At 58.3% G+C, this 57,671-nt stretch carries 53 protein-coding genes, 1 tRNA gene and 2 riboswitches (2 of these 56 only partly in view); of the genes, 42 read left to right on the top strand and 12 right to left on the bottom strand.

Translation table 11 applies throughout. The features are described from left to right. The 7 genes from AQ621_RS03055 to AQ621_RS17525 all read left to right on the top strand — a co-directional run. On the top strand, positions 1–149 hold the final stretch of the coding sequence (locus AQ621_RS03055) for a Tad domain-containing protein (RefSeq protein ID WP_145840239.1). 1,567 nt of this gene lie to the left of the window's left edge; only the last 149 of its 1,716 coding nucleotides appear in the window; its start codon lies off the left edge, out of view; the stop codon is at positions 147–149. 126 nt (positions 150–275) lie between these two features. After that, positions 276–1,457: a peptidoglycan-binding domain-containing protein gene (locus AQ621_RS03050; protein WP_145840238.1), complete on the top strand. Its 1,182-nt coding sequence runs from the start codon at positions 276–278 to the stop codon at positions 1,455–1,457. An 8-nt stretch (positions 1,458–1,465) separates the two neighbouring features. Then, a complete protein-coding gene (locus AQ621_RS03045; protein WP_082640873.1) occupies positions 1,466–3,787 on the top strand; it encodes a GAF domain-containing SpoIIE family protein phosphatase in 2,322 nt (773 codons plus the stop codon). A 2-nt stretch (positions 3,788–3,789) separates the two neighbouring features. After that, positions 3,790–4,218 carry an ATP-binding protein gene (locus tag AQ621_RS03040; protein WP_058340206.1) on the top strand — a complete coding sequence of 143 codons (429 nt, stop codon included), beginning with the start codon at positions 3,790–3,792 and terminating at the stop codon, positions 4,216–4,218. Next, the gene (locus AQ621_RS03035; RefSeq protein WP_022989844.1) at positions 4,209–4,583 is read left to right on the top strand and encodes an STAS domain-containing protein; all 375 of its coding nucleotides are present in this window, start codon (positions 4,209–4,211) and stop codon (positions 4,581–4,583) included. Before AQ621_RS03040 ends, AQ621_RS03035 begins: the two co-directional genes overlap by 10 nt. 2 nt (positions 4,584–4,585) lie before the next feature. Beyond that, a complete protein-coding gene (locus AQ621_RS03030) occupies positions 4,586–4,984 on the top strand; it encodes a hypothetical protein (protein ID WP_022989845.1) in 399 nt (132 codons plus the stop codon). Between the two features lie 35 nt (positions 4,985–5,019). Then, positions 5,020–5,292 (top strand): hypothetical protein, encoded by a 273-nt coding sequence (locus tag AQ621_RS17525; RefSeq protein WP_145840237.1) that lies wholly within the window; start codon positions 5,020–5,022, stop codon positions 5,290–5,292. Here the strand turns inward: AQ621_RS17525 and AQ621_RS03025 are convergent. Then, positions 5,225–6,109, bottom strand: coding sequence for an EAL domain-containing protein (locus AQ621_RS03025; protein WP_058340205.1), 885 nt, complete (start codon positions 6,107–6,109; stop codon positions 5,225–5,227). The two genes, AQ621_RS17525 and AQ621_RS03025, sit on opposite strands and share 68 nt — an antisense overlap. A gap of 193 nt (positions 6,110–6,302) precedes the next feature. Here AQ621_RS03025 and AQ621_RS03020 point away from each other — a divergent pair, with 193 nt between their 5' ends. The 6 genes from AQ621_RS03020 (at position 6,303) to AQ621_RS02995 (ending at position 17,663) form a co-directional block, all read left to right on the top strand. Further along, on the top strand, positions 6,303–8,321 hold the full coding sequence (locus tag AQ621_RS03020; RefSeq protein ID WP_058340204.1) for a CocE/NonD family hydrolase: 2,019 nt from the start codon (positions 6,303–6,305) through the stop codon (positions 8,319–8,321). A gap of 93 nt (positions 8,322–8,414) precedes the next feature. Continuing rightward, on the top strand, positions 8,415–9,743 hold the full coding sequence (locus tag AQ621_RS03015) for a S8 family peptidase (protein ID WP_058340203.1): 1,329 nt from the start codon (positions 8,415–8,417) through the stop codon (positions 9,741–9,743). 180 nt (positions 9,744–9,923) lie between these two features. Continuing rightward, the gene (locus AQ621_RS03010; RefSeq protein WP_227508207.1) at positions 9,924–12,053 is read left to right on the top strand and encodes a type VI secretion system Vgr family protein; all 2,130 of its coding nucleotides are present in this window, start codon (positions 9,924–9,926) and stop codon (positions 12,051–12,053) included. Then, on the top strand, positions 12,050–15,427 hold the full coding sequence (locus AQ621_RS03005) for a toxin VasX (protein ID WP_058340202.1): 3,378 nt from the start codon (positions 12,050–12,052) through the stop codon (positions 15,425–15,427). The genes AQ621_RS03010 and AQ621_RS03005 overlap by 4 nt, the downstream gene beginning before the upstream one ends. Continuing rightward, positions 15,424–16,497: a hypothetical protein gene (locus AQ621_RS03000; RefSeq protein ID WP_058340201.1), complete on the top strand. Its 1,074-nt coding sequence runs from the start codon at positions 15,424–15,426 to the stop codon at positions 16,495–16,497. The genes AQ621_RS03005 and AQ621_RS03000 overlap by 4 nt, the downstream gene beginning before the upstream one ends. A gap of 89 nt (positions 16,498–16,586) precedes the next feature. After that, positions 16,587–17,663: a hypothetical protein gene (locus tag AQ621_RS02995; protein WP_058340200.1), complete on the top strand. Its 1,077-nt coding sequence runs from the start codon at positions 16,587–16,589 to the stop codon at positions 17,661–17,663. Positions 17,664–17,726: 63 nt separating this feature from the next. Here AQ621_RS02995 and AQ621_RS02990 read toward each other — a convergent pair whose 3' ends face one another. After that, the gene (locus AQ621_RS02990) at positions 17,727–18,626 is read right to left on the bottom strand and encodes a DUF1853 family protein (protein ID WP_058340199.1); all 900 of its coding nucleotides are present in this window, start codon (positions 18,624–18,626) and stop codon (positions 17,727–17,729) included. Between the two features lie 58 nt (positions 18,627–18,684). Between AQ621_RS02990 and AQ621_RS02985 the strand changes: the two genes are divergently transcribed. From AQ621_RS02985 to AQ621_RS02970, 4 genes are all read left to right on the top strand, one after another. Then, positions 18,685–19,125, top strand: coding sequence for a VOC family protein (locus tag AQ621_RS02985; RefSeq protein WP_058340198.1), 441 nt, complete (start codon positions 18,685–18,687; stop codon positions 19,123–19,125). Positions 19,126–19,265: 140 nt separating this feature from the next. Next, entirely contained in the window at positions 19,266–21,863 is a 2,598-nt protein-coding gene (locus tag AQ621_RS02980; protein ID WP_058340197.1) for a DUF6351 family protein, read from the top strand. A 151-nt stretch (positions 21,864–22,014) separates the two neighbouring features. Continuing rightward, positions 22,015–23,421, top strand: a complete 1,407-nt coding sequence (locus AQ621_RS02975; protein ID WP_058340196.1) for a hypothetical protein — start codon at positions 22,015–22,017, stop codon at positions 23,419–23,421. Further along, positions 23,393–23,767 (top strand): hypothetical protein, encoded by a 375-nt coding sequence (locus AQ621_RS02970; protein ID WP_022989854.1) that lies wholly within the window; start codon positions 23,393–23,395, stop codon positions 23,765–23,767. Before AQ621_RS02975 ends, AQ621_RS02970 begins: the two co-directional genes overlap by 29 nt. 69 nt (positions 23,768–23,836) lie before the next feature. On the opposite strand, the gene AQ621_RS17940 is transcribed toward AQ621_RS02970, so the two are convergent. Then, positions 23,837–24,379 (bottom strand): cold-shock protein, encoded by a 543-nt coding sequence (locus tag AQ621_RS17940; protein ID WP_058340195.1) that lies wholly within the window; start codon positions 24,377–24,379, stop codon positions 23,837–23,839. A gap of 156 nt (positions 24,380–24,535) precedes the next feature. Here AQ621_RS17940 and AQ621_RS02960 point away from each other — a divergent pair, with 156 nt between their 5' ends. Then, positions 24,536–24,754 (top strand): SlyX family protein, encoded by a 219-nt coding sequence (locus AQ621_RS02960; protein WP_022989856.1) that lies wholly within the window; start codon positions 24,536–24,538, stop codon positions 24,752–24,754. Positions 24,755–24,846: 92 nt separating this feature from the next. Here the strand turns inward: AQ621_RS02960 and dapE are convergent, their stop codons facing one another. From dapE to map, 6 genes are all read right to left on the bottom strand, one after another. After that, the gene (dapE, locus tag AQ621_RS02955) at positions 24,847–25,977 is read right to left on the bottom strand and encodes a succinyl-diaminopimelate desuccinylase (protein ID WP_058340194.1); all 1,131 of its coding nucleotides are present in this window, start codon (positions 25,975–25,977) and stop codon (positions 24,847–24,849) included. Positions 25,978–25,987: 10 nt separating this feature from the next. After that, positions 25,988–27,016 (bottom strand): 2,3,4,5-tetrahydropyridine-2,6-dicarboxylate N-succinyltransferase, encoded by a 1,029-nt coding sequence (gene dapD, locus AQ621_RS02950; RefSeq protein ID WP_058340193.1) that lies wholly within the window; start codon positions 27,014–27,016, stop codon positions 25,988–25,990. A gap of 53 nt (positions 27,017–27,069) precedes the next feature. Next, positions 27,070–27,411, bottom strand: a complete 342-nt coding sequence (locus AQ621_RS02945; RefSeq protein WP_058340192.1) for an ArsC family reductase — start codon at positions 27,409–27,411, stop codon at positions 27,070–27,072. Between the two features lie 170 nt (positions 27,412–27,581). Next, the gene (dapC, locus tag AQ621_RS02940; protein WP_058340191.1) at positions 27,582–28,778 is read right to left on the bottom strand and encodes a succinyldiaminopimelate transaminase; all 1,197 of its coding nucleotides are present in this window, start codon (positions 28,776–28,778) and stop codon (positions 27,582–27,584) included. After that, positions 28,775–31,420, bottom strand: a complete 2,646-nt coding sequence (locus tag AQ621_RS02935; RefSeq protein WP_058340190.1) for a [protein-PII] uridylyltransferase — start codon at positions 31,418–31,420, stop codon at positions 28,775–28,777. The genes dapC and AQ621_RS02935 overlap by 4 nt, the downstream gene beginning before the upstream one ends. Beyond that, on the bottom strand, positions 31,421–32,191 hold the full coding sequence (gene map, locus AQ621_RS02930; RefSeq protein ID WP_058340189.1) for a type I methionyl aminopeptidase: 771 nt from the start codon (positions 32,189–32,191) through the stop codon (positions 31,421–31,423). A gap of 303 nt (positions 32,192–32,494) precedes the next feature. Between map and rpsB the strand changes: the two genes are divergently transcribed. The 16 genes from rpsB (at position 32,495) to AQ621_RS02850 (ending at position 47,867) form a co-directional block, all read left to right on the top strand. Further along, complete coding sequence (rpsB, locus tag AQ621_RS02925) at positions 32,495–33,244, top strand: 30S ribosomal protein S2 (protein WP_022989863.1); 750 nt, start codon at positions 32,495–32,497, stop codon at positions 33,242–33,244. Between the two features lie 95 nt (positions 33,245–33,339). After that, positions 33,340–34,209, top strand: coding sequence for a translation elongation factor Ts (gene tsf / locus AQ621_RS02920; RefSeq protein WP_058340188.1), 870 nt, complete (start codon positions 33,340–33,342; stop codon positions 34,207–34,209). A 182-nt stretch (positions 34,210–34,391) separates the two neighbouring features. Further along, the gene (gene pyrH, locus AQ621_RS17520; RefSeq protein ID WP_022989865.1) at positions 34,392–35,120 is read left to right on the top strand and encodes a UMP kinase; all 729 of its coding nucleotides are present in this window, start codon (positions 34,392–34,394) and stop codon (positions 35,118–35,120) included. Between the two features lie 18 nt (positions 35,121–35,138). Beyond that, the gene (gene frr / locus AQ621_RS17515; RefSeq protein WP_022989866.1) at positions 35,139–35,696 is read left to right on the top strand and encodes a ribosome recycling factor; all 558 of its coding nucleotides are present in this window, start codon (positions 35,139–35,141) and stop codon (positions 35,694–35,696) included. A gap of 62 nt (positions 35,697–35,758) precedes the next feature. Next, complete coding sequence (gene uppS / locus AQ621_RS02905) at positions 35,759–36,529, top strand: polyprenyl diphosphate synthase (protein ID WP_058340187.1); 771 nt, start codon at positions 35,759–35,761, stop codon at positions 36,527–36,529. A gap of 19 nt (positions 36,530–36,548) precedes the next feature. After that, on the top strand, positions 36,549–37,400 hold the full coding sequence (locus AQ621_RS02900) for a phosphatidate cytidylyltransferase (RefSeq protein WP_058340445.1): 852 nt from the start codon (positions 36,549–36,551) through the stop codon (positions 37,398–37,400). Beyond that, positions 37,397–38,581, top strand: a complete 1,185-nt coding sequence (gene ispC / locus AQ621_RS02895; RefSeq protein ID WP_058340186.1) for a 1-deoxy-D-xylulose-5-phosphate reductoisomerase — start codon at positions 37,397–37,399, stop codon at positions 38,579–38,581. Before AQ621_RS02900 ends, ispC begins: the two co-directional genes overlap by 4 nt. Before the next feature lie 49 nt (positions 38,582–38,630). Continuing rightward, positions 38,631–39,980, top strand: a complete 1,350-nt coding sequence (gene rseP, locus AQ621_RS02890) for an RIP metalloprotease RseP (RefSeq protein WP_022989870.1) — start codon at positions 38,631–38,633, stop codon at positions 39,978–39,980. Positions 39,981–40,025: 45 nt separating this feature from the next. Then, complete coding sequence (gene bamA, locus AQ621_RS02885; protein ID WP_058340185.1) at positions 40,026–42,344, top strand: outer membrane protein assembly factor BamA; 2,319 nt, start codon at positions 40,026–40,028, stop codon at positions 42,342–42,344. A gap of 42 nt (positions 42,345–42,386) precedes the next feature. Then, positions 42,387–42,884 (top strand): OmpH/Skp family outer membrane protein, encoded by a 498-nt coding sequence (locus AQ621_RS02880; protein WP_058340184.1) that lies wholly within the window; start codon positions 42,387–42,389, stop codon positions 42,882–42,884. A gap of 39 nt (positions 42,885–42,923) precedes the next feature. Beyond that, positions 42,924–43,949 carry a UDP-3-O-(3-hydroxymyristoyl)glucosamine N-acyltransferase gene (lpxD, locus tag AQ621_RS02875; RefSeq protein ID WP_058340183.1) on the top strand — a complete coding sequence of 342 codons (1,026 nt, stop codon included), beginning with the start codon at positions 42,924–42,926 and terminating at the stop codon, positions 43,947–43,949. Between the two features lie 17 nt (positions 43,950–43,966). Then, positions 43,967–44,401: a 3-hydroxyacyl-ACP dehydratase FabZ gene (gene fabZ, locus AQ621_RS02870; RefSeq protein ID WP_201785316.1), complete on the top strand. Its 435-nt coding sequence runs from the start codon at positions 43,967–43,969 to the stop codon at positions 44,399–44,401. Further along, a complete protein-coding gene (lpxA, locus tag AQ621_RS02865) occupies positions 44,401–45,192 on the top strand; it encodes an acyl-ACP--UDP-N-acetylglucosamine O-acyltransferase (protein ID WP_058340181.1) in 792 nt (263 codons plus the stop codon). The genes fabZ and lpxA overlap by 1 nt, the downstream gene beginning before the upstream one ends. A gap of 14 nt (positions 45,193–45,206) precedes the next feature. Beyond that, positions 45,207–46,385 (top strand): lipid-A-disaccharide synthase, encoded by a 1,179-nt coding sequence (gene lpxB / locus AQ621_RS02860; RefSeq protein WP_058340180.1) that lies wholly within the window; start codon positions 45,207–45,209, stop codon positions 46,383–46,385. Continuing rightward, positions 46,385–46,987, top strand: a complete 603-nt coding sequence (rnhB, locus tag AQ621_RS02855) for a ribonuclease HII (protein ID WP_022989877.1) — start codon at positions 46,385–46,387, stop codon at positions 46,985–46,987. Before lpxB ends, rnhB begins: the two co-directional genes overlap by 1 nt. Before the next feature lies 1 nt (position 46,988). Then, positions 46,989–47,867, top strand: a complete 879-nt coding sequence (locus AQ621_RS02850; RefSeq protein WP_058340179.1) for a DMT family transporter — start codon at positions 46,989–46,991, stop codon at positions 47,865–47,867. 208 nt (positions 47,868–48,075) lie between these two features. Here AQ621_RS02850 and AQ621_RS02845 read toward each other — a convergent pair. Continuing rightward, positions 48,076–48,152, bottom strand: a tRNA-Met gene (locus AQ621_RS02845). A 226-nt stretch (positions 48,153–48,378) separates the two neighbouring features. Between AQ621_RS02845 and AQ621_RS02840 the strand changes: the two genes are divergently transcribed. The 6 genes from AQ621_RS02840 (at position 48,379) to AQ621_RS02815 (ending at position 54,658) form a co-directional block, all read left to right on the top strand. Continuing rightward, a complete protein-coding gene (locus AQ621_RS02840; RefSeq protein WP_058340178.1) occupies positions 48,379–49,500 on the top strand; it encodes a metallophosphoesterase family protein in 1,122 nt (373 codons plus the stop codon). Beyond that, positions 49,497–52,127, top strand: coding sequence for an AAA family ATPase (locus AQ621_RS02835; protein ID WP_058340177.1), 2,631 nt, complete (start codon positions 49,497–49,499; stop codon positions 52,125–52,127). The genes AQ621_RS02840 and AQ621_RS02835 overlap by 4 nt, the downstream gene beginning before the upstream one ends. A gap of 140 nt (positions 52,128–52,267) precedes the next feature. Then, positions 52,268–52,690 carry a roadblock/LC7 domain-containing protein gene (locus tag AQ621_RS02830; protein ID WP_058340176.1) on the top strand — a complete coding sequence of 141 codons (423 nt, stop codon included), beginning with the start codon at positions 52,268–52,270 and terminating at the stop codon, positions 52,688–52,690. A gap of 38 nt (positions 52,691–52,728) precedes the next feature. Next, positions 52,729–53,085, top strand: a complete 357-nt coding sequence (locus AQ621_RS02825; protein ID WP_058340175.1) for a roadblock/LC7 domain-containing protein — start codon at positions 52,729–52,731, stop codon at positions 53,083–53,085. 72 nt (positions 53,086–53,157) lie between these two features. Further along, positions 53,158–54,111 carry a hypothetical protein gene (locus tag AQ621_RS02820; protein ID WP_058340174.1) on the top strand — a complete coding sequence of 318 codons (954 nt, stop codon included), beginning with the start codon at positions 53,158–53,160 and terminating at the stop codon, positions 54,109–54,111. Positions 54,112–54,121: 10 nt separating this feature from the next. Next, positions 54,122–54,658 carry a GTP-binding protein gene (locus AQ621_RS02815; RefSeq protein WP_082640870.1) on the top strand — a complete coding sequence of 179 codons (537 nt, stop codon included), beginning with the start codon at positions 54,122–54,124 and terminating at the stop codon, positions 54,656–54,658. Positions 54,659–54,671: 13 nt separating this feature from the next. Here AQ621_RS02815 and AQ621_RS02810 read toward each other — a convergent pair whose 3' ends face one another. Further along, positions 54,672–55,052 carry a rhodanese-like domain-containing protein gene (locus AQ621_RS02810; protein WP_058340173.1) on the bottom strand — a complete coding sequence of 127 codons (381 nt, stop codon included), beginning with the start codon at positions 55,050–55,052 and terminating at the stop codon, positions 54,672–54,674. A 163-nt stretch (positions 55,053–55,215) separates the two neighbouring features. Next, positions 55,216–55,304: riboswitch (glycine riboswitch) on the top strand. Between the two features lies 1 nt (position 55,305). Continuing rightward, positions 55,306–55,405, top strand: a riboswitch (glycine riboswitch). A 22-nt stretch (positions 55,406–55,427) separates the two neighbouring features. Here AQ621_RS02810 and AQ621_RS02805 point away from each other — a divergent pair. Further along, on the top strand, positions 55,428–56,045 hold the full coding sequence (locus tag AQ621_RS02805) for a trimeric intracellular cation channel family protein (RefSeq protein ID WP_058340172.1): 618 nt from the start codon (positions 55,428–55,430) through the stop codon (positions 56,043–56,045). A gap of 9 nt (positions 56,046–56,054) precedes the next feature. Here the strand turns inward: AQ621_RS02805 and AQ621_RS02800 are convergent, their stop codons facing one another. Beyond that, on the bottom strand, positions 56,055–57,062 hold the full coding sequence (locus AQ621_RS02800) for a hypothetical protein (RefSeq protein WP_058340171.1): 1,008 nt from the start codon (positions 57,060–57,062) through the stop codon (positions 56,055–56,057). A gap of 182 nt (positions 57,063–57,244) precedes the next feature. On the opposite strand from AQ621_RS02800, the gene AQ621_RS02795 reads away from it, so the two are divergent. Further along, positions 57,245–57,671 carry the beginning of an autotransporter assembly complex protein TamA gene (locus tag AQ621_RS02795; RefSeq protein ID WP_058340443.1) on the top strand. 1,268 nt of this gene lie beyond the right edge of the window, so only the first 427 of its 1,695 coding nucleotides appear in the window; its start codon is at positions 57,245–57,247; its stop codon lies off the right edge, out of view.

Here is a 57,671-nt window from a genome sequence, read left to right as displayed (position 1 = left end):
CGGTGATTGATGGTTTGGTTAACCAGGTTCTGAAAGTCATAGTCTTTCCTTTACTTGATCTGTTGGGGGTAGGGCTTGGGTCAATGGAAGTCAGAGTTTATGACGCTGACCAACTCGGCCATCAACTCATAGAAAATGTAGAAATGTAAAACCGTAAGAACCCGCGTTGCGTGCTACACACAACACTGGGTATGCTTGCGAACGCAAAACAATCACCACATTCCAGAAGCTGGCCATAGCCAGCTTTCACAAATCTGAAAACAGGGCAGGGCGCAGTGCGCAAATTAGTTTGGTTGCCGATGGTTGCCGCGATTGCATCCGGTTGTGCGGTAAGTTCCGATGCACCGGGGCAGAAAGTGACGGGTGTTTATGCTTATGAGGTTGGTTCCGAATCGGAGCCAAAACCGTCCAGCGCCCGTCAGGAGCCGGAAGCCGTAGAGGCTTCTCCGGCTCGTGAGAGCGTCAAGGCGGCAACCGCTCCATCGGAAACCGTCGCCGAGCCCAGCCCTGAACCACCGCAGTCCAACTCACAAGCGGAGGCCGGACAATCCGTTTCGCCTGCTGCGTTGATGTCTGCCCAGGCGGAGACAGGTGAAATCGATATTCAGCCGGGCCAGTGCTGGGTCTACGCCCAGATCCAGCCCCGTCCGGTGCAGGAAAGTGTTCAGGTTAAGGTTCGGGATTCCGAGGTGCGCCTGGATGTGACACCTGCGGAGTTCCGCCGTGGCGTCAAAAAGGTGGTAACCCGGGAAGGCACCAAAACCTATCGTGTGAAGCCCGCCACTTATAAGGAAGTCACCGAAGAAGTGCTGGTCAAGCCGGAAACCACCAGGCTGGTGATTGAGCCTGCAGTGTATGAAGAGGTTGAGGAAGAGGTGGTTCTGGAAGCCGCCCGAACCGAACTGGAGCCCTGCCGGACTTCCGGTGCGGTGGCCTACGGCAATGCCTCTCCGGCCTTCGGGTTTTGTGCGGTAGAGATTCCTGCCCGAACCAAGACCGTGAACGTCACCAAGCTGGTGAAGCCGGAGACCACCCGCACCGAAGTCATCCCTGCCGAATATAAAACGGTGACCCGTTGGGTGGTTGATCAGCCGGCGCAGGTGATTCCGGTGAAAACGGATGATGAGATTGAAGCCTTTGAGGTGTCTGAAGTGGTGGAGCAGCCGCAAACCCGGGAGACTGCGATTCCTGCAGAAACCCTGCAAATGAACGTGAAACGCTACGAAGGTAAGCCGAGGATTGTTGCCCGACAAGCCGTGTGCGACCGCAACCTTACCCGGGACATGGTCAGGGAAATGCAGGGAGCACTGGTGGATCTTGGTTACGACGTTGGCGAGATTGATGGCTTGCCGGGCCCGGATACCATTGATGCACTAACCCTGTACCAGGTGGATAACGGTCTCGCCTCTGGCGCTATAACCATTGAGACCGCCGAACGCCTGGGCGTTCTTGACTGAGCGCTATCATGATTTCTGAAGCACTGTATTTACCCCTGACGGGCCTTTTGGCCGCCCTCGCAGGGGGAGTGCTTCTTGTGGCACTGGTGCAAAGACGCAAGCATCAGCGCCGATACCGTGAGCTTCAGCACGAGTTCTACGACCTTCGCAGGCAATACGCCTCCGCCCAGGAGGATTCCCGCGCACAGCTTGACCAGCTTCCTGCCGTTATTCTGATTTTTGATCGCCAATGGCCGAAACTTCTCTTCGCTAACCGCCTCGCCAGGGAGGTTTTCGGGTGCCAGACCGAAGAGCAGCTGATGGAGCGGTTGTTCAACAAGCCGGATGCCTGGTTGCCCGGCCCCCACAGCCTGGTGGATTTTGAAGATTGGCTGGCCGGCGCCCGGGATTTTGGTATGGCCCGGCGGGAGTGGTGTTTTGCCACAGGGCCGGATGGGAGTCTCTGGCTGGATTGCGAGGTGGGCAATACCATCTTTGCGGGGCAGCCGGCACGGTTGTTTTCCGGAGTGAACATCCACCATCGCAAGATGGAGAGCATTGCCGACAACCTGCGTGAACGGGCGCTGTTCGGGATCAATGCCGGCCGCCCCCTGGATCGCCTTATTGAAGCCGCGTCCAAGTTGCTGGAAGTTCAGATTCCCGGTACCCGCTGCATTGTTTCCCTTTACGACGAGCAGCGTGACGTTCTGGTTTCCCAGGGTAATTCCGGTTTTGCCAAAGAGTTCTGTGCCCAGATACCGTCTGTGCCGGCTCGTTTCGGTGCTACCTCCATCGGTTCGGCCGCCCATACCCGCGCAAGGGTGACCACGGAATCCATCTCTGGCGACCACCAGTGGCAGGGCTACAGTCAGCTTTGTCAGGAGCTCAACGTAGACGCAGCGTGGTCTGAGCCGGTGCAGGATCAGCACGGAAACCTGCAGGCGGTGATCACCCTGTTCAGCTCGGCGCCCCGAAAACCGGATAGTGCGGTCATCCAGCAGTTCTCATCGGTGGTGTCTTTGTTGGGGCTGGGGATTGAGCGGGAGCAGTGGAAGCTGGCGTTGGAGGCTTCGTCTGCCCACGAGCGCTTCGTTCGCGAAATCGGTGTCGAGATTGTGAATGTGCGTGCCGACGATTATGCCCCTGGCCTTCAGGAGGTGGCTCGTCGCATCCAGGCACACTATGGCCTTGGTGCCCTGAATATCTGGCAGGTAGAGCCGGACGAGAACCTTCTGGTGCCTGTGGCCGGAACAGCGGGGCCGCAGTCCGGAGAGGGGGGCGCCAGCACACTGCAGGTGCCGGTTGACTGGTTTGAAGGTGTCTTCCGCAGCCGGGAGCCTAAGTATGTCATTCCCCAGGATGAGCTGTATGCCCGTATCCGCCATAGCGGGCCGCCCAGGCCGGTGCTGGTGGTGCCGCTCTATAGCGATGCCGCCCGTGGCCCTTTGTTGGGACTTCTTACGGTGGAGTCCCGCCACCAGTATGTGAAGAAATCCAGTATCGAATACCTGAGTGTGATTGGTTCGGTTATCAAAACCAGTCTGATCAATCGCCGTTTGATGACCAGGCTGTCTGATGCCGCCGATACTGAGCGCCGGGCACGGCAGAAGCTGGAGGGTGAACTGGATGTGGCGAGGAATATCCAGATGTCGATGGTGCCGGGTTCGGGTTCTTACCTGCAGCAGTTTCGGGCCTGGAACATTGAAGCCTGGCTCAGCCCTGCAAAGGCGGTAGGCGGCGATTTCTATGAGTTGATTGCCTTGCCCCAGGGTCGGTTGCTGGCGGCGGTAGGGGATGTGTCCGACAAGGGTGTGCCGGCGGCCCTGTTTATGGCCAGAACGGTGAGCCTGTTGAATTTTCTGGCCCGTAGTAAAGATGGTAACCTCCGGGATATTGCCGAGGGCCTTAACCGGGAGCTGTGCCGGGGCAATGATGCCTGCATGTTTGTAACGCTGGTGCTGGTCCTGGTGGACCTGGCTTCGGGTAAGGCGGACATGCTGAGTGCCGGCCATACTGCACCGCTTCAACGATTTCGGGGCCGTCTGCCGCTGTTGTGGCGAGGGGAAGTGAGTGCCCCGCTGGGCCTTTATGACGATGTGCCATTCACCGCCGCACCGCTGGACATCCCGGACGGCAGCAGTCTTGTACTATACTCGGATGGTGTAACCGAGGCCTTCAACAAGGACGGTTCAGAGTTCGGTGAAGACCGGTTGCTCAACCTCGGCCACAGGGCCGATGGTTCGGGCGACAGCTTTCTGGCCCATATGCGCGGGCAGTTGTCTGAATTTACAGAGGGCGCCGAGCAGTCAGATGACATAACGATAATGACCATCAACCATCACGGCTTTTAGGTATGAGACTCAACGTTCATCCGGCAGACCCCGTCAGTTATGTGCTGGTAAACATGGCGGGTGAGTTTGAGAGGCATAACGTGGGTGCTGGCGTTGTACATGATTGCCAGGTAATCATAGACGAAATCTACGCCAACCTCCGGGCCCACGTGCTTCCTGATAACCCGAACCTCACCTGGACCATCACCCTTAACCCTGCCGAAGACCACCTGGAAATGGTGGTGGAATACCCGGGCCCTTTTTTTGATCCAACCCGGCCATTACCTGTGGGCTACAGGCACCCGGCCGTGCGCCCGGAAGGCGGTATGGGGTTGTATCTGATGTCGGAACTCAGTGATGATCTAAAGCACACATACCATCGGGGCGTGAATACCCTGACTATCCGAAAGGAACTTGGCAGTAACTACAAGGAACATTCGTTATGCCGCTAAACATCAAGGTGGCCCAGGAAAGCGACGAAGCGCTGGCCCTGATGCTGACAGGGTCAATAGACAGCGATACCGCACCTGAGCTTGAAGCCACACTGGCAGACATGGTGCACCCGCAGATTTCCTATGTGGGCCTGAACATGGCCGGGGTGACCTTTATCAGTTCTGCCGGCTTGAGGGTGGTGTTCAAGGTGCTCAAGCAGATGAAGGCGCGGGAGGGCCAGCTACTGGTAACGGAGATGAGTCCCCGTGTGGAAAAAGTCTTCGAGATTGTAAAAATGATTCCGGACCTGTCGATATTCGCCAGTCACCAGGAAATGGACGACTATCTGGCAGTGATTCAACAGCGCGAAAGCGACGAGGGGTAGGCATGGCAATAATTCTGGACGGGTCGCTCGGTATTCAGCGTGATGAAGAACAGCAAATCGCGAATATTGAATGGTTCCTGTACGGCTTGCCGGACACAGAGGCCGCGCCGGAAGACGTGGTGTTCCTGAATGAATCCTTCGGTACAGACTCGCCGCAGATGGTGAGCTTTACGCTGGAAGGCGAAGAGTATGCGGTTTATGCAGACTGGCAATCCGTGGCTGACCGGGCCAATGCCGTGTCTGTGCGGCAATTTTATAAAGAGTACGGATATATACTGTTGTCGGGGCTGTTGGAATCCAATAGTCTAAGCGATAAACCGAAAAAGAAAGAATGGCTGGTTCCTGTTCAATACTTTGATGACTATGTGACGATGGTCAATAAGTTGTCGCACCCGGCCTGATATGTTCGGTCAATGAATTTGTCTGGAGACATAATGTGGCCACAGTCTATGATCAGCAGTATCTGGAAACCGTAAAAGGTATGGCCCAGGCCGGTATGGAAATACGCCTGGTGGTGGGTGACAGCCTGCGACGTAAAACCGGGCAGACGGCCGGCGCGATGCCCGCAGAACTTCGTGCTGACGTATCGCGCCTTGCTGAGTGCACCCTGGAGCTGAGTGAATTCAGCGCCGAGCAGTTGGCTAGCCGTAGTGCTGACGCATCGCCAGCCCGGACCACAACTGGCGCGGGTCATAAAGTGGAGAGCTGACGCCGGGCTTCAGTATTTCCGGAGAGTGCTGTTGCACAAACTCAACGGTTGCGGCGGATGGCAGGGGCGGCGATAACCAGAATCCCTGGGCATAGTCACAACCGAGAGCCTGGAGCAGTTGCCATTGCTCACGGCATTCCACGCCTTCTGCGGTAACGCGTAACCCTGCCTTGCGCGCCAGCCCGATCAACTCCTGAACATGTCGGCGGCCGGCATGACTGTCGATTCCGGCGGTGTCTTTCTTGTCTATTTTCAGTTCCCTGGCCTGAAACAGCTCCATTCTTGAGGGCTGGTTGTGGCCCTGGCCAAAATCATCCAGTGACACCTCAACACCGTAGCGGGCAAGGTCTTTGAAGGCTTTTATGGCCTGCTCGGTATTATCCAGCGGGGCGGTTTCGGTGAGCTCGAACATAATGCGCGGGTGCAGGGTAGACGACAGAATGCGCTTAACCGAGCGCAGAAAACCTTCGTTCCCCACGCTGCTGGCGGACACGTTTACCGATACCGGCTCCAGGTTGAGCCGCAACCATGCCGGCCATTGGCTGATCTGCCCCAAGGCTTTTGAAAGCACATGGCAATCCAGCTTCGGCGCAAGCCCCTGCTGTTCTGCGCATCGAATAAAGTGGTCTGGCTGTTGCCAGAGTTTTGCGCTGCGCGGGCCGGGCCATCGGGCCAGCACCTCTACACCGCAGGCCGCTCCGGTCGCCACGGAGAACTTGGGCTGATACACCAGTGCCAGCCCTTCGGTATCGATTACATCACGAAGAAAACCTGCCTGTGCCTGCCCGGATGGTTCTGAATTGGCGACTGATGTCATGATTCGGCCTTTGTTATGTATTATCGAATGACATATTCCATGCCTGAATAATACTTTAGTGTCGATTGCATCAAATGGCGGTAGCGGCAGTCCTTGTTGTCATTAGAGTCAAGGTAAAAATATAGGTAGTCATACTATATTAATCAAAAATCGGGGTCAGACCCCGGCCTGGAGTGACAATTAGGAGCCCGTCATGGCCCGTAACAACAAAATACGATTTCGGTTAGCAATGCTGGGTGCCCTTGGCCTCCTGTCCCTGGCCGGTTGTGGCGGCGATTCATCCGAAAGCCCTGCACCCATTGCCGAGACCTCTCCGGAAGCTCCCATGAAGGAACAGCCTGGGGAGGTTGAGCAGCCCCGCGCAGTTCAGCAAATGATGACGCTGGGAACCCGGCAACAGGAGGCCGGCCAGGTTCAGGTAGCCACCAGTGAGTCGCGCCAATGGCAGCCATACGAAAGGGCGCCGGAGGTCAGCCATATGGTGGCCTTGCCTAACCAGGTGATCACCATGTCTGACGGTACCCAGCTGTTTGCGAAGGTGACCTTGCCGGGCAGCAGTGCTAATGAAGCCGCGACAGGGCCGTTTCCAGTGGTGTTAACCCAGACCTCGTACAACACGTCTCTGGGTAGCTTTGCGACTGCGGTTGGCGGGGCAAATGAATTTCTGGTTAGCCGGGGGTATGCTCACGTAGTGGTGGATGTTCGTGGTACCGGTAACTCGGGCGGTAACTGGGAAGCCTTCGGGGAGCGTGAGCAGCAGGATTACGGCGAAGTGGTGGACTGGGTTGTGCAGCAGCCCTGGGCCCAGCCCCGGATTGGTGTGGAGGGGATTTCCTATCTGGGAATTACCGCTATTCTTACCGCCCAGCAGAATCACCCGGCGGTAAAGGCTGCGTTTCCGATTGTGCCCATCGGCGACGGTTACCGAGACATTGTGTTCACCGGTGGCAATGTGAATGCCACCTTCATTCCCATGTGGATGGGGCTGGTGACAGGCCTGGGTGCAGTGCCCCTCGAGATGGCTCCAACGGATCCGTTCGCATTCTTCAAGGCTCTGCCGGAGCGGTTGTTAGGAGCTGCCCTGGACTTCCAGTTGCCCACTATTCTGAAGGCACTGCTGGGTGAGCCGAAAACCGCTTATGACGATGACTTCTGGGCAATTCGTTCGCCGCTGGAAAATGCTGACAAGGTGAATGTACCCACATTTATTGTTGGTGGCCTGTTCGACCTGTTCCAGCGCAGCGAGCCCCTGTGGTTTGAGCAGCTTAGCGGCCGCGTGGACACCAAGCTGCTGATTGGCCCCTGGGATCACATTCAGGCCGCGGGAATTCCGGACAACGGTTTGCCGAAGGATGGCGTGCCAGATCTCGATACCCTGCGGCTGCAGTGGTTCGACGAATACGTGATGGGTCTGGATACCGCTGTGGCGAGCCAGCCGGATGTGACCCAATACGTGCTGGGCCTGGAGCGTTATGAAACTACCAGCCATTGGCCACACCCGGACATGCGGGCGGAGCGATTCTACCTGGCCCCGTCTGAGGAAACCGTTCCGGCCATGGGCAGCCTTGTGCAGGAAGCTCCTGAAGCCGTGGGTGAACAAAGTACCATCCAGTACCCGCTTAACGGGCTGTGTTCGTTCAGCCTGAACCAGTGGACGGCAGGCTTTGTCGGCCTGATGCCGATTCCCTGCGCTGAAGACAACAGCTATGCAGAAGCAGAAGCCATCAAGTTCGAACTGCCCGCAGGGGAAGACGGGCTATACCTGAATGGCCCCATGCAGGCCGACTTGTGGGTTTCTACCACTGCCTTCGATGTGCAGCTTTCCGTGCGGCTGGACACCGTGCACCCGGACGGCTCCACCAGCCCTATCACTAACGGCTTGCTGACAGCCAGCATGAGCACCGTCGATGAAAGCCGCTCCCGTTTCGTAAACGGCGAAATGATCCAGCCCTGGCACACCTACAGCCAGGAAGATGTTCAGCAGCACGACCCCGGCGAGATTCGCAAGGTTTCCGTAGAAATCTTCCCGAGCAGTGCATACATACCACCGGATTCCAGCCTGAGAGTGTCAGTGAACACCAGCAACATGGCCCAGGGCATACCACCACTGATCACCACCCTCAAATCCGCCCTCGGCGTGATGACCCTGCACACCGGCCCGGAAACACCCTCCAGCCTGGTGCTTCCGGTAGTCCCCGCCGCCAACCTTTAACCCCCGGCGGGGTCAGACCCCCGATACATTTCACCGCTCGAAATGTACCGGGGGTCTGACCCGCTTTTCACAACAAGAAACTGAGGAGACTGTATGACCACCAAAAACCATTTCCACAAAGCCGCGCTGGCGTCTGCGTTGCTGGCCGTCGCCCCGTTGACTGCGGATGCGGGTTTGTTGTCCGGCTTGCTGAATGGAGGTGCGCAGGAGCCCGCTGAGGAACAGGCTGATAACCGCGCGATTCCCCAGCGGTACATTGTGACGGTGGATCCGTCCCTGTCATCGATTCTGGGTGTGGGTGGCCCGCTGCTTGCCGGTATTGAACAACTGCTGAATGCCGTTGGTGGTGGAAAGGTTCTCTATTTGTACGAGAACGTGATGTCTGGCGCGACGGTTCAGCTTACGGACAGCCAGGCTCGGATGCTGGAGTCCCTGCCCGGGGTTGAGCGGGTAGAGCCGGATAGCTGGATGACGGCCAGCGGTACGCTCACTCAGCAGAATGCCACCTGGGGGCTGGACAGGGTAGACCAGGCCACGCTGCCGCTGGACAGCCAGTTTACCTATCCTGAACTTGCCGGGCAGGGCGTAAACGTTTACGTGCTGGATACCGGTGTTCTCAGCACCCACGTGGATTTTGAAGGGCGCGCCAGCGGGATGAACTTTCACGATGACAGCGGCCTTGCCGGACTGTCTCCGGGGCTGCCCATTGTAGGTGACCTTCTTAACCTTCTGCTGGGCGGTTTGCTGCCGTTTGAAAGTGAAGAGAGCATTTCCGCCTACTCGGCAGAAGACTGTAACGGCCATGGTACCCATGTGGCCTCCACGGCTGCCGGGGAAGAGTTTGGTGTCGCCAAGGAAAGCAATATTATCGGCCTGAGGGTGCTGGGCTGTAACGGATCCGGTGCGACCAGTGCGATTATAGAGGCGCTGGACTGGATGGCCGAGAACGCCGAGAAACCGGCCGTAGCGAATATGTCGCTGGGCGGTGGCAGCTCCCAGACTCTGGATGAGGCGGTTCAGGCGGTAGTTGCCCGGGGAATACCGGTGGTGGTAGCCGCTGGCAATAGTAACGCAGATGCCTGCAGCGGATCGCCGAACAGAGTGCCGGAAGCGGTAACCGTAGGTGCAACCGACAACCGCGACCGCAGAAGCAGCTTTTCAAACCATGGAAGCTGTGTAGATATCATGGCGCCGGGCACAGATATCACCGCAGCCTGGTACACCGGTGATACCGACACCAACACCATCAGCGGCACTTCCATGGCATCACCCCACGTGGCCGGCGCAGTTGCCTTGATGCTGGGCCAGAACCCGAGCCTGAGCCCGGAGCAGGTTGACCAGGCCCTGAAAGCACAAGCCAGTACCAACCAGCTGCAAGACCTCAACGGTTCGCCAAACCGCCTCCTGAACGTTAACCCGTAACCACTGCGGGGTCAGACCCCCGATACATTTGCCATGGTGAAATGTATTGGGGGTCTGACCCGCTGTGACGAACTGCACGCGGGCAATCCCCGGCGGTTTGTAATCGCGGGACGGGTGGTTATAATCGGCGCTGCTCAGGACGAGTGAGTTATAACCATCTAAACTTCAGGGACCGAAGACATGCCCCAGGCAAGCGGATTGCAGTTCACCGCCCGTGTAGGCGAATTCCCCTCTGATCACTTTTCGGTAGTTGGCTTCGCGCTGACCGAACAGCTGTCTTCCTTATTTCATGGCCGGTTAGAGCTGGCCAGTACTGACCCCGATGTAGCCGCAGCTGACATTCTGGAACAGCCGGTAGACCTGGTGGTTTGGCAGGATGGCCAGCCCCTGCGCCGCTTCACCGGTGTAGTGAACGAGTTTGTCCGTGGCAACACCGGCCACCGCCGCACCCGCTATGAAGTGGTGATTCAGCCCCCGATGTGGCGCCTGGGCCTGATGCACAACAGCCGCATCTTCCAGACCCAGACCACCGATGCCATTGTGCGCACCTTGCTCGAAGAGCGAGGCATTGTTGACTCCATCTTCGACTTCAAACGCCCCCCAGAAGAACGCGAATACTGCGTTCAGCACCGGGAAAGCGACTTGCAATTCCTGGAAAGGCTGGCCGCCGAAGAAGGCTGGCACTACCGCTACCAGCACGGCAGCGTGGATGGCGACGAGCAACCAGCGTTAATCATTGCCGACCACCACGGCGATGCCCCGAAACTGGACCCGGTGACCTGCAACACTAGAGCCGGCGGCAGCACCCAACAAGCCTGCGTGTTCAGCTTTGCCTATGAAGAGCGGGTGCGTGCGTCCTCCGTGGCGATGAAGGACTACACCTTCAAGAACCCCGCCTATGCCCTGATGCACGAACACAGCGCGGGCGGTTTGAACCACCGGGAAGACTATCAACACTACGACTACCCCGGCCGCTACAAGGCCGACGCCAGTGGCGAACCGTTCACCCAGGCCAGACTGGACGCCCTGAGAAACGATGCCTCCCTCGCCAAGGGCAAAAGCAACCGACCGGACTTCACCCCCGGTGCCAAAGTGGAATTGCAGGACCACGACAGCCAGACCCTGAACCGGGAATGGCTGCTCACCGCTGTCACCCACACCGGCAAACAGCCCCAGGCGATGGAAGAAGAGGGTGGCAGCGAACCCACCTGCTACCACAACGATTTCAACGCTATCCCGGCGGACAAAACCTGGCGTACCGTTTACAACTACCGCAAACACAAACCCGTGATGGACGGCCCCCAGATGGCGATCGTCACCGGTCCCGAGGGTGAAGAGATCCACTGCGACCAGTACGGCCGGGTGAAAGTACGATTCCCCTGGGATCGCTACTCGAAAAATGACGAGCACAGCAGCGCCTGGCTGCGCGTGGCACAAGGCTGGGCTGGCGGCCAATACGGCTTTATGGCCCTGCCGAGAATTGGCCACGAAGTGATCGTTTCCTTCCTGGACGGCGACCCGGACCAGCCCATCATCACCGGAAGAACCTACCACGCCACCAACACACCGCCCTACGCGTTGCCGGAACACAAAACCCGGACCACATTAAAAACCAAAACCCATAAGGGTGAGGGTAGCAACGAACTGCGCTTTGAAGACGAAGCCGACCAGGAACAGATCTACGTCCACGCCCAGAAAGACCTGGACCTGCTGACCGAAAACAACCGCACCGAAGTCATCAAGAACGACAGCCACCTGACGGTGGACAACCACCAGTTCAGCCATGTGAAAGCGGCAGACCACTGCACCACCGATGGTGAAAGCCGAGCCTCCGTCGGCGCCGATTGCAGCCAGACCATCGCCGGAAGCTATCACCATAAAACCGGCCGCACCATGGCCTCGGAAGCCGGTACAGAAGTTCACTACAAAGCCGGTGCGAAAGTGGTGCTGGATGCCGGGGCGGAGCTGACGATTTCTGGTGGTGGTAGCTTTATCAAGCTGGACCCGAGCGGGGTTACGTTGGCTGGGCCTGGGATCAAGATTAATTCTGGTGGGGCGCCGGGGAGTGGGGCTGGGCAAAGTTCTGCTAATCCGGAACTACCAAACCTTGTTGGCAAAGATGGGACGGCAACGCCACAGCCTCCCGAACTGGCAATGGTCGGCCAGCGCAAAACTGCCTTTCCTGACCAGGTGGAGTTTGATCAGTTACCGGGCTCCGATCGAAAACTGATCATTGATGTGATTGGCGGGCATCTTGAGCGTGGCTCTGTGGAAGCGATTAAAGGGACTGATGGGGAGGCAACTGTATGACGGATACTGTGGATTTTTCAGATGAATCCCGGGATCGCTCGATTCTACGAACAGCAGATTACGACGATACCGATCCCGCGGATCTCGTACTGACTGTGCCCAAGCGCGAAGGCGGCAAGATCTCGATTCCTCTCCTGAAGCACGCAAGATCTAACATCGAGCGTGAAGATTACCAGGATAATACCCTCGTAAGGATCAAGCCTCTGGCCGAGATCGCCAGCAACTTGCCTGTTAGACGTGGCTCCAATGCCCCTGTTTATCAAGGGAAAGGCGTAGCACTGTTGCGGCCTGGTTTTCTTTATATTTTCCGCGAAGACAAGCTCTGGCGAGAATTAGAGATCAGTCAGAACTCCCAATTCAGCGATATCGATCTTCAGGCAGTGCGGGCGGAGGTTGGTGACCCAGAATCTGGCTTGAGAATGGTGCGCCCATCAGGCGGACAGTGGTTGGACGATGTGCTTGTTCCAGTGTTTCTCCAGGGGCAAGCGGTGATGCACGATTTCCGTATGGCCTACAGTGAAATCCAGTGGGATTGGGCCTACATCCAAAAACTTGAAGAGAGTGCAGCGACTCGTAATGCAAGGACGACGGGTGTGGGTCACGCCTGGGCTGTCACATCGGTTGATTCGTTGAGTTTTGAAACCGGATTTCCTGCATCACGTGTTGAAGATGTTCCGAAACTGAGGCACAGGGATCTGGGCATTGAACTGATGATAGAGAATCCCTGCGACTTCGTGCTCAGTTTTGAAGGGCCGGGTGAAGACGAACTATGCAGCAAGCTCTCGAAGTTATTAGAGAGCAACGAGAAGCAGGCGAGGGAGTCGGCGAACATTCTTGACCTTACCTGCCCACCTGGAGCGGATCTTTTGCAGCATCTTCGCTCGCAGAAGGGGGGCGTTTGCGTGGCTATCCCGGATCCTTTTTTCCTGTTCCGCCACGCCCTGGCCCAGTTGCACTTGGCCATGCATTATCTGGATGCCATCGATATTGCTATAAAGGACAAACCCCTGGTCCATTCCGCCATGTTAATCCGCCAGGCAGTGTTCGATCCGGCGCCGAGTGGCCAGAGCGGAGACCTTGCGAACTACCGGAACGCTATCAACCGGGAACAGCTGGATGACATTCTGGAAACGGCCGAAAGGAATCACGCTGTTCGGAACATAGAAGACCAGACGCGCCGCCTGAAGAAATTGATGAAGAGCTCGTCATTCAACTCGGTGTTCGACGATTATCTGCAAAGCCCGGATGTAGCCGCTTGTGAAGCCTTTTTGCTGTGCGCGGACAACTTGAATGTACTGCAGCAAATCCCAGGGGTACTCAAAGCACAGGGGGTGGATGATGATCAGGGGATCCCTGGCGCTCTGGCAAAGTGGCTATCGGATGAATCAATGTTGGCAAAGTGGTCGCCGGGAATCGCCGCCGAAACAGGGGAGGAAGGCACGCAGCCATCTCCCTACGAACAACTTCGGTCGCTCGCCAGCGACCAGACGGAGATTAACGATCAGCACCTGGGCCGCCTCAACCTCCAGGCTCTGGCGTATGCTGAGAAACAGTTCCAGTACGACGAGGAGTCCACTGGCGAGAAAGTCGCCGGGGAGGTGAAGGATGCAGGGCGTGTTGGGGCACTTGTAAGTGGGGTGCTGGGGGAGTGGAGTGCCTCAGTACTGACCGCCTGCAGAAGGCTGGTGGAAGACGGTAGCGTGGAGGTCATCCAGGTCCACAGGATCATGCAGGCCGCGTCTGCCAATGCCATCCTTTCTGACTCCGGTCTGGCGGGTGTGGATCTGATGCGTCGAGGCGACGTAGACCCTACCAAGCACACCATTATTGGCGTGGAGGGTGACGGCATTCGCCGTGGCCTGACCGACTTCGACCGCGGCCAAGGTGGGCTGCTCACTCGCGCCAATGATTACCTCTATGCGGATCTTGTGGATCGGTCTGGACAGGTCCAGGGTTCCACCAGCCCAGCCCGTGCCTCTGGTGAGCTGGAAGAAGCTATCAAGAAAATCGCTGGCAATACTTGGGTCTACGTGGTGCCTGCCGGACACCCGGAGGCAAGGAAGCTCAGTGTATTGAAGGTGGATCTCGCCAAGCGTGTTGGGGCGGTGGTGGATGGCCCGGGCGTGTCTAGTGGTTTGGTGGCATTGGCGGCGTTTAATTTGTTTTTGGAGGGAACATCCGCGGTTAAGGCTTACCAAGCTAATGATGGGAAGCGAGGGTTAGCTGTAGGGAAATTTGCGGGAGCCATCTTTGACCTCACTGCAGCGTCAATGAAATTGAGCATAGTTGCGCACGAAACTGCGGGGGTTGAGTTAACTCAGTCATCAAAGATCTATAGGGTTTCCAGTCGCCCACTCTTTGATATGAAGGGGTGGCCATTAATTGGCAAAAGGCTCGCAAAAGTTGGAGCAAGCACCCTTGTCAGAACGGTTGGCCTTGCCAGTTTCGTAGCAGGAGGTGTGGCAGTTGGGTTGAGCTATTGGGATATGAGGATCAGTCTGAGCCGGGGGGATCTTGATGCTGCGAATGGGCACGGAATAGCGGTCGCCGGTGGTTTGATCTTCCTGTCAGTACCATTGATAGGCGGGCTGCTGGCGATTCCGGGTTGGGGGTGGGCCGTTCTCGGAATGAGCATGGCTTTGGGTGGGTCATTGTATGCGGGAAGCGTGGCCGACGACCTCTTCGAAAGGGTGCTGAAACAGGGGCCATTGGGGACGCACCCGCAGGACTCCTTGGTGAACCTGGACGATTTGGCCTATTACGGGCAGTTGCTAACACTGCTTTCCCCAGTCAATATTTCCGCACAAAGATACGGGGATGTCGATCCGGATCCGGCGTTGACTAGCCCGGACCATCCGCCACAGCCGAATGATTATGTCATCACTTTACAAACTCCAGTGGTCAGTCGGTTGAAGGTGCTACAGGAGTGCCGTCCAGACCTGCCAACCCAGCCTTTCAAGATTGTGGTGCAGGAAGTGGCGTACATGAACAGCCGTGCCGAAACCTCCAACGTAGCGGTTGGCACAGTGGAGCAGGAAGTCATGTTGTCGACTACTCCACTTACACAAATTGTCGCGAGGCAGTCCCTGCCTGATGAGTCTGCCGTGCGTTTTCTGGTTAAACGGGAGCTCCAGAGCAGCAGCCTCCAGAGTTTTGGATATCAGGAAGACGTCAGTACAACGATACGGGTTGGATTGCAGGCTGTGGTCGGCACAGAACAGGGACCTGTGGTCTTTCCCACGCCTGTGATGGAGAGCTATGAACCTTATAATGATACCCGCCATGGCGGGGCACCGGATAAGTCCCGCAGTGTTTTAAATCCGCATTCCGAGCCATTAGTACCCTATTGGTTCCTTAAGGAAGTTTCTGTATGACCATACCGATAGAGACACAAGAATATGCTTCGACCGCCTATCGGTCTGATCAGGCGGTGGAGCTACCCGAAACTCGAGCTAAACGGGAACGAGTGGGGGACGAGCTTCAGCCGTATGGTGCCTACGCTAACCTTAACCCGTATCACAGAACCGTGGAGGATATTGATACCGTTCAGTCCAGTGAACGAGACGATCCAGAATTCTATAAGGAACACTGGTGGTGGGATCACCAGCGATTGCGTTTCCTCAATGAAAAAACGGGGCTTAAATTTTTAATATTGCTGTTGCCATTTACCTGGATATTCACACTTCTTATCGGGGGGGTGGCTTTAGTTGGTTGGAGTGTAATTAGTGTTTCTGACCATTTTGAGTTGCCAGCCTTTCTTTTCATGTTATTGCTCTTAGTATTGGTGCCATCGTGGATTTTCTTTGCATTCTGGATCATTCCCAGCACTACCAACTGGCTTATGACCAACGTCGTTGGAGCTATCCTGAAACCATTCGAGAAAACCCTGGAAAAGAAGTTGGACGAAACCCTGGAAGACGGCTGCAGTGAGTTCAATCGGGTCACCGGGCAGGTAAAGTTCGCCCTGGGCAAGGGACGTTCTTTTGAGGCACCGTTTGTGGAGTTCGATGCCTACGTGGAGCGAGTGGTCCAGCGGGGCGGTATCTTCTACCGGCTGATGTTCGTGCATCGTTACACCCAGAAGCAATTCAACAAAACTTCCCTGAGCAACATTGAAGCAGAGAAAACTGAGGTGCTGGCCCTGTGGGATATGCTGCAACGCTACATGGACGTCACCCAACCTCTGCCAGACATGCCCCGGTTGGAGCCGTTTCGCCACCTGGACCCGGTGACCGCCAAGTACGACCAGACTACTAGCCGTAACCCCCGCTACTGGCGAGACCTCAATCTGGAGGACTGGCAGAAGGGAGAGGGTGCGGAGATATTGAAAAAGCAGCGGCAGTATGCGTGGGGCCGCAGGCAATGCAGAGTCACTCCGCAATTGGGCAGTGTGGATATGCCCACCTATCGCCAAAGTCGGCCTGAAACAGCCTGTGTTGTGTAAAGCCCTCCTTCAAGTTTTGGTTGGAACTCGAATGGCTACGTTTGCCCACTGAGGAATAGTTTTGTGCTGAAACCCAACCAGGTCCGCGTATGAATGCACAACAGCCCGTGTCCTGTTTTTCAGACACTGCATTTCGGGCTGCCGAGATCGGCCCATTGCCGAAATCGCCCGAAGAGCGGGTCAGAATTGGAGAAGAGCTCCAGCCCACCGGCAGCTATGCATTCACTATTCCGTACCAGGGAACTGTTCAAGACATTGAGGTACTTCAGGATCATGAAAAGCAGGATCCTCAGTTTTGTTCAAATGACTGGTGGTGGGATCATCAGCGGATTCGCTTCCTGAATGAAAAGCTGGGGCTCAAAGTTTTAATTCTTTTGGTGCCGATGCTGTGGATATTGACGCTTGTTGTTGGAGGGACCGGGGCAATTGTTTGGGGCACGGTAGAAATGACAGAATCCTATGACTTGCCCGCTTTCCTGCACTTGATGGCATTGTTCGTTTTAGTGCCTGCGTGGCTTCTGGTTTCGTTTTGGATGATTCGTCCCACAACAAACTGGCTCATGAGCACCGGCATCGGTTTCATCCTTAAACCCTTCGAAAAAGCCATCAACAAGAGGCTGGACAAGACCCTTGAAGACGGCTGCAGCGAATTTAACCGAATCACTGGCCAAGTTCGCTTAGCCATGGGGGGAGGGCGCTTTTTCCAGGCGCCGTTCGTGGAGTTTGATGCCTATGTTGACCGTGTTATCCAGCAAAGCGGTGTCTTCTACCGTCTGATTCTGGTGCATCGTTACACCCAGAAGTCCTTTCATAAGATGGCGTTCAGCTCCATCGAGTCCAGAAAATCAGAGGTGCTGGCCACCTGGGACATGCTGCAGACCTACATGGATGTAACGCAACCCTTGCCCGATACCCCGCGCCTGGAGCCCTTTCGGCACCTGGATCCGATAACTGCAGAACACGACAAGAAAACTGGGCGAAATCCGAGATATTGGCGCGATTTGGATCTGGAAGCATGGAAAGAGGGGGAAGGCTGGACCGAGGTTCATCGACGTCAGGAGAGTTATCCTTGGGGTGAGAGAACCTGCAAGCTCACCCCGCAACTGGGCAAGATTTCGATGGATGAATACCGCAAACTACGACCGGTCGATGCCTGGCCGATTTGATGCCTTGGCCTCTGCCCACAATTTGAGGGGGTAGCAGCTGGGGTGTGGGCCTCGGGCCTGTCGCTATTGCGCAGGCCACTCCCCCGGCACCACAAACCACCGCTCCCTCTCAACCCAACACCCAAGCCCCGGCTGCCACTCCACCCGCGCAAACAACACCGGCACGCCCTTAGCCTCCACAAACTCCAGCGCCTCCCGGGCTGCTCGAACATCAGGCTGTTCACCCTGCCTCCAGGGCCCAATCCAATGGGGCTTTTTCAACGGCACCCAGCCGGTCAGGTCGGAGTTCTCCAACTCGTGGGCGTAGCACCAGCGCCCTTGCAAATGCTCCATCGGCACGTAATCCGGCAGTTCCACTCGATTAACGGGATAGAACAGGTAACCCGGCATAAACACTTTCGGTGTAATGGCTTCTGAAATCCCCAGCTCTGCCAGCAACGCCCGAGCCTCCACCCGCTGCGCCATGGGGCTTTGGTGGTTCAGTATTCGGTCTGCTTTCAGGTCCAGCCGGTCCTTTGCGTTGGGGCCGTACCATCGCGTGCCGGTTTCGCCTTCGTTCACGCCCAGATAGTATTTAATGGCGATCTCGTGGTGTTCCAGGCAACCGGTCTGGCGGTTACGCACTACGAAGTCCAGCTCGCCAATGGTTCGGTTATCGGCTTTGATTTGCTGGTTCTTCAGTAACAGCTCCCACCCCAGCAAGTCCTTCAGAAGCACTTCATACAAGCGCTCAAAGTAATGGCCTAACCGGCGCTCTGCGGGCTGGGCTAGCCTTGCGGGCCTGGCTTCCGGTTGTTGGTCCCAGTGCTGCAATTGTTCAAGGTAGTCGTCCGGTAACCATTGCGGCGGATAGAAAGACACAGGGGCTTCGAGCAATTGGGGTGCAGTACACAGCCAGGCCAGGTGGCGCACGGCGGGTGTCTGAAAGCTGAGGAGGGTTTCGGTATCTGCGTTTGTCGTCATGGCCCGAGAATAACGTAAACTGTGGTGGTTTAAGAGCCATTAAATTCAGGAGCCAGCCATGCAATACCTGCATACGATGATTCGAGTCAGCAATCTGGACGACACCCTCCATTTCTTCTGCGACCTGCTGGGTATGGTGGAAATCTCCCGTAAAGACAGCGAGCAGGGCCGCTTTACACTGGTGTTCCTGGCCGCTCCGGAAGACGAAGCCCATGCCCGGGAAAATCAGGCACCGATGGTGGAGTTGACCTACAACTGGGATCCGGAGGAATACACCGGCGGCCGTAATTTCGGGCACCTGGCATTTCGGGTGGAGAACATCTACGAGCTGTGCGAAAAGCTCCAGGCCAATGGCGTAACCATAAATCGCCCGCCCCGTGATGGTCACATGGCCTTTATCCGCACGCCGGATAATATCTCCATTGAACTGTTGCAGAAAGGTGATGCACTGGAGCCTCAGGAGCCCTGGGCCAGCATGGGTAACACCGGTATCTGGTAAACAGTGTTGTGAGACGTAGTTCACACTTTTGACGCCGCCCCCGGGCGGAGTTACCAAAGCCAGTTCATATAACGCCCGCTTATCATTTGTTGACTTTTGCACCTTCGGGTACACAAACAACAACAAATGAGGTGGCCGTTATGTTCTCCAGAAATGCACTGGTAGCAGCCGTTGTCCTTGCCCTGGCCGGTTGCGGTGGTTCTGGTTCGGATTCCGCATCAGTGTCGTCCGGCACAGGTTCGGAAACTGCCCAACCCGCAAAACCCGGTGGCCCCAGAGCGCTGCCTGAGGGCGAGGGCGAAATCCGGGTGCTGTCTAACCGGGCAGACCTGATCAGTGGCGGTGACGCGCTGGTGGAGGTTGTGGCGGCAAACCTGCAGGATGCCCGGGTATTCCTGAATGATGAGGATATCACCGGGCAGTTTCAGGAAGCTGGAGAAGGTGCATGGCGTGGCCTGGTTAACGGCCTCAAGCTCGGCAGTAACACGCTGGAAGTGTTGCTGGAACGCGGCAAAAGCCGGATTGCCACCAGTATTACCAACCACCCAAAGGGTGGTCCGGTTTTCTCCGGCCCCCAGGTTCAGCCCTGGAACTGTACTAACGCGGCGGCAGTAGACGAGGCCTGCAATCAGTCACCGGAGTTCAGTTTTAAATACGTACCCGCAGAGCAACTCACCCGGCTGTTCACCGAATTTGACCCGGAGGATCCGGGCCTGCCGGATGCCTTCTTGCCATACGACCCTGAAAACCCGCCTGCCGATGAAGATATTGCCACTATCACCACTGATGAAGGCATGGAGTTGCCGTTCATTGTGCGGGTAGAGACGGGTGTGCTGAACCGCGACCGCTATCAGGTCATGTCACTCTATCAGCCCGGTGAGGAATGGACGGCACTGGCCCCCCAGGAGCAGTGGAACGGTAAGGTTCTGGTTCACCACGGTGGGAACGTGGGGGTGAGCTACGGCATGGGCAACCCTCCGAATGGCGATGTGTCGGGCCTGACCAACGGCAACGAGCTGTTGCTTGGCGACAGTATTTCAGTGGCCCTGGCCCGTGGCTTCGTTACCCTTTCCACTGCGCAGTCTAACCTGGGGCATAACGCTAACCTGGTGACGGCAGCTGAATCCCTGGTGATGGCCAAGGAGCATATCGTCGAGCAGTACGGGCCGATTCGCTACACCATCGGTACCGGTTGCTCCGGAGGCGCAATTGCCCAGCAACATGTTGCTAATGCCTATCCCGGTATCTATCAGGGCCTGATCGTCCAGTGCTCCTATCCGGATGTCTGGACAACCGCTACCCAGTTTGCGGATTACAACCTGATCAGCAATTACCTTGGCTTGCAGGCACCGGAAAGCCCGGAGGGTGCCCCGGGGTTCTTTGAAGGGTTGCTGAACAATGGCCTGCTGCCCACGCAGTGGCCGTTTCTGTATGGCCACTTGCCCATCAATCCAGTGGTTTCGGACCTGGCATTTTTCCCCGCCGCGTACCCGGACCAGGAGGATTGTCCGAAACTGCCTGATGGCGTTGACGTGTATCACCCGGAAGAGCGGCCGGGCGGTCTTCGCTGCGGCTTGATCGATTATATGAAGAGCCAGTTTGGTGAGCGGTCTCCGGAAGTCTGGTCGCCAAATGAGCAGCTTCTGGGGTATGGCTTTGGTGGCATCCCACTGGATAACGAGGGCGTACAGTATGGCCTTCGGGCACTTCAGGAGGGATTGATCAGCGGGCAGCAATTCCTGGACCTGAACCGTGAAATCGGTGGCTTCAACGTTGATATCGATTACCAGCCCGGGCGCACCCGCGGAGACTTTCAGGCGATCACCAATGCCTACCGGACCGGCGCGATCAACACCGGGGAAAACTTCGAAGGCGTGCCGATTATTGACCTGCGTGGGCCGGATCCCGGTTTAGCCCACGATGCCTACCACTCCTGGCAGACTCGTGCCCGTATAGAGGCAGTGCAGGGGCACTCCCTCAACCATGTGATCTGGTACGGTGCCTTCCCCATTGCCGGTGATACGGTGTTTACCACGGAAGCACTCATGGTGATGGACCAGTGGCTGGCGGGTATAGAGCAGGATGAACAGGGTGGCGAGTTGCCGGAAAAACTGGTTCGAAACCGCCCGGACACTGCCCGGGATCGTTGTCTCTCTTTGTCTGGAGTAACGGCTGACTCCGGTCTGGTGCTGCCGTTGACGGGCGGCTTGCTCTACCCGGATCCGGTAGTTCCGGGGCTGGAGTATTTGCCCACCTTGCCGCCGGAAGTCGGTCAGATTCTGGATGTTGCAACTGGCCAGGTGTGCGGTTTGGACCTGGGAGACCTTGGGTTGCCGCCCCTGGTGACCGATCTTCTGGCACCGATTACCGAGCCCGTCGTTGAGTTGCAGGCGTTGCTGGTGCAAACCCGCTTCGGCACCCCGCGCACCGTTGCCGGCGATGATATCCGTACCCTGAACAACAAGTGTCAGCTGAAACCGGTCGATCCGGCCGATTACCCTGTCAATCTGACAACCGGAGTGCTGAATTCTGAAAACTTCGCCAGGCGCGTGGCAGAGATCTTCCCCAACGGCGTTTGTGATTACAGCAAGCCGCCGGTAGGGCAGGTGCCTACGCAAGTCTGGTTGCAGTACGGCAACTCGGAGCAAGTTGTCTACGGAGGGGAGCCGTTACCTGAGTCGGAAACGGCCGTGAGCGGCTGGGCTTCGGATGCCTTTGAGGTCACCCTCTCGCAGTGAGATAGCCCGGAGCAACGACAAATCCTTGCGCCAGTCATCAAAACTGCCGGCTTGTCGTTGCTCCGGTTCTCCCGGGTCTCTAGAATTTGCGACCGTTTTCACAATCGCATCAGGATGATGCGCCTCTCATGACCAAGGAAGGAGTTGCCGAATGGATGATTGGCAAGCTTGCCTGTCTCCGGCCTGCCAGAGTGCATTGGTTCAGGCCCGGGACAGCGTCGACCGCCGCGGCGGTTCGGTAATCACTGCAGAAGATTTCCTGTTGGCGTTGCTGGACGCGATTCCGGACATCGCCCCGTTTCTCAAGCGCCAGGGTGTCGACCTGGACGAACTGGTGCGCACCATTCAGGGCGAACAACCGATCGTTACCGAAGTCCGGGGTGATGGTGACCTGTCTTCCCAGCTGATTTACTGGATTTCCGGAGCCCGGGAGACTCATGGGGTGTCCTGGCTCGAATGGCCGCACCTGCTCAGGCAGTTGGCGTCGGGTGCCGAACGGCTGCAGGACAAAGCCTATGTGGCGGTGCTGGAACTGGTCAGCCACTGGCCGGCGCAGCATGAGGAGCCACCGGCACCGGTTGTCGGCGTGGATCAGGACATTACTCCCTTAACGGTTACCGATCCGGCCTGGCTCGAGTTGGCAGAAGAAGTGGTGGTCATCACCGCAGCCAACTCCCGGGCGCTGATCTGGCTGAAGGGCGATGCCGGGTCCGGTAAAACCAGTTGGTTGAGCGTGCTGAAGTCTATGCCCGGTTTTCTCTGGGTTCAGGTGGACCCCCGACGGCAGGCCGAGATTATGGCGTCAGACCAGCCTGTCGCACCAACAGCTGAAGCCGGCCCGCTACACTGGCCTGCCCTGGTACTGGACAACGTGTCTCCTGCCGGGTTGCTGGAGCTGATTCAGCAGCCGGATGGTGTGGTGCATGAGCTGGTTACTGGCTGGCAGGGCCCGGTGCTTCTGTTGTCTGAAGATAACGGCGATTCAGGTGCGCCGGAGCGATTGGCTCAGTCGCTGGGCCGGGCCGTCGATTCGCTCATGATGCCGGAGATGAGTGCAACCCAGCGCAAGGCCATCCTGATGGCGCACCAGCCGGCAATTGAGAAACGGTGGAACATCCAGCTGTCTTCGGCCGCAGTAGACTATGCCAGCTCCCGGAACAGCCGGATGGTTGCGCGGCCCGGTGGCATGCTGGAGTGGGTGCGCCGGGCGGCAGCGCGGCTTGACCTGTTTGCCAGTCGGGGGCCACTGGGCGCCCTGGCGGTTGCAGGCCAGCAGGATGCGCTTCGGCGCCAGTCGTTGGTGGCGCTGGCGAGGGGTGATGACTGGGCGGTTTCCGAGCAGGAGCTGGCCCGGTTATCGATCCAGCAGGCGGCCGCCGAAGTCGGCTGGCATGAACGTCAGCGTTCTGGAACCCTGCGGCGCCTTCTGGCGGAAGATCTGCGTGAGGAACTCGAACGATGGGTTGCAGGCAAGCCCGGGCCGGTTCACTATGTGCTGCATTGTGAACAACAGCATGGAGAATCCTCGGGTGCAGGATCTGGAAATCTATATTCGTGACCTTGAGTCGGGCGCGGTGTCGCGCTGGCTGGAAGGCCAGCTTGACCAGTTACAGCTGGATGATTCTGACGTGTCATCGGTGGCGAAGGGTACGGCTTCCTTCAACGGCGCTCGTCTTCGCATCAGTTTGTACCCCGGTGCCTTTGGCAAACGATTTACCTCTCTGGTACTGGAGGGTGAAGACCTGCCCTGGAACAGTGATCTGGAATGCGCCCGAAGTGCCTGGCGGGCGATGGAGGGTGAGATCCGTTGCAGCCTGGGTGACTGGAAAGAAGGCGATCCGGTAGAGGATGAAAAGTGGTGGCGGTTGGATCACCGGGGTGAGCAGCAGGTGGTGTGGAACTGACAGTTCGACCACCCATATAACGCAAAAAGGCAGCCAACTGGCTGCCTTTTTGCTGTCTTCAGAGCAGAATTATTCGCTCAGGATAGACACGTTGTCGGCTTGCAGGCCTTTGTCAGCTTCAACCACGTTGAAGCGAACCAGCTGGCCCTGGCGCAGAACACGACGGCCACGGCCACGGATGGCGCGGAAATGTACGAAGATTTCGTCGCCACTGTCACGAACGATAAAGCCGAAGCCCTTCTTCACGTTGAACCATTTGACGGTGCCCTCTTCGTTGCCTTCCGGGGTGCTGTCGTCAAAATCGTCTTCGTCGTCATCGTAGGTGTTGGCAGGCTGGCTGGCACGGGCCGGACGGCTTTGGCTGCGGGCATTGTTTGCGGTTGCAGGCTGCTTGCCGGCCAGTGCAATTGCCAGGAAGCCGGCAACGGCGAAAAGAACGAAGGCAATGATGTAGGCGGCAATGCCACCGCTGGCGCCCAGGGCCTCAAGGCCTTCGCCAATGGCGAGCAGGCGCAGGGGGTCCGGAGTGGTGGTAAGCAGAAGGCCCAGTATAAACGGTGCCGGAATCGCGATCAGAACAGCAACGAGGATCGCCTTGGCTGGATTACGCATTGGCTGATTATTCTCCATGGGTTAACACTAACGATAAAAAGCCGGGCATCAGGTAACATGGCATGTCCGGCCGATGAGCGCCGCCTGGCCAGAACCCCGGCTGTGGCGGTAAAAGGCGGCATGATACCAGATTACTGAAAGGGCTGACCAAACCTCATGAGCAAAAACACCCTCGAAGACAGAATTGCGGAACTGGAAATGCGACTTGCGTTCCAGGATGACGTGATTAATACCCTGAGTGAGCAGGTGGCCAGGCAGGAAATGGATATTCGGGAGCTGTGGGATGCGAAGAAGACGCTGCACAAGCAGCTGAAGGATATTTCGCCGTCCAATATCCGGCCAGAGGAGCAGGAGGTGCCGCCTCCTCACTACTGATTCCGGAGTCGGCCGCCGGCTCCGGGGTCAGACCCCCGCGCGGCCCTAAGGCCCAAAGACGCGCGTGGGTCTGACCCCTCTGTGGCACGAAATCACCCCAGCAGTTCCACCAGTATCTGCTCGTAAATCTCTGACAGGGTATCCAGATCGTCAGCCTTCACGCATTCGTCCACTTTGTGGATGGTGGCGTTGATGGGGCCGAGTTCTACTACCTGCGCGCCGGTGGGGGCGATGAAGCGGCCGTCTGAGGTGCCGCCGGAGGTGGAAAGCTCGGTTTCGCGGCCGGTGACGGTGCGGATGGCGTTCTGGCTGGCAGACACGAGGGCGCCTTTGTCAGTCAGGAAGGGGCGACCGCTGAGGTGCCACTGCAGGTCGTACTTCAGGTTATGGCGGTCCAGCACGGCCACTACCCGCTCTTCCAGGCTTTCTGCGGTGTTCTCTGTGCAGTAGCGGAAGTTGAAGTGCACCAGGCATTCCCCGGGGATGATGTTGCTGCCGACACCGGACTCAATGCGGGTTATCTGGAACGTGGTCGGCGGGAAGAAATCGTTGCCGTTGTCCCAGAATTCCTTTGCCAGGGCATCCAGTGCCGGTGCCACGGTGTGCACCGGGTTTTCCGCCATGTGCGGGTAGGCTACGTGGCCCTGTACCCCGTGTACGGTCAGGTAGCCGTGCAGGGAGCCACGGCGACCGTTCTTGATGACGTCGCCCACCTGGTGCGTACTCGACGGCTCACCGATCAGGCACCAGTCCATTTTCTCGTTTCGGGCTTCCAGGGTTTCCACCACCTTTACCGTACCGTCCTGGGCCGGGCCTTCTTCGTCGCTGGTGATCAGCAACGCGATAGAGCCCCGGTGGTTCGGGTTGTTCGCCACAAAGCGTTCGCAGGCGGTTACGAAGGCGGCCAGGCTGCCTTTCATATCTGCAGCGCCTCGGCCGTACAGGTAACCGTCTTTGATCACCGGCTCAAACGGTGCGTGGGCCCAGTTCTTCTCCGGCCCGGTCGGCACCACATCGGTATGGCCGGCAAAGGCCAGCACAGGCCCCTCTGAACCCTTGCGTGCCCAGAGGTTGTCGGTGTCACCAAACCGCATGTTCTCGCCAGCAAAGCCCAGAGGTGCCAGGCGTGACATCATCAACTCCTGACAGCCAGCGTCGTCCGGGGTGACTGAAGGACGGCTGATGAGGTCCATGGCGAGTTCGAGGGTAGGGGACAGGGACATGTGACGGCCTTTAGTTGTTAGCGTGCAGTTCTTCGTTCAGTTCAATCGCGGTTTTGTTGGTCTTGCACTCGACCGCGCCGGTCAGGCTGTTGCGGCGGAACAGCAGGTCGTTCTTGCTGGCCAGGTCGCGGGCTTTGATGACTTCTACCAGATCGTTGTTGTCGTCCAGCAGGTTCACCTTGGTGCCGGCGGTGATGTACAGGCCTGCTTCAACCGTGCAGCGGTCGCCCAGCGGGATGCCGATGCCGGCGTTGGCGCCCAGCAGGCAGTTTTCGCCTACGGAGATGATGATGTTACCGCCGCCAGACAGGGTGCCCATAGTGGAGCAGCCGCCACCCAGGTCGGAGCCCTTGCCGATGATCACGCCGGCGGAGATGCGCCCTTCGATCATGCTGGTGCCTTCGGTACCGGCGTTGAAGTTGATGAAACCTTCGTGCATGACGGTAGTGCCTTCGCCCACGTAGGCGCCCAGACGAACCCGGGAGGTGTCGGCGATGCGCACGCCCTTGGGTACCACGTAGTCGGTCATCTGCGGGAACTTGTCTACAGATTTCACTTCCAGGGTGCGGCCTTCAATACGGGCTTGCAGCTGACGCTCCGGCAGCTCGTTCAGGTCGATGGCACCTTCGTTGGTCCAAGCCAGGTTCGGCAGCAGGCCAAAAATGCCGTCCAGCTTCAGGGTGTGGGGCCTGGCCAGGCGATGGGAAATCAGGTGCAGCTTCAGGTACACCTCGGGGGTGCTGGATGCGGTATCGTCTGTCGCCAGTACGGTAACCACCACCGGGCGCTTGCTGTTGGCAGCCTGCTCGGCCAGCCTGGCCTGCTCGGTCTGGCCCAGTTGGCGCAGGGCGTTAGCAAACTGGCTCAGCTGCTCGGCGCCGGCTTCGATGGCCTGGTTGCCGCCTTTGTAGTCCAGCGCGGTTTCAACCACGTCGATCAGGTCTTTGCCTGGGGTCATGATCGGCTGCTGGTAGTAAACCTCCAGCCACTCGCCCTGGTTGTTCTGGCTGCCGATGCCAATGCCGAATGCAAAACTCATCTGATCTGCTCCTGTACTAAAAATTTAAGAATGTTTTCCGTGGCCGAAAAAAGTCAGTCAGTCCACGCAGTCCACTGGTCTGCGTTAAAGCCCACGCTTACCTCGTCGCCCCGCTCAACCACAGGGCGTTTGATGATGGAGGTGTTCTCCAGCATGATCTGGTGGGCACTTTGGGCGCTAATGGTATCACGAACCTCGTCGGGAAGTTTCCGCCAGGTGGTGCCGCGTTTGTTGATCAGCGCCTCCCAGCCGATGGCCTGTTCCCACTGGCTCAGCTTCTCGCTGGAGAGGCCGTCTTTCTTGAAGTCGTGGAACTCGTAGGCGATGCCGTTTTCGTCCAGCCACTTGCGGGCTTTTTTCACGGTGTCGCAGTTTTTGATGCCGTACAGTTTCATGGTTTAAGGCCTTTTTTTGCCACGGAATCCACGGAAGGACACGGAAAGAAAAGACGAAAAGATTATTTTTGCCACGAAATCCACTAAAAAACACGAACAAAGATGACGGATAAAAAACTAAAAAATTCTTTGTCTTTCCTTTCGTGTTCTTTCGTGGATTTCGTGGCGAATCAGTAATTTTTAACAAACTCAACAATCCGCCGGGCAGCCTCCACACACTCCTCCAGCGGTGCTACCAGCGCCATTCGTACGCGGTTTTCGCCGGGGTTGTGGCCATTCACGGTGCGGGAGAGGTAGCGGCCGGGCAGTACGTGTACGTTCTGTTGGGCGGATAGTTCGCGGGCGAAGGTTTCGTCGCTCATGGGCGTTTCCGGCCATAGATAAAAACCGGCATCCGGGAAGTCTACGTTCATCACTTCGCGCAGGATGGGCACCACGGCCTCGAACTTGGCCCGGTAGGCGGCACGGTTCTCCCGTACGTGGTCTTCGTCGTTCCAGGCAGCGATGCTGGCCAGCTGGTTTTGAACGGGCATGGCGCAGCCGTGGTAGGTGCGGTATTTCAGGTAGCCCGCCAGTACCTCGGCGTCGCCCGCCACAAATCCGGAGCGAAGGCCCGGCAGGTTGCTGCGCTTGGACAGGCTATGGAACACCACGCAGCGTTTGAAGTCGTGCCGGCCGATGGCTGCGCAGGTTTGCAGCAGGCCTTCGGGCGGGTTGGCTTCGTCCGGGTAGAGTTCGGAGTAGCATTCGTCGGAGGCGATCAGGAAATCGTGGCGGTCGGCCAGTTCGATCACTTTTACCAGGGTTTCCCGGGGAATCACGGCGCCGCTGGGGTTGCCGGGGGAGCACAGGAACAGGATCTGGCAGTCCTTCCAGACCGATTCCGGAACCGCATCGAAGTCCGGAATAAAGCCGTTGCTTGCGTCGCAGGGCAGGTAGACCGGATCGGCACCGGCCAGGAACGCTGCGCCTTCATAGATCTGGTAAAACGGGTTTGGGCTGACCACGGTTGCTGGCTTGCTGGAGTCTACAACCGCCTGCACCAGGGCAAAGATACCCTCGCGGGTACCGTTAACCGGCACCACGTGTTTTGCCGGGTCCAGTGTGCCCTCGGCCAGCTGGAACCGGCGGCTGGCCCAGTTGGCGATGGTTTCGCGCAGCTCGTCCAGGCCTTTGGTGGTCGGGTAGTTGGCGAGTTTGTCCAGGTTGTCGGCAATCACCTGTTTAACAAAGGTGGGTGACGGGTGTTTGGGTTCGCCGATGCCCAGTGAAATCGGTGCCAGGTGCTCCGGCACGCTGATGCCGGCTTTCAGTTTGGCCAGCTTTTCAAAGGGGTAGGGGTGCAGTCTTTCCAGGTTCGGGTTCATTGAATATCGTCCAGCATTTTACTCATGTGCTGTTGTAGGGCCTGGCATACGTTCGGGTCGCTCAGGGGTTCACCGTGTTCGTCGGTAATAAAGAAAACGTCCTCTACCCGTTCGCCCAGGGTGGCAATCTTGGCGTTGGTCAGCCGCACCCGGTGTTCCAGTAATACCTGGCCAATCCGTGCCAGCAGTCCCGGACGGTCGGGGGTGATGACTTCCATCACCGTGCGCTGATTAATGGTGTCGTTGGAGAAAGTCACTTCGGTAGGGAATGCGAAGTGCTTCAACTGGCGCGGAGTGCGCCGGTGGATGATGTCGGGGTAGTCTTCCGGATCGTCCAGTTCTTCGATTAGCCGCTTGCGAACCCGCTCTTTGCGGGCCGGGTCAACACCCAGCGGTTGGCCCTGCTCGTCGAGAACTACGTAGGAGCTGATGGAGTAGGGGCCTTCACTGGAGTTGATGCGGGCGTCGACAATGTTCAGGTTCAGCTGTTCCAGTACCGCGGTGGTGGCGGCAAACAGGGCGACCCGGTCTTTCATATAGATTATGATTTGCGAGTAGCCGTCTGTGGGGCCACCCCGGGTGTCGCGGATCAGTACCAACGGGTCCGGGTTGTCGCCATGGCGGATAATCGCGGCGGTTTGCCAGGCGATATCCACGGTGGAATCCTGCAGGAAATATTCCTCATCGACCGTGTCCCAGATTTTGTCGATCTGCTCGTCAGTCATGTTCTGGGCGCGCAGGATTTCCCGGGCCTCTTCGCGGGTGGCGTCTATCCAGGCCTGGCGGTCTACCGGGGTGTCGATACCCCGGCGCAGGGCTCGCTTGGCTTCGATATACAGCTGGCGCAACAGCGAGGCGCGCCAGGTGTTCCAGAGTTTCGGGTTGGTGGCACTGATGTCGCACACCGTGAGGATGTACAGGTAATCCAGGTGGGCCTGGCTGGGCATGGCCCGGGCGAAGGCCTGGATGATATCCGGGTCGGAAATGTCCTTGCGCTGGGCGGTCATGGACATGAACAGGTGGTTCTCCACCAGCCAGGAAATCAGCTGGGTATCCCGCTCGCTCAGGTGATGGCGCTGGCAGAAGGCCTCGGCATCAATGGCGCCCAGTTCGGAATGGTCACCGCCCCGGCCCTTGGCTACATCGTGGTACAGGCCGGCAATGTAAAGGGTATCCAGCTTGGGCAGCCGATGAATCAGGCGCGAGGCCAGGGGGTATTCGCTCTGGGCCTCGGTGCCGGTCAGTCGCACCATGTTGCGGATTACCCGCATGGTGTGGGCATCCACGGTATAAATATGGAACAGGTCGTGCTGCATCTGGCCGATGATCTGGCCAAACTCCGGCAGGTAGCGGCCCAGCACGTTGTACTTTTTCATGGCGGACAGGGTCTGGTCCAGCGCATGGGGCGTGCGCATCAGTTCCATGAACAGGGTAGTGACGGCCAGGTCGTTACGGAAGGCATCGTCAATCAGGTGCCGGTGCGCCCGCAGTGAACGGATGGTGGTGGCGCGAATGCCCTTGATCTCCGGATGCTGCGCCATCAGCACAAAGATTTCCATGATGGCGTAGGGGGCGTAGGCGAACACCTGGTTGTTGATGGCTTCTATATACAGGTTGCGCATCTGGAAGCGCTTGTTGAGCGGGCGGATTTCGTCTTCCGTGCCGCTGCCGATAATCGCTTCGTCGTAATACTGCAAAAGCACATCGGTGATTTCAGCCAGGGCCAGCACCGTACGGTAGTACTGTTGCATCATCAGTTCGACGCCCAGCCGCTTGCCCTGGTCCTGGTAGCCCAGCATCTGGGCCAGCGCCCGCTGGTGGTCGAACAGCAGGCGGTTCTCGTTGCGGTCGGCTATCAGCTGCAAGCCATAGCGCAGGCGCCACAGGAAGGTTTCGCCTTCGTGCAGAATCTGGTGCTCTTCCTCGGTGAGGATGCTGAAGCGGGTCAGGTCGGCGATGCTTTGCAGGCCGAAGTGGCGCTTGGTAATCCAGCCAATGGTCTGGATGTCCCGCAGGGCGCCCGGGGAGCCTTTTACGTTGGGCTCCAGGTTGTACTCGGTGTCGCCGTATTTCTTGTGGCGTTGCTGCTGCTCTTCCCGCTTGGCCACAAAGTAGGCCTTGTCGGAACTCACCTCGTCGGAGTAGGCCTGTTCGCTCAAGGCTTGCCGCAGGCTGTCTGGCCCGGCAATGGTACGGGTTTCCAGCAGGTTGGTAAGTATCGAGATATCTTCCCGTGCGGCTGAGATGGATTCGTCCATGCTGCGCACGCTGTGGCCGATATCGAGTTTCAGGTCCCATAGCAGGGTAATGAAGGCCCCCAGATCGTCCTGCCACTCGGGCGCCATGCCCTCGCGGGTGAGGATCAGCAGGTCAATATCGGAGTGGGGGTGCAATTCGCCCCGGCCGTAGCCACCTACGGCAATCAGGGCGATGTCTTCGGAGCGGGCGAACGGATATCGATTCCAGATCAGCCGGAGCACGGTGTCTACGGTGTCGGCCCTTGAGCGAACCAGGGCCCGGACGTCTGCGCCCTCGCGGAATGCATCGGCATCGGCGTCGTAACTCTCCCGCAGTAATTGCCGGGCCGCGGAGACCGGTGAGCGGTCGTTACTGATGCGGGACTCCAGCTCACTCCGGTCCACTTAGAAGGACTCTTCCGATCGCTTGGTTAGTACTTCGTGGCCATCGGCAGTTACCAGGATGGTGTGTTCCCACTGGGCGGACAATTTGTGGTCCTTGGTCACGGCGGTCCAGCCGTCGGCCAGCATCTTGGTGTGGTATTTGCCCTGGTTCAGCATGGGTTCGATAGTGAAGGTCATGCCTTCTTTCAGTTCCAGGCCGGTGCCGGGCTTGCCGTAGTGCATCACCTGTGGCCCTTCGTGGAATACCGCGCCAATGCCATGGCCGCAGTAATCCCGAACGATCGAGTAACGGTGTTTCTCGGCGTGCTGCTGGATCACATGGCCGATGTCGCCCAGGCGTGCACCCGGCTTGACCAGTTCGATACCTTTATAGAGGCACTCCTGGGTAATCTGGATCAGTCGCTCGGTGCCGGGCTTGGGCTTGCCGACAACCCACATCTTGCTGGTGTCGCCGTGGTAGCCGTCTTTAATAACCGTCACGTCGATATTAATGATGTCGCCGTCTTTCAGAACTTTCTTGTCTGAAGGGATGCCGTGGCAGACAACGTGGTTGACCGAGGTGCAGATAGACTTCGGAAATCCCTTGTAATTAAGCGGGGCCGGAATGGCTTTCTGCTCGTTCACAATGTAGTCGTGGCAGATGCGGTCGAGTTCTTCGGTGGTTACGCCGGGCTTCACGTGCTCGCCGATCATCTCCAGAACTTCAGCAGCCAGGCGGCCGGCTACGCGCATCTTTTCGATTTCTTCGGGGGTCTTGATAGATACCTGCATCGGACTTCCTGTTGATTTGCGTCAAACAGCCATTTTAAGGGGCATGGGGGTAAGGTACAAGGCGGGGTGGTGCTATGGATGCCATAGCTCCGGGTTAAGTTACGGGGCAAAAATAATGGCGTGCGGCAGGTGCTTTGTGGTATAAACGCGCCCGCTGGAAACGAATCCGGCAAATTCACACACGTGTCAGCACGTTGTCCCAGGGTGCCGGTACCTGCTAGCAGCTCACATAATGCGCTTGCAGAGACTGGTTGGGGCAATCGGACGCGTGGAGGTCTAACCCGAAGCTAAAAGGTAACTATCATGGCTCAGGTAAATATGCGTGACCTGCTGAAGGCAGGTGCTCACTTTGGTCACCAGACTCGTTACTGGAACCCGAAAATGGGCAAGTTCATTTTCGGTGCCCGCAACAAGATTCACATCATCAACCTGGAGCAGACTGTTCCGGCCATGAATGAAGCCCTGAACTTCATTCAGTCCCTGGCTGAGAACAAGAACAAGATCCTGTTCGTTGGCACCAAGCGTGCTGCCGCCAAGATCATCAAGGAAGAAGCCGAGCGTTCCGGCCAGCCGTTCGTTAACCACCGCTGGTTGGGTGGAATGTTGACCAACTACAAGACCATCCGTCAGTCTATCCGTCGCTACCGTGACCTGGAAGCCCAGAGCAAAGACGGTACTTTCGACAAGCTGACCAAGAAAGAAGCCCTTGAGCGTACCCGTGAAATGGACAAGCTCGAGCGCTCCATTGGTGGTATCAAGGATATGGGTGGCCTGCCTGACGCGCTGTTCGTTATCGACGTAGACCACGAGCGTATCGCCATCAAGGAAGCCAACAAGCTGGGCATTCCTGTAATCGGTGTTGTTGATACCAACAGCGATCCGGACGGCGTTGACTACGTGATCCCGGGTAACGATGACGCCATCCGCGCCATCCAGATCTACGTGAAGGCTGTTGCCGACACCTGCCTGGAAGCTTCCCAGTCTGCAGGCGGTGCTGACGAGTTTGTTGAAGTCAGCGAGAACGCCGAAGGCGCTGCTCCGGCCGCCGAGTAACACTTAAGCTTCACGTTTGAGTTGTAAGGTATGCCCGCCTGTTTATCCGGGCATACCTCCCCACCGAATTCGGAAACGATTTAAGAGGATTGAACATGGCTGCAATTACCGCTGCAATGGTCAAAGAGCTGCGTGAGCGTACCGGCCTTGGCATGATGGAATGCAAAAAGGCACTGGTTGAAGCTGGTGGCGACGTTGACGCTGCAATCGAAGAGCTGCGCAAGTCTTCCGGCCTGAAAGCCGCCAAGAAGGCTGGCCGTACCGCTGCTGAAGGCGTGTCTCTGGTAAAAGTGTCTGACGACAACACCGTTGCCTACATTCTGGAAGTGAACTCCGAGACTGACTTCGTTGCTCGTGACGACAACTTCATGGGCTTCGCTAACGACGTTCTGAACGTTGCTTTCGAAAAAGGCGAAACCGACGTTGCAGCCCTGATGGCTGGCGATCTGGAAGCCAAGCGTGAAGCGCTGGTTCAGAAGATCGGCGAGAACATCACTGTTCGTCGTATCATCAAGGTTGAAGGCCCGGTTGTAGGTGGCTACGTTCACAGCAACAACAAGATTGCTTCTGTTGTAGCTCTGAGCGCCGGTAACGAAGAGCTGGCCCGCGACATCGCCATGCACGTTGCCGCTGTTAACCCGCGCGTTGGCAAGCCGGACGACATGCCTGCCGAAGAGCTGGAAAAAGAGAAGGAAATCATCAAGGCCCAGCCGGATATGGAAGGCAAGCCTGCAGAGATCATTGAAAAGATGATGGGTGGCCGTATCAAGAAGTTCCTGGCTGAGAACAGCCTGGTTGAGCAGCCGTTCGTCAAGAACCCTGAACAGAAAGTGGGTGATCTGATCAAGGCCGCCGGTGGCGACCTGGTTGGCTTCGTTCGCCTGGAAGTGGGTGAAGGCATCGAGAAAGAAGAAGTGGATTTTGCCGCTGAAGTGGCTGCTGCCGCTGGCACAGGCAAGGCCTGATCCCTCTTCCCGGCCCGGTCGCGCAAAGCGGCAGGGCTACCTGAGTCTGCCACGTCAGCCGGGTTTTCCCGGCTTTCGTGGCGGGCTTGTATCTGAGATACCCCTTTTTTCGAGGAGTATGTCAGATACAAGCCTGCAGCGGGTTTGATACCGGATAGCCAACAGACGAGAAGGGGATCACCATGTCGACATCTTCAAAAACCCAGCCCAGATACAAGCGCGTTCTGCTCAAACTCAGTGGTGAAGCCCTGATGGGCGAGCACGATTTCGGTATTGATCCCAAAGTTCTTGACCGCATGGCCCTGGAAATCGGTGCCCTGATAGGCATTGGTGTTCAGGTGGGGCTGGTGATTGGTGGTGGTAACCTGTTCCGTGGCGCCGCACTGAGCGCTGCCGGCCTGGACCGCGTAACCGGCGACCACATGGGTATGCTGGCCACGGTGATGAACGGCCTGGCCATGCGTGACGCCCTGGAACGCTCCAACATTCGTACCCGCGTAATGTCTGCCATCCCCATGAGTGGTATTGTTGAGCATTACGACCGCCGCCGCGCCGTGCGCGACCTGAAAGAAGGCGACGTGGTGATCTTCAGCGCCGGCACCGGTAACCCGTTCTTTACCACGGATTCGGCGGCCTGCCTGCGCGGTATCGAGATCGAAGCAGATGCGGTACTCAAGGCCACCAAGGTGGATGGCGTTTACTCTGCCGATCCCAATCTTGATCCTACCGCAGTAAAATATGACCACCTGACCTACGATGAGGTTCTGGAAAAGAAATTGGGTGTGATGGATCTGACAGCCATCGTCCTCGCCCAGGACCACGGTATGCCGCTGCGGGTTTTCAACATGAACCAGCCCGGCGTTCTTACCCGCATTGTGACGGGTGAGAGAGAAGGCACACTGATTGAATAACGAATTGAGGATTTTTACGTGATTAACGACATCAAAGCAGAAGCCGAAAAGAAAATGAAAAAGAGCCTGGAGGCTCTGGGTTCGGCGTTTAACAAAATCCGTACCGGCCGTGCCCATCCGGCCATTCTCGACAGCGTAATGGTGAACTACTACGGCCAGGAAACGCCCCTGAAGCAGGTGGCAAGCGTGAACGTAGAAGATAACCGAACCCTGTTGGTGGCGCCCTGGGAAAAGAACCTGGTACCGACCATCGAAAAAGCCATCATGATGTCTGACCTGGGCCTGAACCCGTCCACCAATGGCGACGCCATTCGCGTACCCATGCCCATGCTGACCGAAGAAACCCGTAAGGAAATGGTCAAGCAGGCCAGGGCCGATGCCGAGCACGGCCGGGTTTCTATCCGTAACGCCCGTCGGGACGCCAACAGCATGCTGAAGGATTTGCTGAAGGACAAGGATATCAGCGAAGACGACCAGCGCCGTGGCGAAGAAGAAATCCAGAAGCTGACCGACAAGCACATCGCTGAAGTCGACAAGCTGCTGAAGGTGAAGGAAGAGGACCTGATGGCGGTATAATCGCCCGGGTCTGTTCAGAGCAGAATGAGCGGCGGCTGGATGTCCGCCGCGCAGAGGATTTCATGACGGGACAAGTAACCGCAGAAATTCCGGTGGAGGCAGACAGCCGCCCCCGGCACGTGGCCATTATCATGGATGGCAATAACCGCTGGGCCAAGGCGCACCGGCTCAAGGGAGTGGCAGGCCACAAGGCCGGCGTGGATGCGGTGAAAGCCGTGGTAGAAACCTGTGCCCGGCAAGGCGTGGAAGTGCTCACCCTGTTTGCGTTTTCCAGTGAGAACTGGCGTCGTCCGAAAGACGAGGTTTCGGCGCTGATGCGCCTGTTCCTGATTGCCCTGGAGCGGGAAGTCCGCAAGCTGCACAGGAATAACATTCGCCTTCGCATTATCGGCGACCGCTCCGCGTTTAATCCGACCCTCCAGGAACACATGGAGCGGGCTGAAACGCTCACCCGTGACAACACCGCCATGACCCTGGTGATTGCCGCCAATTACGGCGGCCACTGGGATATTACCGAGGCCACCCGGCAAGTGGCCCAAAAGGTGCGCGCTGGCGAGCTGGAAGCTTCAGATATCACTGATGACCTGATCCAGCAGCACCTGAGTATCGGTGACCTGCCCATGCCTGACTTGCTGATCCGTACAGCTGGCGAGCAGCGCATCAGCAATTTCCTGTTGTGGCACCTGGCGTACACCGAATTCTATTTCTCTGAGGTGTTCTGGCCGGACTTCAAGGCCGATCAAATGCAGAAGGCACTGGAAGCCTACGCCGGGCGCAAGCGCCGGTTCGGGCAAACCGATGACCAGATCGCCGCCCGCGCCACAAAACAATAACGATATAGCGACCAACACCGTGTTAAAAACCCGAATTATTACCGCGCTTATCCTGGCCCCTATCGCGATCGGCGGGATTTTCTTCCTGCCTCCGGCGGGCTTCGCCCTGTTTACCGGTGCCATTATCTCCCTTGGCGCCTGGGAGTGGGCCAATATGTCCGGTATCGAAGGCCAGCCGGGGCGCGTGATTTATGCCCTGGTCATGGCAGGGCTTCTGGCCGTGATCTGGCAGTTGCAGGTGCCGGCCATAACAGTGCTCTGGCTGGCCCTGCTCTGGTGGCTGGTGTGCTTCGGGCTGGTAAGCCGTTACCCGGCGGGCTCCGATCGCTGGGGTGCCGTGCCGCTACGGGCCCTGATGGGGCTGTTTGTGCTGGTTCCCGCCTGGGTAGGGCTGAACCATCTGCGTACCGGCAGCTTCCAGTTCGGTGAGCTGACCAATAACCTGCTGGCCATTCTCTACATCTTCCTGGTGGTCTGGGTAGCGGATATCGGCGCCTATTTTGCCGGCCGGGCCTTCGGCAAGGCGAAGCTGGCACCGAAAGTGAGCCCCGGTAAATCCTGGGCTGGCGTGTGGGGCGGCCTGGCTGCGGTTGCTGCCCTGGCAGTGGCGGCCAGCCTGGTTGCCGGCGCCGGTGCCGTGCAAACCGTTCTGCTGGTGCTGGCAAGCCTCGTTACCGGCCTGGTATCGGTGCTGGGGGATTTGCTGGAAAGCATGCTCAAGCGATTCCGTGGTATCAAAGACAGCAGCCAGTTGCTGCCCGGCCACGGTGGCATTATGGACCGTATTGACAGCCTTACAGCCGCGATTCCCGTCTTTGCCCTGATGATCACGCTACTGGGCTGGTTGTCTACGGGTGTCTGGAATTTATGATCACACGCAGCATTACGGTACTGGGGGCAACCGGCTCAATAGGCCTGAGTACCCTGGATGTTATTCGGCGGCACCCGGAGCGTTTCTCGGTTCACGCCCTCACGGCGGGAACACGGGCACCGGAATTAGCCGCGCTTTGCCGGGAATTCCGCCCCCGGGTAGCGGTGATGGCGGATGCCGGGGCGGCAGAGGAACTGGCTGGCCTGCTCGCCGATTGCCCCGACATTGGCGTGCTCAGTGGCGAGCAAGGGCTGATCGACGTGGCGGCAGACGAACAGGCCGACACCGTAATGGCTTCGATTGTCGGGGCTGCCGGGCTGGCGCCGACACTTGCGGCGGTGCGCGCTGGCAAACGAGTACTGCTGGCCAATAAAGAAGCCCTGGTCATGTCCGGCCAGCTCTTTATGGATGCCGTGGCTGAATCCGGTGCTGAACTGCTGCCTATCGATTCGGAACACAATGCCATCTTCCAGTGCATGCCGGCAGACAAGGTGCGTGATCCGCAAGCGGCTGGCATTACCCGCATTCTGCTCACCGCCTCTGGCGGGCCGTTTCGAACTTTGCCGGCCGAACAGTTGCGCTCGGTAACGCCTGCCCAAGCCTGTGCCCACCCCAACTGGTCCATGGGCCAGAAGATTTCCGTTGATTCCGCCACCCTGATGAACAAGGGCCTGGAGCTTATCGAGGCCTGCTGGCTGTTCAATACCTCGCCGGACAAGGTGGAGGTACATGTTCACCCCGAAAGTATCATCCATTCCATGGTGGAGTATGCAGACGGCTCGGTGCTGGCGCAGTTGGGTAGCCCGGATATGCGAACTCCGATCGCCAATGGCCTGGCCTGGCCGGAGCGTATCGAAGCCGGGGTCGCTCCCCTGGACCTGTTCGCCATCGGCCGCTTTCACTTCGAGCGCCCGGACTTGCAGCGTTTTCCGTGCCTGAGGCTGGCTGCTGAAGCCTTCGCCACCGGTGGCACCGCGCCAGCCGTCCTCAACGCCGCTAACGAAGTGGCCGTGGCGGCATTCCTTGAAGGCGGGCTGTGCTTTGCAGACATCCCCGTTATCATAGAGCGAACAATGGCGGCCACCGACGTGGTATCGGCGGACAGTTTCGATACCATCTTCCGGAAAGACGCCGAAGCCCGCGAACGGGCAATGGAACAGATTCGCCTTTTATCGGTCTGATTCCGGCGGGGCGTGTTGCGCCGGCTTTCAGTTATCAACCGGACAGTCTATGCAGATTATTCAAAGCGTACTGGCACTTGCACTAACCCTCGGCATTCTGGTGACGCTGCACGAGTTCGGCCATTTCTGGGTTGCTCGCCGCTGCGGAGTCAAAGTGCTGCGTTTCTCTGTGGGTTTCGGTAAGCCGCTGTTTTCCTGGTACGACCGCCACGGCACCGAATTTGCCGTAGCCGCCATCCCTCTTGGCGGCTACGTGAAAATGCTGGACGCCCGGGAAGGCCCTGTGCCGGCCGAACTGGAAGACCAGGCTTTCACCTCCAAGCCGCCGTCCCAGCGCATTGCCATTGCGGCAGCAGGGCCCGTCGCCAACTTTATTTTCGCTATCTTTGCCTATTGGCTGATCAGCGTGGTGGGAGTGACCACGGTAGCACCCATTGTTGGCGAAGTGGCGCCAGACAGCGTGGCCGAGCGCGCGGGCCTGCAGGAAGGTATGGAAATTCTGGGGGTGGACGGCCGCCAGGTGACGTCCTGGCGCGACGTGAACATGCGCCTGCTGGAGCGGGCAGGGGAGCAGGGCCCCATTTCGCTGGAAGTTTCCCGTGATGGTGCCCGTGGTACCTTTTCGGCCCCGCTGAACGGCTGGAACCTCAGCAACGACGAACCCAATCCGCTGGCGGAATTCGGCATCACCCCCTGGCGCCCGGACGTACCGGCGGTGCTGGGTCAGATCAGTGAAGACGGCCGCGCCTCCATGGCGGGGTTGCAGCCCGATGACCGGGTTACCGCTGTAGACGGTGAGCCGGTGGCGGACTGGTTCGCGCTGGTAGATATCATTCGCGAGTCCCCGGAGCAGCAGCTGCAGTTAACCGTGGAGCGGAACGGTCAGACTCTGGATGTTCCGGTAACGCCGGCCACCAGAACGCTGGAAGACGGCCAGGACATCGGTTTTGTGGGCGCCGGGGTGCAGGCCATAAGCTGGCCGGATAGCGTGCTTCGGGAGATTAGCTACGGCCCGCTGGCGGCGATTCCCAATGCGCTTGAAGAAACCTGGGCCGACACCCGGCTGACACTGGTGGCCATCAAGAAGATGGTCACCGGCCTGTTGTCGCCCACTAACCTGAGCGGGCCGATCACCATCGCCCGGGTGGCGGAAGCCAGCGTCAGTTCCGGATTCGAGGATTTTGTCCGGTTCCTGGCGTATCTGAGCGTCAGTCTCGGGGTTTTGAACTTGCTGCCGGTTCCGGTTCTGGACGGCGGCCACATCGTGTATTACACCATCGAAGCCATCCGCCGGAAGCCGGTGTCGGAGCACGCGCAGGCGCTGGGATTACGAATTGGTATGGCTTTGATTCTGAGTTTAATGGTGTTTGCTCTTTACAACGACCTGATGCGGTTGTGAGAATTGCGGGCTCCTTACCGCACATTAACCAGGCGATAAAACTGAATGAGACGTTCCCTTCTAGCTGTAGCCGTTGGCCTCGCCATTACCGCAACCGGTATGAAGCCAGCGCTGGCGGATGAATTTACGGTTGCGGACATCGAGGTAGAAGGCCTGCAGCGGGTATCCGCCGGTTCCGTATTTGCCGGATTCCCGGTCAATATTGGTGAGCAGATTGACGAAACCCGCCTGGCGGGCGCCATCAAGGATCTGTTCGGCACCGGATTGTTTACCGATATCCAGGCCAGCCGTGATGGTGGCGTGCTGATTCTGACGGTGAAGGAGCGGCCATCGATTTCCTCGATCGAGATCGAAGGCAACAAGAACATCGAAACCGATATGCTGATGGACGCCCTGGCCGGGGCGGGCCTGGAAGAAGGGCAGGTGTTCCGCCGGGCCACGCTGGAGCGCCTGGAGCTGGAAATCCTGCGCTCCTACATTGCCCAGGGCCGATACAACGCCCGGGTCAAAGCGACCGCAGAAGAGTTGCCCCGCAACCGGGTAGCCGTGCGCCTGGATATCAACGAAGGCTCGGTAGCCGCCATCCAGCACATCAACATCATCGGCAACAAGGATTTCAGCGACGAAGAGCTGATCGACCTGTTCGAGCTGCGTACCAGCAGCTGGTGGAACTCACTGACCAACAAAGACAAGTACGCCCGGGAACGCCTGAGTGGTGATTTGGAATCTCTGCGGTCGTTCTACCTGAACCGCGGTTACCTGGATTTCAGCGTCGAATCCAGCCAGGTGTCCATTTCACCGGACAAGAAGCAGGTGTTTATCGCCATCGCCCTGGATGAAGGCCCCCAGTACACCATCTCTGACATCCGCCTGCGCGGTAACCTGATTGTTGAAGAAGAGGAATTGCGCAAGCTGATCCCGGTTAAAGAAGGCGATGTGTTCTCCCGGGCCCAGATGACCGCCATTTCCGAAGCCCTGTCGTTCCGCCTTGGGCGTGAGGGCTATGCCTTTGCCAACGTGAACGCCGTGCCGGAACCGGGCGAGGACAATACCGCCGCGGTGACCTTCTTCATCGAGCCGGGCAAGCGGGCCTACGTGCGCCGGGTCAATTTCGAAGGCAACGTATCCACCAAGGACGAAGTGCTGCGCCAGGAAATGACCCAGATGGAAGGTGGCGTGGCATCGTCTGACCGCATCGAGTTTTCCAAGACCCGCCTTGAGCGCCTCGGCTTCTTCCAGACGGTGGATGTGGAAACCGTCCCGGTACCCGGCACCGATGACCTGGTGGATGTGAACTACAGCGTGCAGGAACAGCCGACCGGCAGCCTGTCGGCGTCTGTGGGTTTCTCCCAGAACTCCGGTGTGATCCTTGGTGCCTCGGTGTCTGAAAACAATTTCTTCGGCAGCGGCAAACGGGTGTCGTTCGGTGTAAACGTGAGTGACTCGGTCAAGAGCGCCAATGTTTCCTACTTGGACCCGTACTTCACCGTCGATGGCGTAAGCCGTGGCTTCAGCCTGTTCGCCCGGGAAACCGACTACGAGGAAGAGGATATCTCCTCCTACCTGCTGGATGAATACGGCGGGCGCCTGACCTTCGGTTATCCGACAGATTCTATCACCCGCTTGAGCTTTGGTGCCGGCATTACTCGTTCCGATATCAAGCCCGGGGTGTTCTCTGCCCAGGAAGTCCGTGACTTCGTGGCGGAGGAAGGCGACTCCTTTACCAACTACTTCCTGTTTGGTAACTGGCGCCGCAGCACCCTCAACCGGGGCGTGTTGCCAACCGATGGTTATAGCCATTCGCTGTCGCTGGATGTGGCGGTACCGGGCAGTGACCTGACCTTCTACAAGGCTTCACACCGTACCGACTTCTACTTCCCGGTGACTGATGCACAGGACTGGATTGTGAGAGCCCGAACAGAAATCGGATACGGGGACGGTTATGGTGACCGCACCCAGATGCCGTTCTTCGAGCATTTCTACTCCGGTGGTTATGGCTCGGTGCGCGGTTACCGCGCGAACTCGCTGGGTAACCTGGCGGAGAATGCTCCCAACGATTTCTCGGATCAGGATCCATTTGGCGGCAACCTGCTCACCGAAGCTGGCCTCGAGTTGATCTTCCCGACACCGTTCGCCGGGGATTCCCGCTCCATGAGAACCTCGTTCTTCCTGGATGCCGGGCAGGTGTTCGACACCGAGCGCGGGTTCGATCCGGAACTGACAGAAGTGCGCACCGCCGCGGGTGTCAGCTTCCAGTGGATCACGGCCGTGGGCCCGCTTGCATTCAGCCTGGCCAAGCCGCTTAATGACAAGGCAGGTGACGATACCCAGGTATTCCAGTTCTCGCTGGGCCAGACGTTCTGACGCCACTATAAAAAATAAAGGATGAAACAAAGGAGATTGATGATGAACCGTGTGACTGCTTTGATTGGTGCCGCCTTGCTGGCCTTTTCTGCCCAGGCAGCTGCAGAAACCCGCATTGGTGTGGTGGATCTGCGCCAGGCCCTGTTTTCCTCGGATGATGCCCAGACCTTCAGCCAGCAGCTGCAGCGGGACTTTGCCGGAGATGAAGAAAAGGTCCGCCAGGCCCAGGAAGAAGCCCGCAAGCTGAAAGACCGCCTGGAGAAAGACGGTTCGATGATGAACGAAAGCGAACGTAACAAGGTGGCGGGCGAATTCCAGGAGAAGGTGCAGGAGTTCAACTTTCTCAAGCAACGCCTCGACGCCACGGTTAACCAGCGTAAGCAGCAGTTCCTTGAAAATGCCCGCCCGGAAGTAGACGTGGCTGTCAAAGAACTGCTGGAAGAGCATGACCTGGACCTGATCCTGCCCAGCGAAGCGGTGGTGTACGTGAAGCCGGAAATGAATCTGACGTCCCAGCTGCTGGACAAACTGAACAAGTAAAGAACAAGGGGCTCCCCGCCCCGGTGTTTGGAGAAGGCAATGTCACAGAAGTCCTATCGGCTCCAGGAAATAGCCGATGCGTTGGGAGCCAGTCTCCGGGGAGACCCCGATATCATGGTCAGCGGCCTGGCCACCTTGCAGGCCGCCGGCCCGGATCAGATCAGCTTTCTGGCCAATCCGGCCTACGGCAAATACCTGCAAGACACCCGGGCCGGTGCGGTTATCCTCTCACCTGCAGCCGCGGATGATTGCCCTACCAATGTCCTGTTACTGGACAACCCGTACATGGGCTATGCTCGCCTCAGTCACTGGTTTGACCCTGCGCCGGTGGCATCAGCCGGTGTTCATCCCACCGCTGTGGTAGATGAGAGCGCCAGCATAGACAGCACTGCCAGTGTAGGCCCTCACGCGGTTATTGAAGCCGGTGTGCATCTTGGAGCCCACGTTGTAATAGGCGCCGGCACCGTCATCGGCGCACGCAGCCGCATCGGAGACCACACTATCATCCGCCCCCGGGTTACCCTGGCCCACGACATTGTAGTGGGGCAGCGTTGCCATATCCTCAGCGGTGCGGTGATCGGTTCAGACGGTTTCGGCTTTGCCAACGACCGGGGCCAGTGGCACCGCATTGCCCAGCTCGGCGGTGTGGTGCTGGGTGATGATGTGGAAGTGGGCGCCAACACCACCATCGACCGTGGCGCGCTCGACAGCACAGTCATTGGCAACGGCGTGAAGCTGGATAACCTGATCCAGATCGCCCACAACGTTCATATCGGTGATCACAGCGCCATGGCCGCCATGGTCGGTATCGCCGGCAGTACCCGCATCGGCAAACACTGTGTGTTTGGTGGCGCCTCCGGGGTGGCAGGGCACCTGGAGATCGGGGATCAGGTGCATCTTACCGGCATGACGCTGGTAACGGGTGATATCCGCGAGCCGGGCGTGTATTCTTCCGGCACCAGCGCCGACACCAACCGGAACTGGCGCAAGAACGCCGTGCGTTTCAGGCAACTGGACAGCCTGGCCCGGCGCATAAAAGAACTGGAAAAGAAATCAGAGGGCTGAGGCCGATCAACATGCAGATGAAGATTGATGAGATTCTTGAGTACCTGCCACACAGATACCCGTTTCTGCTGGTAGACCGGGTTACCGATGTGGAGAAAGGGAAGTCGATCAAGGGCTACAAGAACATCTCCTTCAACGAGCCGTTCTTTACCGGGCACTTCCCGGATAACCCGATCATGCCTGGCGTGCTGATTATCGAAGCTATGGCCCAGTTGGCGGGCATTCTCGGTTTTGTGACCGTAGAACGGAAACCCTCTGATGGCGTGATACAATATTTGGCTGGCTCCAGCAAAGCGCGCTTCAAGCGCCCCGTGGTGCCGGGAGACCGCATGGATATGGAGGCTGAATTTGTCTCCGCCAAGCGCGGTATCTGGAAATTCAATTGCCGGGCACTCGTTGATGGCGAAGTGGTGTGCGTGGCAGAAATCATGACCGCTGAGAGAGAAGTTTGATGGCGACAAATGACTGGTCGGGTGTCCATCCTCATGCGATTGTAGACCCGTCAGCCAAACTGGCAGACAACGTAACCGTAGGCCCCTGGAGTTACATCGGCCCCGGTGTGGAGATCGGCGAAGGTACCGAGATCCTCTCCCACGTGGTGGTCAAGGGCCCAACGGTAATCGGTCGCAATAACCGCATTTTTCAGTTTTCCAGCATCGGTGAAGAGTGCCAGGACAAGAAATATGCCGGCGAGCCCACCACGCTGGTGATTGGTGATAACAATGTTATCCGCGAAAACTGCACGATTCACCGTGGCACGGTTCAGGACCGGGGTGAAACCCGCATTGGCAGCGGCAACCTGCTGATGGCCTATGTACACGTGGCCCATGATTGCATCGTAGGCGACAACACCATCCTGGCCAACTGCGCCACGCTGGCCGGCCACGTTTCCGTAGGCGACCACGCTATTCTCGGTGGTGGCACCATGGTGCACCAGTTCTGCCACATCGGCCCCCACAGCATGGCGGCTGGCGGCAGCATCGTACTCAAAGACATTCCTGCCTATGTGATGGCGTCTGGCCAGTCTGCCCAGCCCCATGGCATGAATGTGGAAGGCCTGAAACGTCGTGGCTTCAGCAAAGACGTGCTGATGGCCCTGCGCCGCGCCTACAAGGTGGTTTACCGTCAGGGCCTGACCACCGAGCAGGCGGTTGAAGAACTCGAGAAGTCCTTCAATGACGTGCCGGAAGTCCGCCCGCTGATTGACTCGCTCCGGGGAGCGGATCGCGGCATCATTCGCTGAGCCAGGAGGCCCTGGTGGCAACCGCTGAAACCGGGCAGGTCAGCTCCCGCAACGTAACCATTGCAATCATCGCCGGCGAGGCATCGGGGGATATCCTCGGTGCCGGGCTGATTCGCTCGTTGCGCAAACGCTATCCGAAAGCCCGCTTTGTGGGCATCGGCGGCGACGAAATGATCGCCGAAGGCTTTCACTCCCTGGTACCCTTGGAAAGGCTTTCCGTGATGGGGCTGGTGGAAGTGCTCGGGCGCATTCGCGAGCTGTTCAGTATCCGTGCCCGCCTGCTGGAATACTTCTTCACCACACCGCCGGATGTGGTCATCGGTATCGATTCCCCGGATTTCACCCTGGCGATTGAACGCCGCTGCCGGGAAGCCGGTATTCCGTCGGTTCATTATGTAAGCCCCTCGGTCTGGGCCTGGCGCCAGAAGCGAATCTTCAAGATTGCCAAGTCTGTCGACCTGATGCTCACCCTGTTTCCCTTCGAAGCCCGTTTCTACGAAGAGCACAATGTGCCGGTGGCCTTTGTGGGGCACCCGCTGGCTGACAGAATTCCCATGCAGCCAGATACAGGGGCGGCCCGCAAGGCACTTGGCTTGAACCCCGATCAGCCTGTTCTGGCGGTATTGCCGGGCAGCCGGGGTGGGGAAGTTGAGCGCCTTGGCACCCTGTTTCTGGAGGCATCCCGCTGGCTGCAGGAGCGCCGCCCGGATATCCAGCTGGTGATTCCCTGCGTCAACCGGGACCGGGAGAAACAGGTAGAGGGTCTGGTAGAGGCGCTGGAAGTGAAGCTGCCGGTTACGCTGGTACGCGGTCGTTCCCGGGAAGTGATGGCCGCCAGCGATGTGGTGTTGCTGGCGTCCGGCACGGCAACCCTGGAAGCCATGCTGCTCAAGCGCCCCATGGTGGTGGGCTACCGGTTGAGCAACCTCAGCTACAAACTGCTGTCCCGTCTGGTGAAGGTGCCCTGGGTGGCCCTGCCGAACCTGCTGGCGCAAAAAGGCCTGGTACCGGAGTTGCTGCAGGATGACGCCACACCGGAGGCCCTGGGCGCCGCCGTGCTGGAGCGCATGGAAAACACCGAAGAGCGCGAGCAGTTGCAGCAAGCCTTCACCGAGTTGCACGAAAGCCTGCGCCAGAATGCGGACGAACGTGCTGCCACCGCCATTTCCGAGTTAATGGAGCGCCGGCGCTGATGGCCGCAAAAGACCTTCCACCGTTTGAGTGCAGCTACAAGGGCCGGTTGCTGGCCGGAGTTGATGAAGTGGGCCGTGGCCCGCTGATTGGTGCAGTGGTGACTGCGGCCGTGATCCTGGACCCGGAGCGGCCCATCGAGGGCCTGGCCGATTCCAAGAAGCTCACCGAAAAACGCCGCCTGAAGCTTTACGACGAGATCCTCGAAAAGGCCGCTGCCTGGAGCCTGGGCCGGTGTGAGGCAGCGGAAATTGACCAGATCAATATCTACCAGGCCACCATGCTGGCTATGACCCGTGCAGTGGAAGGCCTGGTTATCGAGCCTGAATACGTATTGGTAGACGGCAACCGTTGCCCGGATTGGCGCTGGCCCTCCGAGCCGGTGGTGAAGGGCGATGCCCGGGTAGAGGCGATCAGCGCAGCGTCTATCCTCGCCAAGGTCACCCGCGACCGGGAAATGGAGATGCTGGAACAGCAATACCCCGGCTACGGCCTGGCTCAGCACAAAGGTTATCCCACACCCGTGCACCTGGAAGCGCTTAAGCGGTTAGGTGCAACGCCGGAGCACCGGCGGTCGTTTCGTCCCGTCCGGGAGTGTTTGTAAAATGAATTCGCACATACTTGCCGCCGTGTTTGCCGCAGTTTTTATGGGCACCATTGGCGCCATCTCGGTGTATGCCGGTGTCAGCGCGGAAACTGTTACCTTCTATCGCTTGTTTATAGGGGCGGCATTAATGGCCGCGTTTCTCCTGCTGACTGGACAGCGAGCAAAGGTATTCACCTGGCCCGGTTTCAAGGTTCTGGTAACCGGGGCATTCCTGGCCGGTTTTGTGGTGTTCTACGTAATGGCCATGAATTACACCAGCATGGCCAACGCCGTGATGCTGCTGTACCTGGCCCCGGCTGCCGCGTCGATAGTGGCGCATTTTTTCATGGGGGAGCGGCTGTCGGGCCTGGGTGCAGCCTTGATCGCCTTGGCGCTGTTCGGCTTTGCCATGATGATGGAATTCAACTTTAACCTCTCCGGCCGGGCGGAAGAGGCGGCAGGCCTGTTTTATGCCCTGTGCGCCATGCTCTGCTACGCCGCATTTATCCTGACCAACCGCTTGATTCACGAACGGGTGCATGTACTGACCCGAAGCGGATACCAGATGCTGGCCGGGGCGCTTTGCATGCTGCCGCTGATGCTCATGCAGGATGAGACTATCCAGGCCGGGCAGTGGGGCTGGTTGGCGGCGGCCGGCGTACTGCCCGGCTTCCTGGCGATTATGCTGGCGGTGGTGGCGTTAAAGGCATTGCCGGCGGCAACCTACGGTACCCTCGCATACCTGGAGCCGATTACGGTGATTATCCTGGGTTGGCTGCTGTTTGACCAAAGCCTGAACCTGCTGCAAATGTCCGGTGGCGCGTTGATCATCGTTTCGGGTGTGGTGCAGGCGGTCTGGTCCCAGCGGGAGACGCCTCCTGTGCCAGTGCGGACGTGAAGACCGGTAGGGTGGAGTAAGCGACCAGCATTGCGGTGAACGAGGGTGTGGCCGGCGTGGCGGACTTACGGTCAATCTCACCTAACCACCCAAATAGGCGGTCACAAGGATTGGCACATATATGTCACATATACGTCACAGGGAAATTTGGCTGTCCCAGACGCAAAAAAGGCAGGCCAGTAAGTGACTGATCTGCCTTTCTTTTATATGGTAGCGGGGGCAGGATTCGAACCTACGACCTTCGGGTTATGAGCCCGACGAGCTACCAGACTGCTCCACCCCGCATCAAAACTGGTTGTTGTCTTCGGGGCTGGCCCCGATCAACGAGGTGCGCATAATACAGCTGGGCAGGGTGCTTGTCAAACCTTATTTAAGACCCTCGCCAGGGTCAGCTGTGAAGGTTGCTTGCATGAAGCCCCGGCATGATTAGGATGGTAGCAGAAGCCGTCGGGCTCCCACGCCAGAATCGGCAAGCGATTAGACTAAAGTCTACATTTTGAAGGGGCACGCAATGCCAAGATTTCTACACACCGCCGACTGGCAAATGGGGCGTACCTACAGCCGTTTTGAAACCGAAGACGGTGCAGCGCTGGTGGAAGCCCGGTTCGAGGCCATAGAAAAGCTGACCCGCCTTGCCAATGAACATCAGTGCCAGGCGGTGCTGGTGGCCGGTGATGTGTTTGATGCCCAGACGGTATCTGATCGCACCATTCGCCGGGTGTTCAACGCCACCAGGGCATTCCCAGGCCCCTGGGTGATGCTGCCGGGTAACCATGATGCGGCGCTCGCCGAAAGCGTCTGGACCCGCGCTCAACGGTTGGGTGCCGTGCCGGATAACGTGCACCTGGCGCTGGAGCCGGGCGTTATCGAACTGGCTGCCGAAGGCCTCGCCATACTGAACGCACCGCTGACCCAGCGCCATACCTATGGTGATCTGACAGAAGCTTTCGGTGGCTACGAGACCCCGGCAGGATTAGTTCGGGTGGGGCTGGCCCACGGCAGCGTGCAGGGATTGCTGGCGGGTGAAATCGATTCCACCAACCCTATTGCGCCGGATCGGGCACAAGCCAGCAAACTGGATTACCTGGCCTTGGGTGACTGGCACGGTACCAAGGAAATCAACGAACGCACCTGGTACAGCGGTACCCCGGAGCCGGAGCGGTTCCGGAATAACGAGGCCGGTAATGCCCTGATTGTCGATATTTCCGGGCCGGGCGAGCTGCCGCAGGTTCAGGTGGTCGCTACCGGTCGTTACCAGTGGTATCAATGGCGGGAAACCCTTTCTGTGGAATCCGACCTGGACCAGTTACTGGAACGCCTGCAAAACCTGCCCGAATCCTCGGTGGTGGATCTTCGGCTGGATGGGCTGATTACCCTGGCGGGCGAAGAAAAACTGCTGCACGGATTGTCGGTTGCCGAAGCCCGTTTCCGCAGCATTCGTTGCGAACGCAGTAACCTGCAGCTGGCACCCACCGACGACGATATTGCTGCCCTGAAAGCCGACGGCTACGTTGGCGAGGTGATCGAAACCCTGCGGGAGCAACAAGCCGGGGAGCAAGGCGAAGCCGCCCGGGATGCCCTGGCCATTCTGGCCTCCATGCTGAAAACACCGGCTCAGGAGGCAGGCCAATGAAACTGCAAAGCCTGAAGGTTGAACAGCTGCGCCAGTTCCGCCATCCCTTTGCCCTTGAGCATCTTCAGCCCGGCCTGAACCTGATCCACGGCCCCAACGAATCCGGCAAAAGTACCCTGGTGCGGGCCATCCGGGCGGCGTTCTTTGAACGTTACCGGTCCCAGGCGGTGGACGACCTTCGCCCCTGGGGCGACTCTGCAGCAGCTCCCACCGTTGAACTGGCCTTCGAGCATCAGGGTGCCCAATGGCGCCTGGTTAAAAGTTTCCTGAAACGCACCCGCTGTGACTTGTCGGTCGGCAATGAGACCTGGAGCGAAGACGATGCGGAGGAAAAGCTGGCGGAGCTGTTGGGTTACCAGTATCCCAAGCGGGGTGCCAGCAAAGCGGAGCATTGGGGTATTCCGGGCTTGCTGTGGGTAGAGCAGGGCACGGGGCAGGATATCGAACAAGCCGTTGAACACGCGGGCGATCACCTGAAATCCGCCCTCAATGCCTTGGTTGGCGAGGTGGCCAGCACCGGCGGCGATGCAGTCATAGAGGAAGTAAAAGGCAAACGCGACGTGTTGCTGACGGCCACTGGCCAGCCCAAGGGTGACTACAAAAAGCTGGATAAAGAGCGGGAAGAACTGCAGCAACAGGTCGACGATTTGCAGCTGCGGGTTGAGCAGTATCAGGGGCAGGTGGATCGCCTCGGGCAGTTGTCGCAGGAGTTTGATCGCACCGAACAGGAAAAGCCCTGGGACGATGCCCGACGGCAACTGGACCAGGCCCGTGAACAGCTGCAGCAGGTGGAGCAGCTGGAACAGCAGCAGGAGCAGGAGAAGAATACCCTGGCGCAGCTGGTTCAGAACCGCGAGCTGCTGGAACAGAACCTCGGCCACCTGAGCCGGCTGGACGAACAGCGCAGCGCCCGCAAGGCAGAACTGGAGAGTGCCGAACGCAAGCTGCAACAAACCGGGCAGCAGACCGCTGCCCTGGCTGGCGCCCTGAACGATGCCCGGGGTGTTTATGAAAGTGCCCGGTCACAACTGCAACTTGCTCGCCAGCAGGAAATCCGGCAGCGGCTGGAACAGGATCTGCGCCAGTCTGAACAGCGACAGCAGGCCCTCAGCCAAAACCTGGCCAGGGCCCGGGAATACCAGCAACAGGTTGACGAGGCCCGGGAACAGGCAAAGGCAAACCGCATCGATACCGCCGCGGTGGCCCGCCTGAAAACAACCGCGAGGGAGCTGAATGACGAAACCATCCGTTCCGGCACCGTTGCCACCCGCCTGAGCTGGCAGCTGCAGCCCGGCGCTAGTATCACCCTGGACGACCGGCAGCTGGAGGGGCAGGGCGAACAGCAATTGCTGGAAGCCTCGCAGCTGGTTATTCCGGGCGTAGGCACTCTGGGCATCGCCCCGGGCGGCGAGGAGCTGGCCCGTACCCGGCGCAAGCTCGAAATGCTCGAACAATCCCTGGACGAGCAATTGCAGGCCATGGCTGTGGCGTCCGTTGAGCAGGCAGAAAGCCGTGCCTCCGCCTGGGAGGTAGCGGAGCAAAAACGTAAACATGCCGTCGAGTTGTTGCGTTCGGTTGCCCCGGCCGGTCTGGAGCCACTGGAAACCGAGCTGGCGGAACTGCAGGCAGAGTTGAAGGCTGTTCGTGAAAAACTGGAAGCCACTCCCGCACCGGATCAGGACGTTCAGGTATTGGATCTGGCCTCGGCCGAAAGCGCCCTGGCCAGTGCCGAGAAGCGCTTGAATGACGCCGAGGCCAGCGAGCGCAGCCATCAGGCGCAACTGCTCACTGGCAAGCAGGCCCGGGATAACGCGAGGGCCGAATGGCAGCGGCTGGAAGACGAGGCCAACAGCCCCGAGCGCCAACAACAGTTGACCCGATTAACGGCTGAGCTTGCCCGGATCGAACAGCAGCAGGTCAGCCTGCGCGAGAGCATGGCGAAGCGGGAGCAGCAAATCCGCGAGGCCCGGCCGGATATCCTGCGGCAGGATATCGACCGTTTTCAGCGCACGATCCAGACTTTGCAGCAAACCCAGGAAGACCGGCAACGGGAACTTCGGGACATTCGTGTTCGGCTTGAGGCCTGGGGTGCCGAAGGCCTGGAAGAGCAATTGAGCGAGAAGCAGGCGGAGCTGGAACAGTGTCAGCGCCGTTACCAGGAGCTGGACCGCCGTGCCCGGGCACTGGATTTGTTGCTCACACTGCTGACCGACAAACGCCAGGCGCTGACCCGGCGTCTGCAGGCCCCATTGCAAAAACACCTTAACCATTACGTGTCGCTGCTGTTTCCGAATGCAACGCTGGAGGTGGACGAACACCTGCGGCCGGGAACCTTCAATCGGGGGAATGAGCTGGGCCAGATTGCCGAACTGAGTTTTGGTGCCCGGGAACAGATGGGGCTGATCAGCCGGCTGGCCTATGCCGACCTGTTGAAGGAAGCCCAAAGGCCCACCCTGATTCTCCTGGACGACACCCTGGTGCACAGCGACCAGAACCGGCTGGAAGACATGAAGCGCATCTTGTTCGATGCTGCCAGCCGGCATCAGATCCTGCTGTTCACCTGTCATCCCGAGAAATGGCAAGACCTCGGGGTGCCGCCCATTGACCTCCAGAAGCTGAAAAGCTGAAACGCTGAAACGAAAAATTCCGTAAAATAACTGAAACTTATTACGACATAACTGATCTGCCTGTCTTTTCAGGCCGTAACACTGTCACCTGTTTCGATTTGTCGAAACTATGCGTTTTAATTAAGTGATAGGTTGGGCCTGTGCAAGCTACCGATAAACAAGCAAATTCCAATGTTGTTGACCAGTTCAGCGAAGCCTGCCAGGCCACCCTGGACCGGGTGCTGGGCAACAACAGTGCCGGCGTATTCGCTTCGGTGACTACCTTGGACGGTCGTTCACTGGCCTTTACCGCCAAGAACGATGCCATCCGCAGCAGCCGGGTGGCCGCACTGGGTTGTTCCCTGATGTCTCTCAGCGAGGCATTCAGCCGGGAAATCCTGCAGAGCCAGTGCTCCCACAATGTCATTGCCACCAGCCACGGGTCCATCATCACTGTGCGCTTGCCCTGCAAGCAGCACCAGTTTGCGCTGTCCGTCTGTGTAGACCGCAGCGAGAACCTGGCCATGGCCTTGCGTATGACCCTGGATGCGGCCCAGGCCCTGGCCGACACCATCGACAACTGATTTCCAACCCCAACAGAACAGAAGAAGGATAGTTCAGCATGGCAAAAATCAACCTTGAATCCCTGCGTGAAATCGACGGCTACGTGGCAGCGGCCCTGGTCGACATGGACAGCGGCATGATGATGGCCGGAGACGGCACCGGAATTGATCTGGAACTGGCTGCGGCTGGCAATTCCGAAGTGCTGCGTGCCAAGCGCAAAGTGGCCAGCAGCCTGGACCTGAACGACACCATCGAAGACGTGCTGATCAGCCTGGCCAAGCAGTACCACCTGATTCGCCCGCTGGAAAGCAACCAGCAGATTTTCCTGTACCTGGTGCTGGACCGTTCCCGGGCGAACCTGGCCATGGCTCGCCATGAGCTGCGCAGCTTCGAGAAAGACCAGGATTTCTCCTGATCGAAAGAGAGATTCCCGGGCCCTCCAGACGGGCCCTTTTCTGAACAGGTTTGTGTAAAGGAGGCTCCACCAATGAACGTTGATATCAGGGTAGCTGTCGCCGGTGATGAACTACAGAAAAGGCTCCGGCTGGCAGCGGGGCTGCTGCAGGCCCACAAGATAGAAGGCCGTCTGCGGCCCTGGGACGGCACCCGGTGCGATTGTGCTATCGTTGCCGCCGATGACCTGTATGGTGAACGGATACAGGACTATGCCCGGCGCAAGCAAATCCCGGTGCTTGCCATCACCCGGGCAAACGACCGCTTTGACCCCGCCACCGCCACCATCGGCGAGCACGCACCCATAAACGTTTATGTGCGGGCTTTGCTGAACCTGCTGAAAGCTGAGGCCAAACCGGCAGCGCCGGCACAGGCAACGGCGGCGTCGGTAACATCCCGGACGGCTGGACTAATCCTGCTGGCCCAGGCCCTTAGCCGGCAAGCGGGTGACCTGGTGATGGCATTGGACGGGGTGGAGCTTGGCATTTGCCCGTCGACTGGAACCATCCATGCAGCGTCGTCTGAGGTGATGCTTCAGGCCAAGCAACTGCTGGGGCAGCCGGGCTGGCAGCTGCGTGAGGCCGCTGGCAGCCAGGTTGCCAATGGTCATGCCGAAAGCCTGGATATTTTCATGATTCGTGCCGGCATCCATCATGGCGAGGCCCTGCCCATGTTCCCTCTGGAAGGATCACGAATGAAGTGCTGGCCGGATCTTGGCGCCGCGCCGGATCTGATCGAGCCGCTCCGGGTTGCGAGCCTGCTGGCCAAGGGCCATCGAGATCTGCAAAAGGTGGCCGGGCTGACCGGCATCGAACCGGTGCAGGCGTCGGGTATTCTGTGGGGCTTCCAGGCCGCAGGGTTGATTGTGCCGGACCAGCAGAAAATGCCCTCGCCACACCCGAAAACAGCGTCGAACGACCGGCTGCCGGCAGCAGGCCTGTTCCAGAAGCTGGCCGCCCGCTTCGGGTTGTTCCAGAAAGCCTCCTGACGGACACCGCATGCAAGACATTAACAGTAGTGCCGTAAAACTGGTGATTGCCGGCCCGGTCGGGGCCGGTAAGACCACCACCATCCGAACCCTGTCAGACTCGGAACCGGTATCCACCGAAATGCCCATGAGCGAGCCGGCCATGGGTGATAAAACCACCACAACTGTCGCCTTCGATTTTTCTACCGTCATGCTGGAGGACGGCCAACCACTGTTCATCTACGGCTTGCCCGGGCAGGAGCGGTTTGAGCACATGTGGTCGATCGTGCTTGAAGGAGCTTTTGGTGTGTTATTGGTGCTGGATGCCAGTGATGAACGGCTTCAGGAAGAATGCGAGGGCTGGCTGGCCGCCATCGAAAAGATTGCGCCGGGCACCCCGGTTGTCATTGGCCTGACCAAAACCGACTTGCTGGCAAAGCCGGACTTGCGATCTCTGCGTGCCAACCTGGCGGAACAGGGGCTGGTTCTGCCCGTGTTCAGCTTTGATGCCAGAGACAAGGCGCAGGCGAACCACATGGTGCGTGCGCTGCTTGCCTCTATAGACTGATCCGCCCCCGGGTTTAATCGAAGCTTGGCAGTTCCGGTTTTACCAGCGGCTTGCCGGCAGCTTCCCAGGCTTCAATGCCACCTGCAATAGACTGAACATGAATGTACCCCATTTCCTTCATGGCCCTGGCTGCCAGGGCTGAACGGCCGCTGTTCTTGCAGTAGATCACCAGGTTCAGGCCCCGGTCTTCAAATGCCGGATCGTTGGTGAGCTTGAATTCCAGAATGCCACGGGACACATTGACGGCGCCGGGAATGTGGCTGGTGTTGTATTCGTCTGCTTCGCGCACATCCAGCAGTACGTCCGCTTTCTTGATGGCGTCGTCGGCCTGGTCCAGCGGAATTTCACGAATTTCCGCACGGGCGGCTTCTACTAGGTCGTGAGCAGTTTTCATTGGCAGGCTCCTGTTGAAACTGGTTTGGTTGTCTGGCAGTAAAGATAGGTGAGCGCTTATATTTCATCAATCTCTAAGGTTATATCACTTCCATACAGGCTTGCTATCAACGGAATGACTGTTTCCTGATTGAGTGGCAAGTGGTGTGGATTGATATATAATCCGCCCCCTCGCAGGAGAGAGGGTGCAGCTGCACCCCGCCGAAGGCGCAAACTCCCATAAACGCTCAGGCCCATGTACTGCGACCTATCATGAACAGCCGACTGGAGAGTGACTGCCCCGTTGCAGTCCACCGAAGGGGCAAGCAGGACACATCCTGTAAACTCTCAGGTATCAGGGACAGGGGGAGAGGCCACGATTACACAGGAGTTCTGTGTGCTGACCTCTGTCTATCTGATTGCTATCACCGCTGAAGCCATGTCCGGGGCCCTGGCCGCCGGGCGCCGCAATATGGATCTGTTCGGTGTGGCGGTTATTGCCTTTCTCACCGCCCTGGGCGGTGGTACGGTCCGGGATATCCTGTTGGGTAACTTCCCGGTTACCTGGACCCAGCATCCCAGTTATATCTACCTCACCATCACCGGTGGCCTGGCCACAATCATTATTGCCCGGTTTATGCGCCACCTGCACCAGTTGTTCCTGGTGCTGGATGCGATCGGCCTGGTGGCATTCACGGTGATTGGCTGCAATGTGGCGCTGCGCCTGGGCTACGAAACCCCGGTGATTGTCATGTCCGGCATCACCACCGGCATCTTTGGTGGCATTCTGCGTGACATCATGTGCAACCGCACGCCGCAGGTGCTGCGCCATGAGCTCTATGCCAGCGTGTCGCTGGTGGTGGCGCTGGTGTATCTGGTGTTGGTGCGCAAAGGGTTCCATGAAGACGTTACCCTGCTGGCGGCGTTCAGCCTGGGCTTGTTACTGCGTATGTGTGCCATCCGCTGGCAGGTTTCACTGCCGGTGTTCAGCTATTCCAATGCCCGGTGGCAGTGAAGGATTCTGTTACGGCAGGTTCTCCCGCCAGTGTTTTACGTGTACCTGGTCTTTGATGGCGTCGATCACCTCCAGGATCAGGGTGATCAAAGCCTCTTTCTCGCCCTCTTCGGTCAGCCCTTCGCCGGGCTCCGGCAGGAACACGTTAACGATGTCTTCAATAAAGGCATGGTTGGTGGAGGAGGCGAGGTCATCCAGGATCTGGTGCACCACGTTGGCCACAATGTCACCCACCGCATTTTCCAGGGTGTCCTGGATGGTCGGGCCCACGACCGGCAGGTACTTCAGGCGTGACAGTTCCAGGTTCTGTTTCAGGGCATGGTCAACCCGGTTTTCCAGGTAAACCCGCAGCGCACCCCGATTGGGGATATAGCCCTGCTTCGCTGCCTGGGCGACCCTTTCGGACAGCCAGTCAGACAACATTTCCCGTCGCGGGAAAAGGATGTCATTCTGGATACGCTCGAACAGGGGCGAACCACGTTTCACCTCATCCTGCACGCCGCTCAGCACCTTTAGCACAATCCGGTCAGACAGCTCTTCCATAAAGGCTTCGTAGTAGAAGATGACAAACCGGTACAGGCGGGTGCTGGTGAAGTCGATGATCTTGTACTGGTGCAGCCGGTAAATAATGGAAATAATCCGCAGCACTCGCAGAAAGCGGAGGCTGCCTACCGGAATACACCCCACCAGGTCGTACCAGTGGATGAACGGATAGAAATACCAGCGGTCATACACCCGGGCCTTGATGGAGTAGCCCCAGCGCAGGACAAACTCGCCCAGGAAGATCGACACGAAGATCAGGTCATAGAAAATGAAGCGTTCGTGGATGGGGTGGTAAAGCTCCTGAATGGCCGGGGCGTAGTCTTTCAGCAGGTTTTGTACGGCTATAAAGTTATAAATCGAGTCCCAGATAATCAGCGCGAGATTGAGGATCAGCAGCCCCAGCATCACAAAGTCGATGATGAACCAGATCAGCTGGTGGCTGGATTTGAGGTTTTCTCGGTTTATCTTGAGCATCCGGGCTACCTTGGGGCCTACAATATCAAAGCTAAGTGACTGGAAGGTTAGCCTATTCAGTCGGTAAACTCAGCAACCTGTTTCAGGGAATCAGCCCGGACACCGGATCGGACGCCATTAAAACCAGCATGCTGTTAGCCAGAACCTTACAACGCCTTGCCACCATCAGCCCGGGCCTGGTGATGCTGGTACTTACCCCTGCCGTATTCGCCAGCCAGGTTCGGGTGGAGGTCGAGGGCGATGTGGATAACCTCCAGGACAACGCCCAGATCTTTGTTGGCGAAGTGGAAGGCCGCACTGCCGATGGCTTGCGCCGTTACGCCAACACCGCCATTGCCCAGGTGAAAGAGGCGGCCCGGGCGCTGGGCTATTACAGTCCCGAGGTACGCTGGAAAGTAGAAGAAGCCGGCGATGAACCGGCGGAGCTGGTGCTTACCCTCATTCCCGGCGAGCCGGTGCTTATCCGCTCCCGCAATGTGATGATCGAAGGGCCGGATGGTGCACAGGAAGACTTCCGGCAGAACCTCCCGAAAACGCCTGCACAAGGCGATGTGCTGCACCATGGCCGGTACGATGCCCTGCGCCAGTCTATCCAGAACACGGCCAATA

The organism is Marinobacter sp. P4B1 (assembly GCF_001447135.1).
Lineage (GTDB): Bacteria > Pseudomonadota > Gammaproteobacteria > Pseudomonadales > Oleiphilaceae > Marinobacter > Marinobacter vinifirmus.
This window is presented reverse-complemented; position numbering and strand designations above follow the sequence as displayed.

Coding starts and splice junctions, on each gene's coding strand:
- AQ621_RS02880 (WP_058340184.1), top strand. CDS start 42,387: ATGAACCGTGTGACTGCTTTGATTGGTGCCGCCTTGCTGGCCTTTTCT.
- lpxA (WP_058340181.1), top strand. CDS start 44,401: ATGGCGACAAATGACTGGTCGGGTGTCCATCCTCATGCGATTGTAGAC.
- AQ621_RS02960 (WP_022989856.1), top strand. CDS start 24,536: ATGAGCAAAAACACCCTCGAAGACAGAATTGCGGAACTGGAAATGCGA.
- dapD (WP_058340193.1), bottom strand. CDS start 27,016: ATGAGTTTTGCATTCGGCATTGGCATCGGCAGCCAGAACAACCAGGGC.
- rseP (WP_022989870.1), top strand. CDS start 38,631: ATGCAGATTATTCAAAGCGTACTGGCACTTGCACTAACCCTCGGCATT.
- ispC (WP_058340186.1), top strand. CDS start 37,397: ATGATCACACGCAGCATTACGGTACTGGGGGCAACCGGCTCAATAGGC.
- AQ621_RS02980 (WP_058340197.1), top strand. CDS start 19,266: ATGTTCTCCAGAAATGCACTGGTAGCAGCCGTTGTCCTTGCCCTGGCC.
- AQ621_RS02975 (WP_058340196.1), top strand. CDS start 22,015: ATGGATGATTGGCAAGCTTGCCTGTCTCCGGCCTGCCAGAGTGCATTG.
- AQ621_RS03015 (WP_058340203.1), top strand. CDS start 8,415: ATGACCACCAAAAACCATTTCCACAAAGCCGCGCTGGCGTCTGCGTTG.
- uppS (WP_058340187.1), top strand. CDS start 35,759: ATGACGGGACAAGTAACCGCAGAAATTCCGGTGGAGGCAGACAGCCGC.
- AQ621_RS03030 (WP_022989845.1), top strand. CDS start 4,586: ATGGCAATAATTCTGGACGGGTCGCTCGGTATTCAGCGTGATGAAGAA.
- bamA (WP_058340185.1), top strand. CDS start 40,026: ATGAGACGTTCCCTTCTAGCTGTAGCCGTTGGCCTCGCCATTACCGCA.
- AQ621_RS02815 (WP_082640870.1), top strand. CDS start 54,122: ATGCAAGACATTAACAGTAGTGCCGTAAAACTGGTGATTGCCGGCCCG.
- lpxD (WP_058340183.1), top strand. CDS start 42,924: ATGTCACAGAAGTCCTATCGGCTCCAGGAAATAGCCGATGCGTTGGGA.
- fabZ (WP_201785316.1), top strand. CDS start 43,967: ATGAAGATTGATGAGATTCTTGAGTACCTGCCACACAGATACCCGTTT.
- AQ621_RS17940 (WP_058340195.1), bottom strand. CDS start 24,379: ATGCGTAATCCAGCCAAGGCGATCCTCGTTGCTGTTCTGATCGCGATT.
- AQ621_RS03000 (WP_058340201.1), top strand. CDS start 15,424: ATGACCATACCGATAGAGACACAAGAATATGCTTCGACCGCCTATCGG.
- AQ621_RS03005 (WP_058340202.1), top strand. CDS start 12,050: ATGACGGATACTGTGGATTTTTCAGATGAATCCCGGGATCGCTCGATT.
- AQ621_RS03020 (WP_058340204.1), top strand. CDS start 6,303: ATGGCCCGTAACAACAAAATACGATTTCGGTTAGCAATGCTGGGTGCC.
- dapE (WP_058340194.1), bottom strand. CDS start 25,977: ATGTCCCTGTCCCCTACCCTCGAACTCGCCATGGACCTCATCAGCCGT.
- AQ621_RS02820 (WP_058340174.1), top strand. CDS start 53,158: ATGAACGTTGATATCAGGGTAGCTGTCGCCGGTGATGAACTACAGAAA.
- rnhB (WP_022989877.1), top strand. CDS start 46,385: ATGGCCGCAAAAGACCTTCCACCGTTTGAGTGCAGCTACAAGGGCCGG.
- dapC (WP_058340191.1), bottom strand. CDS start 28,778: ATGAACCCGAACCTGGAAAGACTGCACCCCTACCCCTTTGAAAAGCTG.
- tsf (WP_058340188.1), top strand. CDS start 33,340: ATGGCTGCAATTACCGCTGCAATGGTCAAAGAGCTGCGTGAGCGTACC.
- AQ621_RS03025 (WP_058340205.1), bottom strand. CDS start 6,109: ATGACATCAGTCGCCAATTCAGAACCATCCGGGCAGGCACAGGCAGGT.
- AQ621_RS02990 (WP_058340199.1), bottom strand. CDS start 18,626: ATGACGACAAACGCAGATACCGAAACCCTCCTCAGCTTTCAGACACCC.
- map (WP_058340189.1), bottom strand. CDS start 32,191: ATGCAGGTATCTATCAAGACCCCCGAAGAAATCGAAAAGATGCGCGTA.
- AQ621_RS02825 (WP_058340175.1), top strand. CDS start 52,729: ATGGCAAAAATCAACCTTGAATCCCTGCGTGAAATCGACGGCTACGTG.
- rpsB (WP_022989863.1), top strand. CDS start 32,495: ATGGCTCAGGTAAATATGCGTGACCTGCTGAAGGCAGGTGCTCACTTT.
- AQ621_RS02945 (WP_058340192.1), bottom strand. CDS start 27,411: ATGAAACTGTACGGCATCAAAAACTGCGACACCGTGAAAAAAGCCCGC.
- AQ621_RS02995 (WP_058340200.1), top strand. CDS start 16,587: ATGAATGCACAACAGCCCGTGTCCTGTTTTTCAGACACTGCATTTCGG.
- AQ621_RS02835 (WP_058340177.1), top strand. CDS start 49,497: ATGAAACTGCAAAGCCTGAAGGTTGAACAGCTGCGCCAGTTCCGCCAT.
- pyrH (WP_022989865.1), top strand. CDS start 34,392: ATGTCGACATCTTCAAAAACCCAGCCCAGATACAAGCGCGTTCTGCTC.
- AQ621_RS03010 (WP_227508207.1), top strand. CDS start 9,924: ATGCCCCAGGCAAGCGGATTGCAGTTCACCGCCCGTGTAGGCGAATTC.
- AQ621_RS03035 (WP_022989844.1), top strand. CDS start 4,209: ATGCCGCTAAACATCAAGGTGGCCCAGGAAAGCGACGAAGCGCTGGCC.
- AQ621_RS02810 (WP_058340173.1), bottom strand. CDS start 55,052: ATGAAAACTGCTCACGACCTAGTAGAAGCCGCCCGTGCGGAAATTCGT.
- AQ621_RS02840 (WP_058340178.1), top strand. CDS start 48,379: ATGCCAAGATTTCTACACACCGCCGACTGGCAAATGGGGCGTACCTAC.
- AQ621_RS02800 (WP_058340171.1), bottom strand. CDS start 57,062: ATGCTCAAGATAAACCGAGAAAACCTCAAATCCAGCCACCAGCTGATC.
- AQ621_RS03045 (WP_082640873.1), top strand. CDS start 1,466: ATGATTTCTGAAGCACTGTATTTACCCCTGACGGGCCTTTTGGCCGCC.
- AQ621_RS02985 (WP_058340198.1), top strand. CDS start 18,685: ATGCAATACCTGCATACGATGATTCGAGTCAGCAATCTGGACGACACC.
- AQ621_RS02850 (WP_058340179.1), top strand. CDS start 46,989: ATGAATTCGCACATACTTGCCGCCGTGTTTGCCGCAGTTTTTATGGGC.
- AQ621_RS03040 (WP_058340206.1), top strand. CDS start 3,790: ATGAGACTCAACGTTCATCCGGCAGACCCCGTCAGTTATGTGCTGGTA.